At 66.3% G+C, this 54,754-nt stretch carries 59 protein-coding genes, 1 tRNA gene and 1 rRNA gene; 49 read left to right on the top strand and 12 right to left on the bottom strand.

The window, feature by feature from the left end; all coding sequences use genetic code 11:
* The first annotated feature begins 91 nt into the window (after positions 1-91).
* Together QWY80_RS08470 and QWY80_RS08465 are read left to right on the top strand one after the other, a co-directional pair.
* Positions 92-331: a hypothetical protein gene (locus QWY80_RS08470; RefSeq protein WP_290230353.1), complete on the top strand. Its 240-nt coding sequence runs from the start codon at positions 92-94 to the stop codon at positions 329-331.
* Positions 332-676: 345 nt separating this feature from the next.
* Positions 677-2,101 (top strand): site-specific integrase, encoded by a 1,425-nt coding sequence (locus tag QWY80_RS08465; RefSeq protein ID WP_290230352.1) that lies wholly within the window; start codon positions 677-679, stop codon positions 2,099-2,101.
* A gap of 182 nt (positions 2,102-2,283) precedes the next feature.
* Here the strand turns inward: QWY80_RS08465 and QWY80_RS08460 are convergent, their stop codons facing one another.
* The gene (locus tag QWY80_RS08460; protein ID WP_290230351.1) at positions 2,284-2,793 is read right to left on the bottom strand and encodes a hypothetical protein; all 510 of its coding nucleotides are present in this window, start codon (positions 2,791-2,793) and stop codon (positions 2,284-2,286) included.
* A 206-nt stretch (positions 2,794-2,999) separates the two neighbouring features.
* Here QWY80_RS08460 and QWY80_RS08455 point away from each other — a divergent pair, with 206 nt between their 5' ends.
* The 3 genes from QWY80_RS08455 to QWY80_RS08445 all read left to right on the top strand — a co-directional run bounded on the left by QWY80_RS08455 (position 3,000) and on the right by QWY80_RS08445 (position 4,460).
* Positions 3,000-3,692, top strand: coding sequence for a hypothetical protein (locus tag QWY80_RS08455; protein ID WP_290230350.1), 693 nt, complete (start codon positions 3,000-3,002; stop codon positions 3,690-3,692).
* 104 nt (positions 3,693-3,796) lie between these two features.
* On the top strand, positions 3,797-4,147 hold the full coding sequence (locus tag QWY80_RS08450; protein ID WP_290230349.1) for a hypothetical protein: 351 nt from the start codon (positions 3,797-3,799) through the stop codon (positions 4,145-4,147).
* Between the two features lie 13 nt (positions 4,148-4,160).
* The gene (locus tag QWY80_RS08445; protein ID WP_290230348.1) at positions 4,161-4,460 is read left to right on the top strand and encodes a hypothetical protein; all 300 of its coding nucleotides are present in this window, start codon (positions 4,161-4,163) and stop codon (positions 4,458-4,460) included.
* A 61-nt stretch (positions 4,461-4,521) separates the two neighbouring features.
* On the opposite strand, the gene QWY80_RS08440 is transcribed toward QWY80_RS08445, so the two are convergent.
* Both QWY80_RS08440 and QWY80_RS08435 read right to left on the bottom strand, forming a co-directional pair.
* Positions 4,522-4,833, bottom strand: coding sequence for a BrnA antitoxin family protein (locus QWY80_RS08440; RefSeq protein ID WP_290230347.1), 312 nt, complete (start codon positions 4,831-4,833; stop codon positions 4,522-4,524).
* Positions 4,802-5,086: a BrnT family toxin gene (locus tag QWY80_RS08435; RefSeq protein WP_290230346.1), complete on the bottom strand. Its 285-nt coding sequence runs from the start codon at positions 5,084-5,086 to the stop codon at positions 4,802-4,804. The genes QWY80_RS08440 and QWY80_RS08435 overlap by 32 nt, the downstream gene beginning before the upstream one ends.
* A gap of 312 nt (positions 5,087-5,398) precedes the next feature.
* Here QWY80_RS08435 and QWY80_RS08430 point away from each other — a divergent pair, with 312 nt between their 5' ends.
* From QWY80_RS08430 to QWY80_RS08350, 17 genes are all read left to right on the top strand, one after another.
* Positions 5,399-5,641: a hypothetical protein gene (locus QWY80_RS08430; RefSeq protein ID WP_290230345.1), complete on the top strand. Its 243-nt coding sequence runs from the start codon at positions 5,399-5,401 to the stop codon at positions 5,639-5,641.
* The gene (locus QWY80_RS08425; protein WP_290230343.1) at positions 5,638-5,913 is read left to right on the top strand and encodes a hypothetical protein; all 276 of its coding nucleotides are present in this window, start codon (positions 5,638-5,640) and stop codon (positions 5,911-5,913) included. Before QWY80_RS08430 ends, QWY80_RS08425 begins: the two co-directional genes overlap by 4 nt.
* Complete coding sequence (locus tag QWY80_RS08420; RefSeq protein ID WP_290230341.1) at positions 5,910-6,146, top strand: hypothetical protein; 237 nt, start codon at positions 5,910-5,912, stop codon at positions 6,144-6,146. The genes QWY80_RS08425 and QWY80_RS08420 overlap by 4 nt, the downstream gene beginning before the upstream one ends.
* Entirely contained in the window at positions 6,143-6,484 is a 342-nt protein-coding gene (locus tag QWY80_RS08415) for a DUF7673 family protein (RefSeq protein ID WP_290230340.1), read from the top strand. Before QWY80_RS08420 ends, QWY80_RS08415 begins: the two co-directional genes overlap by 4 nt.
* 2 nt (positions 6,485-6,486) lie before the next feature.
* Entirely contained in the window at positions 6,487-6,762 is a 276-nt protein-coding gene (locus QWY80_RS08410; protein WP_290230338.1) for a hypothetical protein, read from the top strand.
* A 47-nt stretch (positions 6,763-6,809) separates the two neighbouring features.
* Complete coding sequence (locus QWY80_RS08405) at positions 6,810-7,367, top strand: hypothetical protein (RefSeq protein WP_290230337.1); 558 nt, start codon at positions 6,810-6,812, stop codon at positions 7,365-7,367.
* Positions 7,367-8,413, top strand: coding sequence for a DUF7146 domain-containing protein (locus QWY80_RS08400; RefSeq protein ID WP_290230335.1), 1,047 nt, complete (start codon positions 7,367-7,369; stop codon positions 8,411-8,413). The genes QWY80_RS08405 and QWY80_RS08400 overlap by 1 nt, the downstream gene beginning before the upstream one ends.
* On the top strand, positions 8,410-10,194 hold the full coding sequence (locus QWY80_RS08395; RefSeq protein WP_290230334.1) for a DUF927 domain-containing protein: 1,785 nt from the start codon (positions 8,410-8,412) through the stop codon (positions 10,192-10,194). The genes QWY80_RS08400 and QWY80_RS08395 overlap by 4 nt, the downstream gene beginning before the upstream one ends.
* 401 nt (positions 10,195-10,595) lie before the next feature.
* On the top strand, positions 10,596-10,778 hold the full coding sequence (locus tag QWY80_RS08390) for a hypothetical protein (RefSeq protein ID WP_290230332.1): 183 nt from the start codon (positions 10,596-10,598) through the stop codon (positions 10,776-10,778).
* A 66-nt stretch (positions 10,779-10,844) separates the two neighbouring features.
* On the top strand, positions 10,845-13,619 hold the full coding sequence (locus QWY80_RS08385) for a phage tail tape measure protein (RefSeq protein WP_290230331.1): 2,775 nt from the start codon (positions 10,845-10,847) through the stop codon (positions 13,617-13,619).
* A gap of 31 nt (positions 13,620-13,650) precedes the next feature.
* Entirely contained in the window at positions 13,651-14,070 is a 420-nt protein-coding gene (locus QWY80_RS08380) for a hypothetical protein (RefSeq protein WP_290230330.1), read from the top strand.
* Between the two features lie 22 nt (positions 14,071-14,092).
* On the top strand, positions 14,093-14,527 hold the full coding sequence (locus QWY80_RS08375) for a hypothetical protein (protein WP_290230329.1): 435 nt from the start codon (positions 14,093-14,095) through the stop codon (positions 14,525-14,527).
* Between the two features lie 287 nt (positions 14,528-14,814).
* Positions 14,815-15,309: a DUF1441 family protein gene (locus tag QWY80_RS08370; RefSeq protein WP_290230328.1), complete on the top strand. Its 495-nt coding sequence runs from the start codon at positions 14,815-14,817 to the stop codon at positions 15,307-15,309.
* Between the two features lie 51 nt (positions 15,310-15,360).
* A complete protein-coding gene (locus tag QWY80_RS08365) occupies positions 15,361-16,470 on the top strand; it encodes a coiled-coil domain-containing protein (protein ID WP_290230327.1) in 1,110 nt (369 codons plus the stop codon).
* Positions 16,471-16,473: 3 nt separating this feature from the next.
* On the top strand, positions 16,474-17,046 hold the full coding sequence (locus tag QWY80_RS08360; RefSeq protein ID WP_290230325.1) for a hypothetical protein: 573 nt from the start codon (positions 16,474-16,476) through the stop codon (positions 17,044-17,046).
* Positions 17,043-17,297 (top strand): hypothetical protein, encoded by a 255-nt coding sequence (locus QWY80_RS08355; RefSeq protein WP_290230324.1) that lies wholly within the window; start codon positions 17,043-17,045, stop codon positions 17,295-17,297. Before QWY80_RS08360 ends, QWY80_RS08355 begins: the two co-directional genes overlap by 4 nt.
* A gap of 89 nt (positions 17,298-17,386) precedes the next feature.
* Entirely contained in the window at positions 17,387-17,623 is a 237-nt protein-coding gene (locus QWY80_RS08350; protein WP_290230323.1) for a hypothetical protein, read from the top strand.
* 390 nt (positions 17,624-18,013) lie between these two features.
* On the opposite strand, the gene QWY80_RS08345 is transcribed toward QWY80_RS08350, so the two are convergent.
* From QWY80_RS08345 to ispB, 4 genes are all read right to left on the bottom strand, one after another.
* Complete coding sequence (locus QWY80_RS08345) at positions 18,014-18,175, bottom strand: hypothetical protein (RefSeq protein WP_290230322.1); 162 nt, start codon at positions 18,173-18,175, stop codon at positions 18,014-18,016.
* 382 nt (positions 18,176-18,557) lie between these two features.
* The gene (locus tag QWY80_RS08340; protein WP_290230321.1) at positions 18,558-19,199 is read right to left on the bottom strand and encodes a BRCT domain-containing protein; all 642 of its coding nucleotides are present in this window, start codon (positions 19,197-19,199) and stop codon (positions 18,558-18,560) included.
* A 524-nt stretch (positions 19,200-19,723) separates the two neighbouring features.
* Positions 19,724-19,800 (bottom strand) — tRNA-Pro (locus tag QWY80_RS08335).
* A gap of 84 nt (positions 19,801-19,884) precedes the next feature.
* On the bottom strand, positions 19,885-20,883 hold the full coding sequence (gene ispB / locus QWY80_RS08330) for an octaprenyl diphosphate synthase (protein ID WP_290230320.1): 999 nt from the start codon (positions 20,881-20,883) through the stop codon (positions 19,885-19,887).
* Positions 20,884-21,119: 236 nt separating this feature from the next.
* Between ispB and rplU the strand changes: the two genes are divergently transcribed.
* The 18 genes from rplU to QWY80_RS08240 all read left to right on the top strand — a co-directional run bounded on the left by rplU (position 21,120) and on the right by QWY80_RS08240 (position 37,946).
* Positions 21,120-21,431, top strand: coding sequence for a 50S ribosomal protein L21 (gene rplU / locus QWY80_RS08325; protein ID WP_290230319.1), 312 nt, complete (start codon positions 21,120-21,122; stop codon positions 21,429-21,431).
* A 35-nt stretch (positions 21,432-21,466) separates the two neighbouring features.
* Positions 21,467-21,724 carry a 50S ribosomal protein L27 gene (rpmA, locus tag QWY80_RS08320; protein ID WP_163501146.1) on the top strand — a complete coding sequence of 86 codons (258 nt, stop codon included), beginning with the start codon at positions 21,467-21,469 and terminating at the stop codon, positions 21,722-21,724.
* Positions 21,725-21,809: 85 nt separating this feature from the next.
* Positions 21,810-22,997 (top strand): Obg family GTPase CgtA, encoded by a 1,188-nt coding sequence (cgtA, locus tag QWY80_RS08315; RefSeq protein ID WP_290230316.1) that lies wholly within the window; start codon positions 21,810-21,812, stop codon positions 22,995-22,997.
* Positions 22,998-23,010: 13 nt separating this feature from the next.
* Positions 23,011-24,150, top strand: coding sequence for a glutamate 5-kinase (proB, locus tag QWY80_RS08310; RefSeq protein WP_290230314.1), 1,140 nt, complete (start codon positions 23,011-23,013; stop codon positions 24,148-24,150).
* Positions 24,151-24,374: 224 nt separating this feature from the next.
* Complete coding sequence (gene rpsT, locus QWY80_RS08305; RefSeq protein WP_290230313.1) at positions 24,375-24,641, top strand: 30S ribosomal protein S20; 267 nt, start codon at positions 24,375-24,377, stop codon at positions 24,639-24,641.
* A 375-nt stretch (positions 24,642-25,016) separates the two neighbouring features.
* Positions 25,017-26,540 (top strand): murein biosynthesis integral membrane protein MurJ, encoded by a 1,524-nt coding sequence (gene murJ / locus QWY80_RS08300; protein ID WP_290230411.1) that lies wholly within the window; start codon positions 25,017-25,019, stop codon positions 26,538-26,540.
* Positions 26,541-26,600: 60 nt separating this feature from the next.
* Positions 26,601-27,212 (top strand): LemA family protein, encoded by a 612-nt coding sequence (locus tag QWY80_RS08295; RefSeq protein ID WP_290230312.1) that lies wholly within the window; start codon positions 26,601-26,603, stop codon positions 27,210-27,212.
* A 2-nt stretch (positions 27,213-27,214) separates the two neighbouring features.
* Positions 27,215-28,273 carry a TPM domain-containing protein gene (locus QWY80_RS08290; protein ID WP_290230311.1) on the top strand — a complete coding sequence of 353 codons (1,059 nt, stop codon included), beginning with the start codon at positions 27,215-27,217 and terminating at the stop codon, positions 28,271-28,273.
* A 107-nt stretch (positions 28,274-28,380) separates the two neighbouring features.
* Positions 28,381-29,412 (top strand): bifunctional riboflavin kinase/FAD synthetase, encoded by a 1,032-nt coding sequence (ribF, locus tag QWY80_RS08285; protein WP_290230309.1) that lies wholly within the window; start codon positions 28,381-28,383, stop codon positions 29,410-29,412.
* A 10-nt stretch (positions 29,413-29,422) separates the two neighbouring features.
* Entirely contained in the window at positions 29,423-32,257 is a 2,835-nt protein-coding gene (ileS, locus tag QWY80_RS08280) for an isoleucine--tRNA ligase (RefSeq protein WP_290230308.1), read from the top strand.
* Between the two features lie 40 nt (positions 32,258-32,297).
* The gene (gene lspA, locus QWY80_RS08275) at positions 32,298-32,786 is read left to right on the top strand and encodes a signal peptidase II (protein ID WP_290230307.1); all 489 of its coding nucleotides are present in this window, start codon (positions 32,298-32,300) and stop codon (positions 32,784-32,786) included.
* A gap of 148 nt (positions 32,787-32,934) precedes the next feature.
* Positions 32,935-33,387 carry an FKBP-type peptidyl-prolyl cis-trans isomerase gene (gene fkpB / locus QWY80_RS08270; RefSeq protein ID WP_290230306.1) on the top strand — a complete coding sequence of 151 codons (453 nt, stop codon included), beginning with the start codon at positions 32,935-32,937 and terminating at the stop codon, positions 33,385-33,387.
* Positions 33,388-33,652: 265 nt separating this feature from the next.
* On the top strand, positions 33,653-34,606 hold the full coding sequence (ispH, locus tag QWY80_RS08265; protein ID WP_290230305.1) for a 4-hydroxy-3-methylbut-2-enyl diphosphate reductase: 954 nt from the start codon (positions 33,653-33,655) through the stop codon (positions 34,604-34,606).
* 175 nt (positions 34,607-34,781) lie between these two features.
* Entirely contained in the window at positions 34,782-35,222 is a 441-nt protein-coding gene (locus tag QWY80_RS08260) for a type IV pilin protein (protein WP_290230304.1), read from the top strand.
* Positions 35,203-35,706 (top strand): GspH/FimT family pseudopilin, encoded by a 504-nt coding sequence (locus QWY80_RS08255; protein WP_290230303.1) that lies wholly within the window; start codon positions 35,203-35,205, stop codon positions 35,704-35,706. Before QWY80_RS08260 ends, QWY80_RS08255 begins: the two co-directional genes overlap by 20 nt.
* Positions 35,693-36,136 carry a type IV pilus modification protein PilV gene (gene pilV, locus QWY80_RS08250; RefSeq protein ID WP_290230302.1) on the top strand — a complete coding sequence of 148 codons (444 nt, stop codon included), beginning with the start codon at positions 35,693-35,695 and terminating at the stop codon, positions 36,134-36,136. The genes QWY80_RS08255 and pilV overlap by 14 nt, the downstream gene beginning before the upstream one ends.
* A gap of 2 nt (positions 36,137-36,138) precedes the next feature.
* Entirely contained in the window at positions 36,139-36,705 is a 567-nt protein-coding gene (locus QWY80_RS08245; protein WP_290230301.1) for a PilW family protein, read from the top strand.
* Positions 36,702-37,946, top strand: coding sequence for a pilus assembly PilX family protein (locus QWY80_RS08240; RefSeq protein ID WP_290230300.1), 1,245 nt, complete (start codon positions 36,702-36,704; stop codon positions 37,944-37,946). The genes QWY80_RS08245 and QWY80_RS08240 overlap by 4 nt, the downstream gene beginning before the upstream one ends.
* A gap of 1 nt (position 37,947) precedes the next feature.
* Here the strand turns inward: QWY80_RS08240 and QWY80_RS08235 are convergent, their stop codons facing one another.
* A complete protein-coding gene (locus tag QWY80_RS08235) occupies positions 37,948-38,484 on the bottom strand; it encodes a GspH/FimT family pseudopilin (protein ID WP_290230299.1) in 537 nt (178 codons plus the stop codon).
* Positions 38,485-38,619: 135 nt separating this feature from the next.
* On the bottom strand, positions 38,620-38,889 hold the full coding sequence (locus QWY80_RS08230) for a PP0621 family protein (RefSeq protein ID WP_290230298.1): 270 nt from the start codon (positions 38,887-38,889) through the stop codon (positions 38,620-38,622).
* A gap of 96 nt (positions 38,890-38,985) precedes the next feature.
* Between QWY80_RS08230 and QWY80_RS08225 the strand changes: the two genes are divergently transcribed.
* Positions 38,986-40,617: an NAD+ synthase gene (locus QWY80_RS08225; RefSeq protein WP_290230297.1), complete on the top strand. Its 1,632-nt coding sequence runs from the start codon at positions 38,986-38,988 to the stop codon at positions 40,615-40,617.
* A gap of 221 nt (positions 40,618-40,838) precedes the next feature.
* On the opposite strand, the gene QWY80_RS08220 is transcribed toward QWY80_RS08225, so the two are convergent.
* The gene (locus QWY80_RS08220) at positions 40,839-41,726 is read right to left on the bottom strand and encodes an outer membrane protein assembly factor BamD (protein WP_290230296.1); all 888 of its coding nucleotides are present in this window, start codon (positions 41,724-41,726) and stop codon (positions 40,839-40,841) included.
* A 140-nt stretch (positions 41,727-41,866) separates the two neighbouring features.
* Between QWY80_RS08220 and rluD the strand changes: the two genes are divergently transcribed.
* The 3 genes from rluD to clpB all read left to right on the top strand — a co-directional run bounded on the left by rluD (position 41,867) and on the right by clpB (position 46,292).
* Positions 41,867-42,826, top strand: a complete 960-nt coding sequence (gene rluD / locus QWY80_RS08215) for a 23S rRNA pseudouridine(1911/1915/1917) synthase RluD (RefSeq protein WP_290230295.1) — start codon at positions 41,867-41,869, stop codon at positions 42,824-42,826.
* A gap of 10 nt (positions 42,827-42,836) precedes the next feature.
* Entirely contained in the window at positions 42,837-43,592 is a 756-nt protein-coding gene (gene pgeF, locus QWY80_RS08210; protein WP_290230294.1) for a peptidoglycan editing factor PgeF, read from the top strand.
* Positions 43,593-43,706: 114 nt separating this feature from the next.
* Positions 43,707-46,292 carry an ATP-dependent chaperone ClpB gene (gene clpB, locus QWY80_RS08205; RefSeq protein ID WP_290230293.1) on the top strand — a complete coding sequence of 862 codons (2,586 nt, stop codon included), beginning with the start codon at positions 43,707-43,709 and terminating at the stop codon, positions 46,290-46,292.
* Positions 46,293-46,518: 226 nt separating this feature from the next.
* Here clpB and QWY80_RS08200 read toward each other — a convergent pair whose 3' ends face one another.
* The gene (locus QWY80_RS08200; protein WP_290230291.1) at positions 46,519-47,895 is read right to left on the bottom strand and encodes a sugar porter family MFS transporter; all 1,377 of its coding nucleotides are present in this window, start codon (positions 47,893-47,895) and stop codon (positions 46,519-46,521) included.
* Between the two features lie 562 nt (positions 47,896-48,457).
* Between QWY80_RS08200 and QWY80_RS08195 the strand changes: the two genes are divergently transcribed.
* The gene (locus tag QWY80_RS08195; protein ID WP_290230290.1) at positions 48,458-50,182 is read left to right on the top strand and encodes an acetolactate synthase 3 large subunit; all 1,725 of its coding nucleotides are present in this window, start codon (positions 48,458-48,460) and stop codon (positions 50,180-50,182) included.
* Entirely contained in the window at positions 50,182-50,673 is a 492-nt protein-coding gene (gene ilvN / locus QWY80_RS08190; RefSeq protein ID WP_290230289.1) for an acetolactate synthase small subunit, read from the top strand. The genes QWY80_RS08195 and ilvN overlap by 1 nt, the downstream gene beginning before the upstream one ends.
* 73 nt (positions 50,674-50,746) lie before the next feature.
* Here the strand turns inward: ilvN and ilvY are convergent, their stop codons facing one another.
* Positions 50,747-51,634, bottom strand: a complete 888-nt coding sequence (ilvY, locus tag QWY80_RS08185; RefSeq protein WP_290230288.1) for an HTH-type transcriptional activator IlvY — start codon at positions 51,632-51,634, stop codon at positions 50,747-50,749.
* 175 nt (positions 51,635-51,809) lie between these two features.
* Between ilvY and ilvC the strand changes: the two genes are divergently transcribed.
* From ilvC to QWY80_RS08170, 3 genes are all read left to right on the top strand, one after another.
* Entirely contained in the window at positions 51,810-52,826 is a 1,017-nt protein-coding gene (ilvC, locus tag QWY80_RS08180) for a ketol-acid reductoisomerase (protein WP_290230287.1), read from the top strand.
* Between the two features lie 139 nt (positions 52,827-52,965).
* A complete protein-coding gene (gene pssA, locus QWY80_RS08175) occupies positions 52,966-53,847 on the top strand; it encodes a CDP-diacylglycerol--serine O-phosphatidyltransferase (protein ID WP_290230286.1) in 882 nt (293 codons plus the stop codon).
* A gap of 715 nt (positions 53,848-54,562) precedes the next feature.
* Positions 54,563-54,754, top strand: a 16S ribosomal RNA gene (locus QWY80_RS08170); the annotation flags it as partial.

The following is a 54,754-nucleotide window of genomic DNA, read 5'->3' as shown; positions in this document are numbered from 1 at the left end:
GGGCCGTGCGTGCCCTAACCCCTTGATCCTGCCAAGCCTACTGCCGGCAGGCGGGGCTGTCATCCCAAGCCACCCCTCGACGGGAGCCTCCATGGCCAAGCCAGCCTTCGATACCCTGCGTGCCCTGGCCATCGCCAGTCAGGCGCTGGGTTTCATCCTGATCATCACCCTGGAGACGCTGATGGGCGATGCCGCCCGGCCCTGGCAGGGCTGGACCCTGGCGGCCATGGTGGTGGCGGCGCTGTGGATCGCCCTGGTGCGGCTGTATCGGCGCAACAAGGCGCGCAAGGCGATGGCGCGGCGGCTGGGCGACGACGAGGGTGTCGACTGAGTAGCGGCGGACCTTCGGCCCGCGAGCCCGGCCAGCCGGCGGGGCCAGCGGCTCGCTGAGGGAGGGGCGCATCAAGGGCACAACGAAAAACCGCCGCTGGGGCGATACCCTAAGCGGCGGTTTTTCTTCGGAATTCTGGTCGGAGTAGCAGGATTCGAACCTACGACCTCTGCCTCCCGAAGGATTTTTGGACCCGTATATCAGGCGACAACGAACGACAAGCTACGACGGCGAATGTCCTTTAATTCAATCGCTTGCGAGTGATCTGGGCGGCGGCGAGCAACCGCCGTTGACGTTGGTTTATCATGCAGTTTGCTGACCATATGCTGACCCGCCGAGGTGACCATGGTTTCCGACCCCTCCCAGCAGTCTCGCAACGGTGCCCGTCGCAAGGTCAAGATCACGGCCAGGGCGGCCGCGGATTTCCACCAGACCGCCGACCCCCTGGATCGCATGTGGGATACCCAGTTGGGCGGTTTCCACATGGTGCGTAAGCGATCGGTGACCAGCTGGCGGATCCTCTACCGGAACACCGCAGGGAAGGAGCGAGCCATCACCCTGGGGCGGTATCCGGCCATGACGGCGGATCAGGCCCGCAAGCTGGCGCACGAGAAGCTGGCAGAAATCTACCAGGGCGGGGACCCGCTCAGCGCGCGGCAGGTAGCCCGAGACGAAGCGAAGCACCGGGAAGCGCAGACGCTGGCGGCCTACCTCGAGGGCCCCTACACGGTCTACCAGGGCCGCCGCAAGAAAGGCGCGGAGACCCTGGCCAGGATTCGCCGCGACTTTGCCGCCTGGCTTGCCAAGCCGATGAGCTCGCTTACCCGGACCGATGTGGATCGCTGGCAGGCCGACATGGAAGGGCGCGGCCTGGCCTTCAGCTCCCTGAAGCGCTCCTATGGGGCGCTGAACACCATGCTGAACGTCGCGGTGGAGCGGGGCGCGATCCCGGAGAACCCGCTGAAGGGGGTGAAGCTGGAGCGGCCGGCACTCACTGAAGAGGAGTTGGCCGAGGCGACCAGTGCCCGGCGGTACCTGGAGGACCAGGAGGTAGTGGCGCTGTTCGCCGGCCTCGAGGCTTACCAGGAGCAGAAGCGCGCCGAGCGTCGACGCAGCCGCTACCACGGCAAACCCTGGCTGCCGGACCTCGACCAGGTGCCCTACGTCGACTATGCAGTACCGCTGATCTCGCTGATGTTCTATACCGGCTTCCGGCCGGGCGACCTCCACGGCCTGCGCTGGGAGCACGTCAACCTGACCTTCGGCACCATTCGCAAGGTCATCGAGAAGACCGCGCACACACGACCCGAGCCGCAGACCTTCCCGCTCTCGCCGGAGGCCGTGGCCGTCTTGAAGGCGTGGCACGGACAACTGGGCGATCCAGCGACGGGGTATGTCTTTACCAATACGGTCACCGCTGGGCGGTACTCGTCCACGGCGATCGGGAAGCCATGGCGGCGCATCAAGGATCACACCGCTCGTCTCGCCAAGAAGGGGCGCATCCCCCAGGCATTGTCCGCCGACCTCGAGCTCTACACCCTGCGTCACAACTTCGCCAGCCAGCTGATCATGAAGGGTGCCGACCTGCTGGCCGTTAGTCGGTTGATGGGCCATGCCGACATCCAGACCACCATCGAGCACTACGGTCACCTGGCGCCCGACCACAAGCGGGAGTTCGTGAACCGGTTCGGCCGGGACTACCAGGCGCTCCTGGGCCGCGCCGAGTCCGCCGACGACCAGGACGAGGCGCCGCCGGCGGCCGCCACCTGAGCAGGAAAAGAGAAGCGCGCCGCTGTTTTGAGTGGGTACAGTGGGTACAACGGGTACAACGGTCGGAAAGGCGCATGGTTGAGCGGTTGAAGCGTACCCACTATATATATTTCTTTCTCTATATAGTGGGTACTACTGGGTACATGGCCGCGGCTCCGCCCTTCATATCGGCGATGGCCTGATCAAGATCGATGGCACCGGTCTGGCGCCGGCGCTGGTTCGGCGTGCTCTATGCGTTCGAGGAGTAGCTGGCGCTGACCAGGGCGCTGCTGGTCGCCGGTGATCAGGTAGCGGACGAGCGGCTGTACCTCGCCGGCGATGCGTATGCCTTGGGCGCTATTGAGCAGTCTCTTGGGGTAGAGGGTCGCACGCCACGGCACTTCCTCCATGTCGTCGTCCCAGGCGGTGCCCATGGTGATCAGCATCGGTAGCCCTCGATCGATAGCGCGCTCCATGATCGCCAGGAGGCAATCCAGGTGAGTGGGGGAGTCACCGATACACGCCCTCATCGCGTGGGCGGTGTCGACCAGGCTGGCTGGGGCCACGGCGAGGGGCTCGGCGTCGATCTCCAGCACTTCGGTACCGCCTTTCTCCGCCATGGCGCGCGCCATATTGGCATCCAGGGCCTGGTAGTACCGGGTTCGCTTCCGGCCTGTTGTCTTCCCAACACCCATCACCGTGAACAGTGGCATGAGACTCCCTCCCTTCCTTGTTCAGGGACAAGGTAGCCTCCCACGAGCCGATCTGCTGCGTGGCGTGTGGGAGTTGGCCACTGCCTTGGCAACCATGTCAGCTTGGGGCATGCTGTCAGCAGCTGGCTAGGCCGACGGGCCGAACGGCGGCACCCCACCGCCCCGCCAGCGCTCCTTCCTGGGGATCACACTGGGGAGTGTGAGGTATGGCCATATCACCATGGCACATCATAGATAGTTTGGATGTTGGGCAGGCAGCCCGGCTCCTAACAGACATCAACCCGAACTCACTCGAAGAGGATACGTACAGAAGCTTAAGCCAGCTTAGAGACGTATCAACTTGGTCAGGCCTGCTGTTCAAAGCAATTCGGGCTGGTGAGTTCGGTAGCGACCTGAAGCAAGAGTGGGATTCGTTGGCTAGCCGACCAGGTCGACCAAAGGGGTTCGACCTTGAGTTATTTCGCCAGGCGGCTGACTTCAGAATCCGTAAGTCAGAGCTGGTGGCATGGCTTAAAAGAATGGGCATCCATGAGCACGACATGCCAACTGAACTCAAGACGGGGGCGCCTCCTAATTTGATGGATGCCGGAACCTCCCTCCCGAATGCCGAGGCTATGCAATCATTAAGTCCTCGCAAAGAAGAAAGTTTGTACCGTGTCATCGGTGCCTTGGCGGAAGCGCTTGCCGATCGTATTGGCCAGGGCGCCCACAACGGTGAAGCCCCCAATGCACTGCGGCTCGCCCGATACCTGACTGGTACAGATGAAGATGGTGCGGACCATGGTGAGTCTAAGGCTCCTCGCCCCCTCAAAGGTATACGTGGGATGAGCACGCAGAGTCTTCGTAAAGTGATTGGGCAAGGGCTCAACAAAATAGACGACGCCCACCGCAGCCGGTAATTGAGCGTGGTAATGACCAACTCCTATTGGTCATTACCACGATTTTCCAGCTTTCACCCTCCATCCTCCTGTTGAACGTCAACGACGCATCAGGAGGCCGAAGGATGACCAGCACCAAGCCCGCCCACGACACCCCCGCCACCAGCCCTGACGCCTATCGAACCGAGCGTGGGCGCATCCTCGCCGAGATCCTGGAGGCCGAGCGCGCGGGCCTGGCGGCACACCTGATCGAACTCTCCGAGCGCCAGGTTTTCCCCTTCCTGATCCCCTGCTCGCCGCGTACCGGTCGTGACGCGCGCCGCACCGGCACCCTGCTGGGGCGCCCGGCGCCTATGTTCATCAAGCGAGGCCGGCAAGTTTACTACCGCTACAGCGACATCCTGGCCTGGCTCGAGGCCGCCGAGGCCTTTCCCTCCACCGCGGCCGCAATGGCCAAAGAGCTCGCAGACCGCTGAGGAGATCGCCGCCATGTCACGTCCCACCGTACTCGAACGCGCCCTGCGCCACCTGCTGGAGGTAGAGAGCACGACTGGCCAGTATGCGTCTCGGCTACTCGAAGTCGGCCACTTCAACACCGTGGTCTCCGATCTCAAGAAGCGACACCGAATTGATGTGCGTCGTGAGTGGCGACGCCTGATCAATCGCCATGGTCAGGCATATAACTGCAAAGTTTACTGGCTGGCGCCGGAAGACCGCAGGAAAGCCGCAGAGACCCTGGCGGCGCTGGAAGCCAAGCGCCTGGGCCTGGCCACGGGGAAGTCAGCATGATGCTGGCGCTGAAAACTGCGACAGTCACCGCCATGGGGCACCACGATCTGGCGCCCCTGGCTTACCTACCGGTGGGATCGCTGGGGCTGTGCTCCTGGAGGAAGCGCTTCAGGGCCTGGTTGACCCGGGTTTGCCAGCCGGGGCCAGTGTCACGGAAGGCCTCGACCACCTCCTGGTCCAGCCGGATGGTAATGTGTTCCTTCGGGTGCTCTGCCTTGGGGCGGCCGCGCCTGGGTTTCAGCATGTCGTCGGCGGCTTCATGCCCAAAGAGTTCTGGGAGCACCTCGCTGGCCGGCCTGGCACGCTCGAAGTCCTCGTCCGTCCATTCCGGTGTGTCATCATCAATCATTTCCGGATCGCGTCGCTTGCTCATAGCGTCGCACCTCCCGCTTGTTGGCCTTGCGAAGGCTGATAACCCGCACGCTGCCGGGACGCGGCGTGAAAACCAGCACGTGCAGACGATCACCGATGAGGCCCAGCGCCTGGAAGCGGGCCTCTCCATAGTCCTGACGGCGGTCTTCTACGACCAGTGCCGACGACCAGTCGAAGTCAACCGCCAGCTCGAACGACAGCCCGCGGCTGGCCATGTTGGCGGCACTCTTCTCCGGGTCAAAGGTGATCTCCATCTATTTACCGTATACACAAAAAATAGTTCCCGCCAGGCATTGACGCCCCTGCTGGGGCGGGGCTACGCTTCAAGCGTCACGGCAAATTCCGTGGCCGGGTTTGGCGACCCGATCAACTCTAGGCGCACCAGCGCCCACCGCGAAACAGGCGCTTTTTTCATGCCTGTCCATCGCGTCTATGGTGGCTGTGCGTGGGAGACCTCCGGGTCTGCCGGTTTCCTAGAGTGCCGGTTCGCCAACCTGCGTACAGCCACCCCCAAGCACTGTTTGGCGACAGTCGGGGATGGCTCCTCAACTCTAGGAGCTCTACCCATGATATTCCCTACCCGCAATCCGTCTGCGCGTGCCGCCTACCATCGTGCCTGCGCCCGCGCCGCCCTGTTCGCTGATTCCAGCACGTCCGTACGCCTCAAGCGCTACAACCACCACATCACCAAGGCCCGCCGCCTGGAAGTCGAGCTCCGGGCAGAGGCCCCGCGCCGCGTCCTGGCCGCATGGGCCAACGGCGTCGAGCCTGGAACCTACCAGCCGGCCGGCCAAGGGGGTGAAGCATGAACCGCACCCCCCACATCAACAGCCGGGCCGAGGACGTCCAGGAGATCGCCGAGGCCATCAATACCATCGCTCACCTGGTGAACACCGACCTGGCCAGGAAAGGCAGCGAAGGCATCGATCCGTTCCTGACTGATGTCGAGCTCGGCGGGCTGATGCTCGCGGTCGAACACCTCTCCACCAGGACAGGGGACCTCGCCGAGGATCTCTTTGAGGACGAGCAGCGCCTGGCGAGGCTCTCCACTGATCGCGATGGCGGGGAGGTGCGCTCATGAGAGTCCAGGTCAACCAGATGATCTACGACGACGCGCATCCCAAGTGCACCTGCAAGGTCGTCCAGTCGCAGGGACAGCTCTACGCCTTCGTGCAGTGCCTGGACATGGGCATGGATGGCGAGCGCCTCGTCGGCACGAAACGCTACTGGGGCCGCTTCGAGTGGGGTAGCGAGGATCACATGCGCGCGATTTTGGCCAACGGCGGGAAGTGGAACGGGAGGGGCCCGGTATGACTTCCTCGATCCACTCCCTGGTCCAGGCGGCCGAGAGGCAAGCCGCCCTGGAGCGTGACGCCCTCGAAGCTGGTATCCCCGCCCTGGAGCGGCTTGCTCGGGTCGCCCAGCAGCACAGCGGACAGAGCCATCACGTCCGCCGCCTGCTGCTGGCGCTCTACAACGGCCCCGAATGGCCCTTCGAGATGAACCGCCTGCGGGCGCTCGACCTGGAACTGCAGGAGGACGCCCTGGCCGTTATCCGGCTCGCGACCTTCGGCGGCCGCGAGATCCATACCCATCTGCCCAACGGCGACGACCTGATGGCCGCGCTGTGGGAGCGCGAACAGGAGCAATGACCATGGCGACCCAACGGAAGCAACCCCAGACCCCCAGGTATTTCCACGCCGACCCCGTGCCGGCCAAGGCCTTCACCGGAGAAGTGGGGATGGCCGCCGGGGCCCTGCACGGCATTGGCACGGTTCTGGAAGGTGGCGGGCTTGAAGAGAGTGTCGAGCTCGGACTCTGTGCCGCCGTGAAGTTGGTCGGCGAGTACCTGGATTACGTGGCCGTCGAGATGAACCCAGCACCCGAGAGGATACCCGCACCAGGCCCTGAGGAGAGTGGCAAAGGCTGACGCCCTGCCAACCAATCGCCATCACGACAACTACCTGGAGCCACATCATGAATTCCAAACTCGACACCCTGGACAACCTCGACCCGCAAGCCCTGATGCGTGACATCCACGCGCAACTGATAAGCACGAATGGACTGCTGCGAGCCCTATCGCTCTCCAAGGGGGAGCGGCGCGCCGAGTTCGAAGAGCACGGACCGGATCTCATGGGCCCCCTCGATCTCGGCCACGCTGAGGAGCTGGCGGGCTATTTGGCCGAGGAGGCGTTCCTGGCTCAGATGCTGGCGGAACAGCTGCTGGATACACCGCGTCACCAGGCGGATGAGCCGGTGGACACCACGGGCCTCACCTTGGAAGAAACCCGTCGCCTGAGCTGCCTGACGAGCGAGCCATCGCGTCTCAATGCCGGAGAGGGCCTTGGTACTCTGCTGAGCGGCATGACGGCCATTGCCCGCTGGTTTACCTCCAACGCCGAACAACTCGACCCGCTGAATCCGAGGGTGCCAGCACTGATGACGATCAGCCACCGGCTGGAAACAATCGAGGCCCTGGCCAATGGCTGGGTGTCGGTGATGATGGCCAAGCGTTCGAAGCCGGCGACTACGTAATGTCTGGCCCGGTTGCTGAGGTCCTCGATCAGGCCCGTCACCGTTGGGGTGGCCTGCTGCCCCAGGTGATGGACCTGCGCCACTGGACGCACCGCCGGCACCAGCCGTGCCCGGTGTGCGGCGGTCGCGATCGTTTCCGCCTGTTTCCCGACTGGGAGGCCACCGGCGGTGCGATCTGCAACCAGTGTGGCGCGGGCGATGGCCTGACCTGGTGGCAGCGCCTCACCGGCCTACCGCCGGCCGCCGCGGCCCGTGACATCACCGGGCGCCTCGGCCTCGAGGGCGCGACCTCGGCACCGCGCCGACGGCCGCCGCCACCCCGACAGGAGCCGGCGGCCACTCCACGCCCCGACCGACGCCAGCGCCTGGTAGAGATGCTGGCGCCCGCAATACCGCTGGGGCAGAGCACCACGGCCCTGGCCTACCTCGCGCACCGTGGCCTGGGCGAGCTGATCGACCGCGGCGACCTGCCCCCGGGCTGGTTCGCACACCCGGGGCTGCCGTACTGGGAACTCGACGACCAGGACCGGCCCCGGCACCTCGGCGACCACCCGGCCCTGGTGGCCCCGGTGCGCTCCCCCGCCGGCCAGTTGGTCAGCGTGCACCGCACCTACCTGGCCCCCGATGGCGGCGGCAAGGCCGCCGTGGAGAGCCCGAAGAAACTTGCCGCCCCCATTCATGACCGTGCCACCCACGGCGCCGCCATCCCGCTCTATCCATGCAGCGGTGAGGTGCTGGCGCTGACGGAAGGCATCGAGACGGCGCTGGCCGTGCGCCTCGCGCGACCGGAGTTCCCGGTGTGGGCCTGCGTCACCGCCGGCGGCCTCGCTCGGTGGCAGTCACCCGCCGGGATCCGTGCGGTATGGATCATGGCAGACCGCGACCGCAGTGGTACCGGCCAGCAGGCAGCGCGTGCCCTGCGTAGCCGGCTGGGCCGCCATGGCCTGCGGGTGAGGGTATGCCTCCCGCCCGGCCCGATCCCGGACCACGCCAAGGGCCTCGACTGGCTCGACGTGCTGTGCACTGAAGGAGAGGAATGCCTATGACGGCGCACGCGATTCAACACGCCATGCAGGAGGCGCCAGAGGTGACCGGCCTGCCCACCATGCCCGACGGCTTCTCGATCGACGAGGATGGCTGGCTGGTCCACGAGTCCCGCGCCGATGGGGATGGCGAGCCGCGCACCACCCGGATCTGCAGCCAGCTGGAGGTGGTGGCACGCACGGCGGCCGTCCACTCCGGCGGCCACGGCTACCTGCTGCGCTTCCCCACGGACACCGGCTTCACCCAGGAGTGGGCGATGCCGGCCTCGATGCTCAAGGGCAGTGCCGAGGAGCTGCGCGGGATCCTGCTCGACATGGGCCTGATGATCGATGCCAACCAGCGCGCCCATCGGCTGCTGACCACCTACATCAACCTGGCCGCCCAGCGCTGCGCCCGGGAAGGCCGGTTGATGACCTCCACGCAGCGCACCGGATGGCATGGGGATGCCTACGTGCTGCCCGACCGGGTGCTCGGCAACCCCAGCCAGCAGCGTATCGTCTACCAGCGGGCCGACCTGACAGCCGATGGGTACCGTCTGGCCGGCACCCTGGAGGCTTGGCAGCGCAAGGTCGCGGCGCTGTGCCAGGGCAACTCCCGGCTGGTGTTCGGCGTCGCGGCGGCCCTGGCGCCCACCCTGCTGGCGCCGTGTCATGTGAAGGAGAGCTTCGGTTTCCACCTCTACGGTGAATCCAGCAGCGGCAAGACCACCATCCTGACGGTGGCGAACTCGGTATGGGGCGACCCTGATGCCCTGCTGGAAAGCTGGAACAACACCGCCAACGGCCTGGAGGGCATCGCCACCACTCGCAGCGACGGCCTCCTGACCCTGGACGAACTCCACCAGTGCGACCCGCGCTCGGCCGGGAAGGTCGTCTACATGCTCGCCGAGGGTCGTGGCAAGGGCCGCGCGAAGGAGACCGGCGTTGCCCGGGAGCGGGCCCGCTGGCGCCTGATCTTCCTCTCCACCGGCGAACTGACCACCGCCGACCATATCGCCAGCGAGGGCGGCCGCTCCTATGCCGGCCAGGCGGTGCGCGCCATCGTGTTGCCCTCCGATGCGGGGGCCGGCCTGGGCGCCTTCAACCAGACCCATGACCACAGCGGCGAGGCCTTCGCCAACCGCATCGACCGCGCCGCCCGGGAGCACTACGGCCATGCCGCGGCGCACTTCATCGAGCACCTGGCCAGCAAGCAGCAGCTGGCGCAGGAGGTCTTCACCCGCACGCGCGATCACTTCCGTCATCGTGCCCTGCCCCCCGGCGCCAGTGGCCAGGTCTACCGGGTCGGCGATAAGTTCGCCCTGGTGGTCACCGCCGGCCTGCTGGCCAGCCAGTGGGGCATCGTCGACTGGGATCCCGAGGAGATCACCACCGCCTGCACCGTGATGTTCCGCGAGTGGCTCTCAGAGCGTGGCACCAGTGGCGACGACGAGCCACGGCGTGCCCTCGAGCAGGTGCGCGCCTTCCTCGAGCGCCACGGGGAGTCACGCTTCACGCCCCTGGACGGCGCCGCCCGCACGGTACCGACCCGCGACCGCGCCGGCTACGTCGGCGATCACCGCGGGTACCGCTGCTACCTGTTCACGGCCGATGGCTGGAAGGAGGCCTGCCAGGGCTTCGGCCCAGTGCGCGTGGCCCGCTGGCTGGCCGAAGGCGGTTTCCTGCTCACCGAGGGCAAAGGCGGCCGCTTCACCTGTCAGGTGCGCGGCATCCCGGGGCACAGCGGGCCGCGCAAGCTGTACGCCGTACCGGCGGCGATCCTAGAGGGTGGCGAGGAGGCATGATCGTGATGGACTGGATCACTCAGCTCTGCGAACACGTCCGCGATAACTCCATCGCCCCGCCCGTGCAGAACCGGCGCTCCCGTCTCAACGGCTGGCGCTTCCGCGTGCACGGCCAACCCGTGGTGCTCCTGCTGCCTTGTTCGGTGCCCGGGCACGAGGCGTTGGCAGCGGCCCGCCAGCGGTGGCCTGGCGCCCAGCCGGATGGGGCAACCCCTCGCTGAAGGAGAGCTGGCGAACCAACACCCTGGTCCCGCGGCCTGCTCGCCGTGTCATTTCGTGGAGCGGATGACGTGCGAGCGGCAGGAATGACGCTCCCTGCCACCGATAAAACACAATATGAGCTAATCAGGCCTAATCAGACTACATTATGTTGTGTGACTGTATGGATGGACAGCAAAGCCATGAAGACTTCCAGCGCACGTCCTCTCCGCGGCCCGCAAGTCGCCCCGACCATAGCCCGTCGCCGTGAACTGTTCGAGATCTTGGAGCGCCAAGCCGAGCAGGGTGATACCCATGCTGTGGGTTGGCTGTTGCTGTTAAGCGACCGTCGGCTGCCCACGCCGATCATCGCCGCCGATCAGTAATGCCGGGCACCCACCGGGGTGGCCCTCTGGTGGTGGACACCAGACACGAACACAGGAGGAGCCGCCGTGGCGGACTTGGAAAAGACGGTAGCCATCATCTTCGAGGGCGTCGACCAGATGGGCGCGGGGGTGGACTCCGCCACCAAGCGCATCGACAACCTCAGCGACAATGTCGAGGCCATCGCCGCGCCGTTGGCCACTGGCACCAAGGCCCTGCTGGCGTTCGAGGCGGCGGCGCTGACCATGGCGGTGGCGCTGGGCTCGCGGGCCTATGATTCGGCGGTCAAGTTCGAGTCGGCGCAGGCCGAACTCGCCAAGACGCTGGGCGAGAATGACGGCAGCGTCGATCAGTTCACCCGCCAGATCACCGAGCTGTCGAACACCTACGGCGAGTCCTCGACCGACCTGCTCAGCTCGATGGCCAACTACAAGCAGGCGGGGTTCACGGCGGAAGAGGCGCTGGGCCTGGTCAAGAGCGGCCTGGACCTGGTGATCGCCGGCGATCTCGAGGCAGCGCAGGCCAGCGAAGTGCTGGTGGCCACCCTCAAGGGCTTCAAGGCCCCGGCCAGCGATGCCAACCAGTTGCTCGAGGTGCTCAACGCCTCGTCGAACACCTACGCCACCAACGTCGATCAGCTCTCCCAGGGCATGGCCCGGCTGTCGCCCATTGCCGATGCCATGGGCCTGAGCTTCGAAGAGACCGCTGAGCTGCTGATCCCGGTGATCGAGGTGTTCCGCTCCGGGCCCGAGGCGGCCAACGCCCTGCGCACCGGCCTCTTGCGCCTGGGCGATGACAGCAAGCCCGTGACGGCTGCGCTGGAGAGCATCGGTGTCGCCCAGCGCGACAGCAACGGCGTGCTGCGTGATTCCAGCGCCATCCTGCTCGACGTGGCCAACGCCACCGGCGACCTGGCGGACAGCGAGAAGCTGTTCGTGGCCCAGCAGCTGTTCGGCATCGAGCAGTCGGCGAAGATGGTCACCGTCCTTGATTCACTGTTCGGCAGCACCGTCGATGTGAACCAGGCCATGGAAGAATCGGCCAGCGTTTCTGAAGAGGTGGCGATCCGTCTGGGTACCGCCGAGAAAGCGGGCGACCGAGCGCGGGAATCCTTCGAGAACCTGGCACGCACCCTGGGCATGGAGTTCAAGGACGAGATGGCCGGCATCAGCTCGGCCATGACCGATGTCTTCATCCAGTTCGAGAGCGCCGCCGCCGATGGCGCCCTGGACGAGTTCTTCGCCGCCATCACGCCGACCCTGGACGAGATCAGGCGCCTGGCGCTGGAGGTGGCCGAGGCATTGCCCGAGGCCCTGGCGGGTGCCGACTACAGCGGCTTCTCGCAGGGCATGGCCGCGCTGTTCGGCGACCTGGAGAACGTGAGCGTTTCCGCTGACGATCTGCAGCGGGTCATCGAGGCCCTGGGCGGCACCTTCAAGTCGCTCTCCGAATTCACCGCCGGCACCATCGAGGTATTCAAGGGCGTGGCTGGCGCCCTGGCCCCGGTGATCGAAGCCTTCCTGAGCCTGGACGGCGATACCCAGAAGCTGATCGGTACCATCGGCGGCATCTCGCTGGTAGTGGGCCCCGCTGCCGGCGTGCTGGGCGGGCTGACCAAGGCCGTGTCGGCCCTGGCGGGCAAGGGCGGCGTGATTGCCCTGGGCCTGCCGCGGATCCGCGATCTGGTGGGCGTGCTCGGCAAGAACTCCGGCCTGGCCGCCGTGGCCTTCATCGCGGGCGAATCCATCTGGGAGATGCACAAGCGGCTGGAGGAATTCAATAAGGAGCCGATCAACCTCAGCGACAAGCTCAAGAAGGACCTGGAGGAAGTCGAGAACATCCAGGGCGACGAGTTCTCACTGTTCAACGTCGAGAATCTCGCCGCCGGTGTGGAATCTCTCAGGCAGCATTTTGGTTGGGGCGAGGAAGCGGCTGAAGATTTCCAGATCTTTGGCAGCGAAGCCGAAAAGGCAGCTATCGAGGTGGCGAACCTGGGCGGCGATGCCGAGGATGCCGAGGGCTCGATCAAGGAGATGGGCGACACCGCCGGCGACTCGGCGGAGAAGATCTCGACCATCAAGCAGGCGGCCATCGATGCGGCCCTTCAGGTCGCTAGCCTGGGCGAGGGTGAGGAGGAGATTAGGAAGCTGGACATTGCTGCGGTGGATGCGGCCCTGTCCGTGGCGAAGATCGGAGAGACCAACGAGTCCATCAACGTGCTCTCCGCCGACATCGACGACACCAGCCGGTTCGTGCGCGGGCTGGACGGCAACCTGATCGAGGTTGGCAAGTCCATCTCCGTGATGGGCGGGGCGGCAAAGGAGGCCGGCAAGGACGTTGAGGACGGCGGCGAGAAGTTCTCCGAGTTCGAGAAGACCCTGCTTGAGTTGGAATCGAACGAAAAGATCAAGGCCATGGAGTTCACGGCTTCGATTGCCGTGGCCGGCCTCGAGGCCGACGCCCAGAAGGTGGAGGCGGTGATGGGATCCCTGGCGACGACCGTGGACAGTACCAGTCAGGTACTCGACGGCCTGTTCTCGGACCGGTTCGGCAACGACGACTTGAGCCGTTGGGATGAGGTCAGCCTCGACAGTGCCATCCGCAAGCAGGAGGAGGCGCAACAGGAAGCGATCGGGTTGCAGAATGAGCTGGCCAGGCAGCAGATCGCGAGCCTCAAGGCCCGCACCGAGGCTATGCGCAATGGCGAGGGGCTAATCAAGATCGACTCCACCGGCCTGGAGCCGGCGCTGGAGATGATCCTCTGGGAGATCCTCGAGAAGATCCAGCTGCGCGCCAATGCCGAGGGCGCGGAGTTCCTGCTGGGACTGAATGGCTCGGCTTGAGTCAGGCGAAACATTCCAGGAAGGGTATGCGATGAATGACCGAATCGAGTTGAGCAAAAAGGTAGTGCACTTCAAGGCAGAAGCTGACCAGTGGCGCCAGGCTCGCCTGAAGTGCGTGGAGGCCATGCGCGCCGCGATAAATGACACCCCGGGGGTGCTCAGCGCCAAGGCCCGGGAGGCCGGCCTGGCGCTGGGTGATGCTGAACTGCGCAACCTCCAGGAGCCGTTTGATGTCTTCGGTGCCGCCGTGCGCGAGCAGCACCAGGGGATGACAGATGCCAGGGAGTCCCGGGCTCTGGTGGCGCTGCTCGAGCAGGTTGCCGCCCTCTACCGGGCGGCGATCCAAGCGACCGTCGAACAATCGAAGGCCGATGAGCAGGCCTCCCAGGCTCAAGCCCAACTCGAACGGATGGGGGGGCTGCCGGGCGGTGACACTCCTGCAATTCATTGACGATAGGGGGAGGGGTTCATTGATGGCGACCCACGTGACCCAGGAGCTGAGCGAGCTCGAGGCTGCGGCCCGCCAGCGCCGCGACTATCACTACCGGCAGTTCGACCAGGCCCTGGCCAGCCTCAAGGACCTGGGCGCCCGTTGCCCGGGCGTGACCTGCCCGAAAGTGCAGGCGGCCGGGCTGGCGCTTTCGCAGGCCACCCGGGGGGATGTCGACACGCCCGTCATGGCCTTCGCCGATGCGCTGCTCGAGTACGCCCGCACCGAACCAGAAAAAGACCAGGGGGAGGGGGTGACGCGGTTGGCCAATCAGGCCATGGCGCATATGCGCGAACTGGCCCACCACATCGACCATGAGGCGGCGGCACAGCGAGAGCTCCAGTTGTTCGAGCACCTGCACGAGCAGGCGCGTGAGCCGCTGGACGAGACGCCCCAGTCACGAGGACCGGGGGCATGAGTGCCACTGCGTCGCGATCCCTGAAGGCGGCGGCTGGCGTTACCAGATTTTCCGGTATCGCCGAACAATTGCCGGGAAATCCGGCAATTTGGTTCGCACTACCCGCGGCTCGGCCTGCTGGGAAAAATCGCGGGTCCTTCCGGCGACCCCACCCCCGTCCACGGGGGCGCAGAGTCCCGGATTTCGACAAAATTTCGGCGTTACAGGACCACCACCACCACACCGACAAAAGCCGCGTGGTTAAGGGGAATCGGGGTGGGGACGGTGAAGAAACGAGGTGAGCAGCCATGACAGATATTCGGAGCATGAGGGATGCCTACCGCTGGAACATCAGCCGCATCGCCGCCGTGTTCAACAAGGACCGTGGCGTGGTGCGCCGCCGGCTGCGGGAGGCGGGTGTTCAGCCGGCAGCCACCCGGCAGGGCATCAACCTTTATGACCTCAGCGATGTGGCTCCGGCGTTGTTTCCTACCCGGGGGCAGCCTCGCGTCGTCAGCGACCCCGATGACCTGGATCCCATGGACCGGAAGTCCTGGTACCACTCGGAGAACCTGCGACTCGAGTTCGAGCGCAAGATACGGGGGCTGGTAACTGAGGAAGACTATCGCCACGAGTTGAGCGCCTTCGCCGCAACGCTCCGTGATCACCTTGCTCAACTCCCCGAGATGCTGGAGCAAGACGTGGGGCTCGATCCGGAGGCCCTGGCTATGGTCGCCACGGTGACCGACGCCCTGCGCGCCCAGTTGGGCGGCTACATCAGTGACGACGAACCGGCCGCGTGAGCGTGGCCACTCACGCCGGCGCCGCCGGCAACCGAGAAGGAGAGCAGCACCATGACCACTGCGACGAAGAGCAAGACCAAGGCCGCCAACTGGGTCGAGTGGAACGATAAGCTGAAGGCCAAGCGCGAAGAACTGGCCGCCATCACCGGCCTGGGGGATGCGCAGGAGCAACACCGCCGCGCCCGCCAGGGCCTGATCCATACCATCGGCCGCGCTAATCAGAGCCGATACACGCCGGGCGGGGGCATCATCCACGCCGGCCAGCCGGCGCCCCGGAACCCTTACGAACTGACCGGCCAGGCCCGCCAGACCGATGACGGCATCCTCGAAGTGGCCGCCGCCCTGCTGACCTACCTCGATGGCCTCGACGAGAAGATGGACGCCGGCGCCCGCCAGGCGGATCCGCAAAAGGCGCTGTTCGTCAGCGAGACCCGCACCGCACTGCGCGAACGCCGCGATGCCCTGGAGGATGCCCGCCACCAGGCGGGGACGCTTCAGGCCGAAAAGGATCGGGTGGCCGGTGAACTCGCCGCCCTGGAAGAGCAGGCCCCGAAGGCCAGCGCCTCGACGCTCGGTGCCATGGCAAAGGAATGCGAGCAGGCCGCCAAGGAACGCGACCGCATCGCCGCCAGGCTCAAGGAACTCGAGGCGGACGACGGCACCCTCGAGAAGGCCAAGCAGCAAGCCGACACCGCCCGGGAGCAGCTCGAGGAGGCCGAGGCCATGGCCGCCCTGGGCGAGACCGACCCCGAGGCGGTGAAGGCCTCGAAGGCCGCCGCCGACAAGGGCCAGAAGGCGCTCGAGGAGGCCGAGGCCGACTACCGGCAGCAGGAAGCCGCCCGCCGTGGCTTGGCTCGCAAGCTCGAGGAAGCCACCACCTACCACGACACCCTCGCGAACACCTACAACCAGGCGGTGATCCGTATTCGGGGGGTCGACCTCGCCACCCGGGAGGCCGCTCTGGTCGAGCACGCCAAGGCCTTCCAGGAGCACCTTGCCGACCTCGCCCGCATCTACGCCGACCTGGAGGAGGCCCAACCCCAAGCCAGCTATGGCCAGGCGCGTCTCGAGATCCAGATGCCCACCCTTCACCACCACCCCGATGCCGACGAGATCAACAGCGACGGCTTCATCATGACGCCCAACGGGCGCGAGGAGTGACCCATGGCCAAGCCTCGCATCAAGCTGAAGTCGGCCCGGGCGGCGGCGGAGGGGCAGCGCGACCTGGATCGCGCCCTGCGCCTGCTCGCTGAAGCCGTCGGCATGACGCCATCCCAAGTCATGCGCAACCCGCACGCCGCGAAGGCGAAATGGAAACTGAAGGAGGCCGAGGGCCAGCAGGCCCGCCGGAAGGCGGCATCCAGTCTGGCGCCGCTGGCGGAAGCGCTCGGTTGGTCCACCGATCAAGTGGCCATGACGAACGAGGAGGCCATCGAGCAGCGCATCGAGGAGATGAAGCAACAGCACATCGAGGCTCGGCTCGCCGAAGAGCACGAGCGGGTGATCGGCATACTCCACGCTTGCGATGTCACCGGCCAGCACCAGCTCCTGCACAAGCTGGTGGTCAACGGCACGCCAGTGAGCCGGGCCGCCGAACACATCTATGACGTAGCGGCTTCGGAGAGCGACGGTCTCGCCATCTTCAACGGCCACTCGCCGGAAGGCGGGCACAAGAAGGCCATCGACTACGCCAAGATCTACGGCCGGCAGAATGGCCGGAAGGGGGAGCGGGCATGATCGTCACCCGACCCCGCGGGGCCATCGTCACCAACCCCGCCCGGCGCCCCGCGGCCGAGCTGGACCGGCCAAACCTGCGTTACGCGACATCGCTGGACCGGTGCCGGCAGCACCAGGTCGAGCTCTACACCCGCGGCGGCCGCCGCTTCGCCCGGTTGTTCGGCGAAGACCGTGACGCACTCCAGGCGCGTGCCGATCGCTGGCGCGAGCATATCTCGCCCAGCCTCGAGCAACGCTGGCCAGAACCCTGACCGTGGTTGGCACCAGGGCGCCCGGCTTGTCACCGGGCATTGCGCTCCCTCGGGGGCGCTTTTTTCTGCACTGCTGGAGGAAGCGAGCCATGCCCAAGCGTGACCTATTCGCCCAGGAGACCCGCGACGGAGCTGAGTACCGCCGCGACCGGCTGGAGGAGGAGCACGAGCGCCTGATGCGCCGGATCAAGTGGGCAGTGCACCGCAATGACGATGCCGCCATCGAGTGGCTGGAGGCCAGGCTGGACGCCATTGAGGCAGAGATCGACGCTGACCTGGCACCAGGACGCGAGCCCACCCGCTTCGACAGCTGCCGGCCGCGGTAGCCCCACGCGCGCGGGCCCGAGGTGAGATTTTCCCACTTCGGTCTGCGCGCCAACTGGCGCTCCCACGCGCGCGGGCCCGAGGGCATGGGCAAAGTGAGCCAGCCTCACTTTGGTCTGGCGCCCCACGCGCGCGGGCCCGAGGTGTGAGCGAGGGGGGCCCAGATCGGGCACGCCAGGGTAGCCCCACGCGTGCGGGACCGGGCCATTCCTGAACGGTAGCCGCTCGGCCTGCTGCTGGCCTGGCCGCTCGGAAGGAAGGCAGGCGGTCAGGCGCTTTCGCAGACCACCCGGGGGGAGGGCCCCGCGCCCTTCATGGCCTTCACCGATGCGATGCGCGCAGACGCTCTCACCGAGCCGGGAAACAACCAGGGGGAGGGGTGGTCAAATTGACTACCCCTCCCCCTGGCGCATAGGCGCAAGCTGGCTCACCACCTCGATCATGAGGTCGCGGCGCCGCGAGAACGCCAGCAGTTCGCGCACCTGCAGGATCAGGCCCACCAGCAGCTGGACGAGACGCCCCAGCCGCGAGGACCGGGGGAGGGAGAGCGCCACCGCGGCGCGATCCCTGACGGCGGCAGCTGGCGCGTGCCAGTGGCAGAGCGTCGGCGCTGGCGCCAGGTGTACCGGCCGCGGCCTCGCGCGCTCGCCAAGGGCTCGGCTGGCAGGAAACATCGCGGGTCCTTCCGGAGCCCCACCCCCGTCCACGGGGACGCAGAGTCCCGGGTTTTGGCTATTTACGAGCGATTTCCAGGGTGGGGTTGTTGTTTCGATGTCGTGCCGGCATTCCTTTGGAAGGTCCGCCGTTGTGGGCATCGCCGGCCGCCGCCGCGCTTCAACATGACAACCTGCCGCCCCACCCTAGGCACCCGCTACGCTTGCCAGGTGGCCCCGCCGCCGTCATGACCGGATGCGGGGCTGGCGCTGGCCGCCGGAGTTATAGCCAGTTGGCCCAGTGCCGTTCGCTGATCAGGTGGATGTCGCGCCCATCGCTGCGCAGCTCCACGGCGTGCTGGATCTTGCGGCCGTAGTTCGACTGGGCCCAGTCGCCGCTGCCCAGATCGCCGATCACCACGAAGTGGGTGGCGAGGTTGGGGCTCTTCTGGGGCTGCCCGCCGCGTTGGACGATCTCCGCCTCGCACTCGCGGCGCGTACCTGTGACGAAGCGGCCGGTGAGCACGAAATTGCAGCCCTCGAAGGCAACATCCGGCGCCGGGTCGCAAAGGGGCAGGGCGGAAGACTGGCGGCTGGCGCTGTCGCCGCCCTGGGTGGATCCGCCGCCGGTATAGTCGAGCAGCAGGCCGATCAACTCCGCCTCCTCATCGCCATCCAGCACGCCATCGGCGAGCATTTCCTCGAGGCGCGGGAAGAGCACATTGAAGGGCCAGACGGCCAGGGACTCGGGGCGTTCTCCGAGCCATTGGAGTAGGTATTCGGCCTCGGCCTGGTTCACCGAGCCATCGGCCAGCACCCCGCGGGCCAGCCCGCACAGCTCATTGGCATCCCGGGTGGCGTTCTTGGCCATATTGAGCCGGCGCGTGATCGACTGGCCATGGGGATCGAGTTGGATAGACATCATGTTCTCCCTTGTTGTAGTTCCCTGCGGGCCGTGGGCCCGTTGGGTAGTTTGGCAAAGGGAGGTGAGGTCTGCTCGTGCTGGCGCCCACTCGCGCCAGGCCAGGCCGCGCCGAGTCGGCCCAAAATGAGCCGTCTCAGTTGGCGCCCCACGGCGTAGGGCGCGCGCCGTCAGGAGGAGGCGCGCCACAATCCACAAGCCCACCCGGCGTGATCACGGATGTCATGGCCAGCCGAGATAGAGCATGTTCATCGGAGCCCGTACCCGATAAGAGTGGATACGGCACCCGAAACGTACCCACTTCGGCGAATCCCGCCAGCCGCTCAACCATGCGGGTTTGCTGGCGCTGTACCCGTTGTACCCGGTGTATCCAGTCCAAAACGGCACCCGGCTCTGGGGGCTCAGGATGTCATGCGCGGGTGCTGCTCTGGGCCATCCGTTTGCTGACCCATTGCTGACCCGGTGAGCACACAACGAAAAACCGCCGCTGGGGTGAGACCCTAAGCGGCGGTTTTTCATCGGAATTCTGGTCGGAGTAGCAGGATTCGAACCTACGACCTCTGCCTCCCGAAGGCAGCGCTCTACCAAGCTGAGCTATACTCCGATGCTGCTGTGTGCGGAGCCCTCGGCTCCCGACGGTGCGCATTATACGTAAACGGCGGCGGCGTGCAAGCCTTGGCGGGCATTTTCACGCCTGGCGGTCCACCGCCAGGCGGGCCAGCTCGGCCATGCTGTCGCGGCAGGGGCTCGCCGGCAGGTGGTCGAGCTGCGCCAGGGCACGGTCGACCATCTCCTCGGCCCTCGCGCGGGTGTAGTCGAGGGCGCCGGTGGCGTCGACGATCGCCAGCACCTCGTCCAGGTGGTCGAGGCCGCCCTGGCGGATGGCGCGGCGGATCAGGGCGGCCTGCTCCGGGGTGCCCTGGGCCATGGCCTGGATCAGCGGCAGGGTCGGCTTGCCCTCGGCCAGGTCGTCGCCGACGTTCTTGCCCATGGCCTCGGCGTCGCCCTGGTAGTCGAGCAGGTCGTCGATCAACTGGAAGGCCAGCCCCAGGTAGCGGCCGTAGTGCTGCAGGGCGATCTCCTGTTCGGGCGTGGCGCCGGCGAGGATGGCCCCGCTGTGGCTGGCCGCCTCGAAGAGCATGGCGGTCTTGCCCTGGATGGTCTCGAAGTAGGCCGCCTCGTCGATGTCCGGGTTGCCGACGTTGGTGAGCTGCTGCACCTCGCCCTCGGCGATGGTGCAGGTGGCCGCCGAGAGTACCTGCATGATCCGCATCGAGCCCATCTCCACCATCATCTGGAAGGAGCGCGAGTAGAGGAAGTCGCCCACCAGCACCGAGGGGGCGTTGCCCCAGGCGTCGTTGGCCGTGGCCTTGCCGCGACGCAGGTGCGACTCGTCCACCACGTCGTCGTGCAGTAGGGTCGAGGTGTGCATGAACTCGATCAGGGTGGCGAGCATCACGTGCCGGTCGCCCGCGTAGCCCAGCGAGCGGGCCGAGAGCAGCACCAGCAGCGGGCGCAGCCGCTTGCCACCGCTGTCGACGATGTACTGGCCGATGGTCTCCACCAGCGGCACCCGTGAGGCGAGCTGGGCCATGATGGTGCGGTTGACGGCGGCGAAGTCCTCGGCCACCACGGCGTGGAGCGGCGAGGGGATGGCGGTGTCGGGGGAAGTGGCGTTGGCAGGCATGGAGGCGATATCGACAGTCGGTTGGGGGCCGGGGCGGGGCGGCCCCCTCTGGCCTTGGAATGTCGGTCATGCTATGGGGCGCCCATGAGGGCGTCAAGGCGGGTTGTGGCGCCGGGCGGCCGCCGTTATAATACGCGGCCCACTCATCTCGCTCCCTGTCAGATGGCTGCCGGAAGGGGCGCCACTCGAAGCAGGCCGATGAAGAGCCAATCCCGATGAGTCCTGGAGAGAGAAGCATGTACGCAGTTATCAAGAGCGGTGGCAAGCAGTACCGCGTCGAGGAAGGCCAGACCCTCAAGCTCGAGAAGATCGAGGTGCCCACCGGCGAGTCCGTCGATTTCGACCAGGTGCTGCTGGTGGCCGAGGGCGACGACGTCAAGGTTGGCGCCCCGCTGGTCGACGGTGCCAAGGTCTCCGCCGAGGTCGTCTCCCACGGCCGCGGCGAGAAGGTCCGCATCATCAAGTTCCGTCGCCGCAAGCATCACATGAAGCGTCAGGGCCACCGCCAGTGGTTCACTGAAGTCAAGATCACCGGGATCTCCGCCTAAGCGGTCCGTTCCCCCGAACCAGCGAGGTATTTGCAATGGCTCACAAGAAGGCAGCGGGCTCTACCCGTAACGGTCGCGATTCCGAATCCAAGCGCCTTGGCGTCAAGCTGTTCGGCGGCCAGGTCGTGACCGCCGGCAACATCATCGTGCGCCAGCGCGGCACCAAGTTCCATGCCGGCACCGGCGTGGGCCTCGGCCGCGACCACACCCTGTTCGCCCTGAACGACGGCGTGATCAAGTTCGAGACCAAGGGTCCGAAGAACCGCAAGTTCGTCAGCGTCGTCTCCGCCTGAGAGCGCCGGACCTTGCAGTGAGAAGGCCCCGCCACGGCGGGGCCTTCTTGTATCATGGTGGCAGGTGCCGCCAGGAGAGTGACAGATGCAGTTCGTCGACGAAGCCTCGATCATCGTGGAGGCCGGCAAGGGCGGTAATGGTTGCCTCAGCTTCCGCCGCGAGAAGTACGTGCCCAAGGGCGGCCCCGACGGCGGCGATGGGGGGCATGGCGGCAGCGTCTACCTGATCGGTGACGATGCCCTCAACACCCTGATCGACTTCAAGTATCAGCGCTTCTACAAGGCCCAGAACGGCCAGCCCGGCCAGGGGCGGCAGATGAGCGGCAAGGCCGGCGAGGACCTGCACGTCAAGGTGCCGGTAGGCACCACGGTGATCGACGAGGACACCCTCGAGGTGATCGCCGACGTCACCGAGATCGGCCAGGTGGTGCCGGTGGCCCAGGGTGGCCGCCGCGGGCTCGGCAACATCCACTTCAAGTCTTCCACCAACCGCGCGCCGCGGCGCACCACCCCGGGCACCGAGGGCGAGCGGCGCAACCTGCGCCTGGAGATGAAGGTGATGGCCGACGTGGGCCTGCTGGGGCTGCCCAACGCCGGCAAGTCGACGCTGATCCGCGCCGTCTCCGCGGCCAAGCCCAAGGTGGCCAACTACCCCTTCACCACCCTGGTGCCCAACCTCGGCGTGGTGAAGCTGGGCATGCACGAGCACTTCGTGATGGCCGACGTGCCGGGACTTATCGAGGGTGCCTCCGAGGGGGCCGGCCTGGGGCTGCGCTTCCTCAAGCACCTGACCCGCACCCGGCTGCTGTTCCACGTGGTCGACGTGGCGCCCTTCGACGAGTCCGACCCGGTGGCGGCCGCCGAGGCGATCGCCCACGAGCTGGGCGAGTTCTCACCGACCCTGGCCGAGCTGCCGCGCTGGCTGGTGCTCAACAAGCTCGACCTGCTCCCCGAAGAGGAGCGCGAGACCGTGGCCGACGAGATCGTCCGCCGTCTGGGCTGGCAGGGGCCGGTGTTCCGCATCTCGGCCATCTCCAGCGACGGCACCGACGCCCTGGTGCAGGCCGCCTACCGCTGGCTGACCGAGCAGCGCCGCCTGGAGAACGAGGACGAGGAGGCCGCCGAGCGTGCCCGCGAGATGCGTGCGCGCATGGAGGACGAGGCCGTGGCGCGCACCGAGGCGCGCCTGGGCCGCAAGCGCAAGCGGGTCGACGAGGACGACGACGATTTCGATGACGACGACTACGACGTCGAGGTCGAATACGTGCCCTGAGGGTTGAGAGCGAATGGAAAGCAACGAGCGGGTGGCGGGTCGCGAGGTGCTGGTCGGCGCCCGCCGGGTGGTGGTGAAAATCGGCAGTGCCCTGTTGACCAACGACGGCCGGGGCCTGGACGAGGCCGGCATCGGCGGCTGGGTCGACCAGATCGCCGAGCTGCATCGTCGCGGCCTCGAGGTGGTGCTGGTGTCGTCCGGCGCGGTGGCCGCCGGCATGGTGCGGCTGGGCTGGCAGGCGCGCCCCTCCGAGGTGCATGAGCTGCAGGCCGCCGCGGCGGTGGGCCAGAACGGCCTCACCGAGTGCTACGAGGGCCACTTCGCCCGCCATGGCCTGCTCACCGCCCAGGTGCTGCTGACCCACGACGACCTCTCCAACCGCAAGCGCTACCTCAACGCCCGCTCGGCGCTGCGCACCCTGGTCGGCCTGCGGGTGGTGCCGGTGATCAACGAGAACGACACCGTGGTCACCGACGAGATCCGCTTCGGCGACAACGATACCCTCGGCGCCCTGGTGGCCAACCTGCTGGAGGCCGACGCCCTGGTGATCCTCACCGATCAGGAGGGGCTCTACGACGCCGACCCGCGCCACCGCCCGGACGCCACCCTGATCCACGAGGCGCGTGCCGACGACCCGGCCCTGGCGGGCATGGCCGGTGGCGGCGGCGCCCTGGGGCGTGGCGGCATGGCCACCAAGGTGCGGGCCGCCCGCCTGGCGGCGCGCTCCGGGGCCTTCACCGCCATCGCCGGCGGCCGCCAGGCCGAGGTGCTGACGCGGCTGATGGCTGGCGAACGCCTGGGCACCCTGCTGCGCCCCGACCAGGCACCCATGGCCGCCCGCAAGCGTTGGCTGGCCGGCCAACTGCAGGTGCGTGGCACCCTGACCCTGGACGCCGGGGCGGTGAAGGTGCTGCGCGACCGCGGCTCGAGCCTGCTGGCGGTGGGGGTCAAGGCGGTGGCCGGGCAGTTCGTGCGCGGCGACATGGTACTGTGCGTCGACGAGCAGGGCCATCGCGTGGCCAAGGGGCTGGTCAACTATGGTGCCGAGGATGCCGCGCGCATCCTCGGCCAGCCGAGCCACCAGATCGAGGCGATCCTCGGCTTCGTCGAGGCGCCGGAGTTGATCCACCGCGACAACCTCGTCGTGCTGTGAGAACGCCGGCCGGTGCGGCTTGCGGCGCGCCGACGGTAGCATCGGGCGGTGGCGCGTGATAGGATGCGCCATCCTCTCAGACACGGCCCGTAAGCGACCGGCGTGCATCCCGTGGCCGGTCGGATGGCCAGGACGGCAGAAGGCCGAGAAACCTCCTGTCGGTTCAACATGTTATCGACACCGCCCAGAAGCGGTGGCAGCAGAATCTCCAAGGAGACAGCTCAGTGGCAAACAGCAAGCAAGCTCGCAAGCGCGCCCGTCAGGCCGAAGGTCGTCGTGTCCTGAAGGCCAGCCAGCGCAGCATGGTGCGCACCTACGTCAAGCGCGTCATCAAGGCCATCAACGGTGGCGACCACGCCCAGGCCATGGATGCCTTCAAGCAGGCGCAGCCGGTCATCGACCGCATCGCCGACAAGGACGTGCTCTCCAAGAAGAAGGCCGCGCGCCTGAAGAGCCGCCTGAACAAGCGCATCAAGGCGCTGGCTGCCTGAGCAGACCGGATGCCATCGAGATGCCCGTCAGGTGTCTCATGAAAAACCGGCTACGGCCGGTTTTTTTGTGGTTCATGGCAGACTGGCGTGATCGCTTTTGCAGGAGGGCAGCTACGCTGCGCGAATGGAGGCCGAAGGCCTCCTGGCGGTGACCCTCCAGCGTTGGTGGCACCGCCGGGCGCCTGTCGGCGCCAGTCGCGCAACAAGTTGCCCTCCTACAGTTTGGCGTTGCGCTGATCTGCGAAGAGCCTTCGTTTGTGGCCGCCATTCCCCTGGCCCCAGCCGAGGACCCATGACGTGACGGATCGCGAGCAGTCGCCACCGGCGCCGGTGGACGAGCATGACAAGGTGGTGGCCCCCAAGGGCGGCGGGCTGATGCGCTCGGGGCTGGTGGTCAGCGCGATGACCATGCTCTCGCGGGTGATGGGCCTGGCCCGGGACGTGGTGATCGCCGCCCTGTTCGGCGCCGGCACCGGCGCCGATGCCTTCTTCGTCGCCTTCAAGATCCCCAACTTCATGCGCCGGCTGTTCGCCGAGGGCGCCTTCAACCAGGCCTTCGTGCCGGTGCTCTCGGAGTACGCCACGCGGGGCTCGCGGCGCGAGGTGCGCGAGCTGCTCGATGCGGTGGCCGGCAGCCTCGCCGCGGTACTGGTGCTGCTCACCGCCCTGGCCATGTTCGCCGCGCCCTGGCTGGTGTGGGTCTTCGCCCCGGGCTTCGGGCGCGACCCGGCCAAGCTCGCCCTCACCGCCGACATGCTGCGGCTCACCTTTCCCTACCTGCTGCTGATCTCGCTCACGGCCTTCGCCGGCAGCGTGCTCAACACCTGGAACCGCTTCGCGGTACCGGCCTTTACCCCGGTGCTGCTCAACCTCTCGCTGATCGGCGCGGCCGTGCTGCTCACCCCGCTGATGGACGAGCCGGCCATGGCGCTGGCCTGGGGCGTGCTGATCGCCGGGGTGGCCCAGTTGGCCTTCCAGGTGCCCTTCCTGGCACGGCTGGGGCTCGCGCCGCGGCCCTGGCCCGATTTTGCTCACCCCGGCGTCAAGCGCATCCTGGCGCTGATGGGGCCGGCGCTGTTCGGCGTCTCGGTGTCGCAGATCAACCTGCTGCTGGATACCGTGCTGGCCTCGCTGCTGGCGGCGGGCAGCGTCTCCTGGCTCTACTATTCCGACCGCCTGGTGGAGCTGCCGCTGGGGGTGTTCGGCATCGCCATCGGCACGGTGATCCTGCCGGCGCTCTCCAGGCGCCACGCCGAACAGTCCCGCGAGCACTTCGCCGCCATGCTCGACTGGGCGATCCGCACGGTGCTGCTGCTGGGCCTGCCGGCGGCCCTGGCGCTGGCGGTGCTCGCCGAACCGCTGCTGATCGCGCTGTTCCACTACGGCGCCATGACCGAGCGCGACATCGCCATGGCGGCGATGAGCCTGCGGGCCTATGCCTTCGGCTTGGTGGCCTTCATGCTGATCAAGGTGCTGGCGCCGGGGTTCTTCGCCCGCCAGAACACCAAGACCCCGGTGAAGGTGGGCATCATCGCCATGGTCGCCAACATGGTCTTCAACCTGATCCTGATCTGGCCGCTGGCCCACGCCGGCCTGGCGCTGGCCACGGCGCTCTCGGCCTTCATGAACGCCGGCCTGCTGGGCTGGCTGTTGCGCAAGGAGGGCGTACTGGTCTTCCAGCCTGGCTGGGGGCGCTACGCGGTGCAGCTGCTGGGCGGCTGTGCGGTGATGGGCCTGGGGGTGGCCTGGCTCGCCCCCGACTGGCAGGCCTGGCTCGACTGGAGCATCTGGCGGCGCGCGGCCTGGCTGGCGGTGCTGGTGGCGACCGGCGCCGGCCTCTACTTCGCCTGGCTGGCCGCCACCGGGGTGCGCATCCGTCACTTCCGCATGCGCGGGTGACCCGAGTCCCCCCTTAGCGTCTATGCTGGCAGGGACAAGGGATTCCAGGGAGGACACGGCATGGCGGCGACGCGCGAGAGGGGCGGTATCGACGGAGGCACCCTGCGCCTGATGATCATCCTGTTGGTCGGGGCGGTGCTGGTCGCCGTGCCCTGGCTGACCCACAACCGCCTGGTGGCCGGCGAGGAGCGGGTGGCGGCGGCCTGGGCGGACGTCGAGAGCAACCTGCAGCGCCGGGCCGACCTGGTACCCAACCTGGTGCGCAGCGTCCAGGAGCACATGACCTACGAGAGCGAGACCCTGGTGCGCCTGGTGCGCGAGCGTGCCGAGGCGTTGAGCGAGGCGCTGGCCGAAGCCCGCGGGGAGGACCCCGCGCGCCTCGCCGGGCTGGAGGCGGCACTATCCGAGGAGCTCGGGCGCCTGATGCGCCGCGCCGGCGAGCATCCCGAGCTGCGCAGCGGCGACCAGTTCCTGCGCCTGCAGGCCCAGCTGGAGGGCAGCGAGAACCGCATCAACGTGGCGCGCATGCGCTACAACGCGGCGGTGCGCGAATACAACGCCGACCTGCGCGGCTTCGTGGGGCGCTGGGTCGCCGACCCCATGGGCCTGGGTCCGCGTGACTACTTCGAGGCGAGCCCCGATGCCGCCGAACCGGTCGAGCTGGCCTTCTGACCATGACCGGCCTGCTGATCGGTGTCGGCCTGCTGGCCCTGATCCTGCTCCTGGGGCGTTATGGCCGAGGCCTGCCCTGGTGGCTGGCGCCGACCCTGGCGGGGCTGCTGCTGGCGGGCATCGCCTGGTGGATGCGCGGCCCCGAGCTGGTGGAGGACCGGGCCGGCCTGCTCGACGAGGCGCAGCGGCAGCGCCTGACGGAATACCACGCCCTCCTGGCCGCCGACCACGCCATCGACTATCGGGTGGTGACCGGCCGCGAACTGGGCGACCTGGATCGCTTCGCCGTCGATTACGTCGCGGCGCACGAGGTGGGCGGCGACGATGGGCGGGGGCTGCTGCTGGTGCTGGATGCGGCGGCCGACGAGGTGCGCCTCGAGGTGGGCCACGGCCTGGAGGCGCACTACGTCGACGCCTTCGTCGCCTACCTGGAAGCGCGGCAGATGACCGAGTTCTTCGCCGCGGGGCGCGTCGCCGATGGCATCCTGGCCAGCACCGAGCTGATCGTGGCCCAGGCCCAGCAGGCCGAGGGCGAGCTGGTGCCGGCCATCGCCGGCAGTGGCGGCGCCGGGGCGCGCCTGCCGGCGCGCCTCGACGCGGGGCGGTCGGCCCCCAGCGATGCGCCACTGGCGGCCGAGGCGGGCGCCGCGCCCCGCGAGGTGCTGGTCGCCTACCGGCGCGCCATGGAGGAGCGCAACGACAACCCGGCACTCGACATCTACAGCCGCGCGACCCGCGACATGCTCGCCGACTGGGTGATGACCCCGGCGCAGATGGACAACCTGGCGCGCAGCCTGGCGAGCTGCGCCGTGGAGCGCGAGGTGACTGGTGACGAGGGGCGGCGTGCCGTGCTGCTAGCGCCCCTGGCCGAGCGCCAGTGCCCACCCTATTTCCTGGTCCGCGAGGAGGGCGCCTGGCGGCTCGACCTGGCCACCATGATGCGCGCCGTGCGTTTCGGCCGCGACAACAGCTGGCGGCTGGAGCCCGGTGCGCTGGGGCTCTATGGCTTCGGCTTCGCCGGGCTGGCGTTCGATTCCCGAGGCTTCCCGCGGCTCCCCTGAGCCCGGCGCGCCAAAGACCAAGCCGGCCCGGCTGTCAAGGGGCCGGCTGTCCGGTATAATCGCATCCTTTACCACCCCCATCGGGCAAGCGGAGCTACGGCAGCGCCATGCAAGTGATCCGAGGACTGCACAATCTGCGCGACGAGCACCGCGGCTGCGTGGCCACCATCGGCAACTTCGATGGCGTGCACCTCGGCCACCAGGCGATCCTCGAGCAGTGCCGCGAACAGGCCGCGCGCCTCGGCCTGCCGGTGACGGTGGTGGTCTTCGAGCCCCAGCCCCGCGAGTTCTTCGCCGGCGACCAGGCGCCGCCGCGCCTGACCCGCCTGCGCGACAAGGTGCGCCTGCTGGGCGAGGCCGGGGTGGAGCGGGTGCTCTGCCTGCCCTTCAACGACGCCCTGAGGAGCCTCACCGCCGAGGCCTTCATCGAGACGGTGTTGATCGACGGCCTGGGCGTGCGCCACCTGGTGGTGGGCGACGACTTCCGCTTCGGCTGCGACCGCCGCGGCGACTTCCACCTGCTGACCCGGGAGGGCGAGGCCCGCGGCTTCGGCGTGGAGCACACTCGTACCTTCACCATCGATGACGAGCGCGTCTCCAGCACGCGCATCCGCACCCTGCTGGCCAGCGGCAACTTCGCCGCGGCGGCGAAGCTGATGGGGCGGCCCTACCGGCTCGGCGGCCGGGTGGTGGCCGACCAGCAGCTGGGGCGCACCATCGGCGTGCCCACCGCCAACCTGCCGCAGCCGATGCGCTCCCTGGCCCTGCAGGGCGTCTATGCGGTGGTCAGCGAGCTGCCCGACGGTCGCCGCCTGCCCGGCGTCGCCAACATCGGCTGGCGCCCCACGGTGGGCAGCCTGCGGCCGGTGCTGGAGGTGCACCTCTTCGACTTCGACGGCGACCTCTACGGGGCGCGCCTGGCGGTGTTCCCCTGCGCCAAGCTGCGCGGCGAGGTGAAGTTCGACGACTTCGCGGCCCTCAAGCGCCAGATCGGCGCCGACCAGCGCCGCGCCCGCGACTACTTCGCTTCCCGGGCGGGCCATGGCGACACTCTTCCTCTGGCATCGGCGCCGCTGGCGCGCGAGACCGTGACTTTCGACTCCTCGGCGGGTGCCCCCGCCGACCACGACGACGGCTGACCCCCAGGATATGAGCGACTACAAGCACACTCTGAACCTGCCAGAAACCGACTTCCCGATGCGCGGCATGCTGCCCAAGCGCGAGCCCGAGCGGGTGGCGCGCTGGCAGCAACTGGACCTCTACCACCGCCTGCGCGAGGAGCGCCGTGGCCGCGAGCTGTTCGTGCTCCACGACGGCCCTCCCTACGCCAACGGCAGCATCCACATCGGTCACGCCGTCAACAAGATCCTCAAGGACATCATCGTCAAGTCGAAGAACCTGGCCGGCTTCGACGCCCCCTATGTACCCGGTTGGGACTGCCACGGCCTGCCCATCGAGCACAAGGTGGAAACCACCCACGGCAAGCACCTGCCCCCCGAGCGCGCCCGCGAGCTGTGCCGCGAGTACGCCGCCGAGCAGATCCAGGAGCAACTGAAGGACTTCGTGCGCCTGGGGGTGATCGGCGACTGGGACAACCCCTACCGCTCCATGGACTACGCCAACGAGGCCGGCGAGATCCGCGCCCTGGCCGAGATGGTCGAGGCGGGCTATGTCTTCAAGGGACTCAAGCCGGTCAACTGGTGCTTCGACTGCGGCTCGGCCCTGGCCGAGGCCGAGGTGGAGTACCAGGACAAGCAGTCCGACGCCATCGACGTGGCCTTCCCGGTGGCCGATGCCGAGCGGCTCGCCGCGGCCTTCGGCCTCGACGCCCTGGCCAAGCCCACCGCCATCGTGATCTGGACCACCACCCCCTGGACCGTCCCGGCCAACCAGGCGCTCAACGTCCATCCCGAGTTCACCTACGCCCTGGTGGACGCCGGTGAGCGGCTGCTGGTGCTGGCCGAGGAGCTGGTGGAGTCGTGCCTTTCGCGCTTCGGGCTCGATGGCGAGATCATCGCCACCGCCACCGGCGAGCGCCTCGACGGCATCCGCTTCCGCCATCCGCTCTACGACCGCCCCTCGCCGGTGTATCTCGCCGACTACGTGGAGAGCGAGGTGGGCAGCACCGGCATCGTCCACTCCGCCCCGGCCTATGGCGTCGACGACTTCGTGACCTGCCGCGCCCACGGCATGGAGTTCAGCGAGATCCTGAGCCCGGTGCAGGGCGACGGCGTCTACGCCGATGACCTGCCGTACTTCGGTGGCCAGCTGATCTGGAAGGCCAACCCGCAGATCGTCGCCAAGCTCGACGAGGTGGGCGCGCTGCTGGCCCACAAGACCATCACCCACAGCTACATGCACTGCTGGCGCCACAAGAGTCCGGTGATCTACCGCGCCACCGCCCAGTGGTTCGTGGGCATGGACGTCAAGGGTAAGGACGGCCGTACCCTGCGCGAGCGGGCGCTGGCGGGCATCGATGCCACCACCTTCACCCCGGCCTGGGGCCAGGCGCGGCTGCACGCCATGATCGCCAACCGCCCCGACTGGTGCATCTCGCGCCAGCGCAACTGGGGCGTGCCGATCCCCTTCTTCCTGCACAAGGCCAGCGGCGAGCTGCACCCGCGCACCGTCGAGCTGATGGAGCAGGCCGCCCAGCGCGTGGAACGGGAGGGCATCGACGCCTGGTTCCGCCTCGACGCCGGCGAGTTGCTGGGCGAGGAGGCCGACGACTACGAGAAGGTCACCGACACCCTGGACGTCTGGTTCGACTCCGGCACCACCCACCGCCACGTGCTGCGCGGCTCGCACCCCCACGGCCACGACCAGGGCCCGCGTGCCGACCTCTACCTGGAAGGCTCCGACCAGCACCGCGGCTGGTTCCACTCCTCGCTGCTGACCGGCTGCGCCATCGACGGCCATCCGCCGTACCGTGGCCTGCTCACCCACGGCTTCACCGTGGATGCCCACGGCCGCAAGATGTCCAAGTCGGTGGGCAACGTGGTGGCGCCCCAGGAGGTGATGGACAAGCTCGGCGCCGACATCCTGCGCCTGTGGGTGGCCTCCACCGACTACGCCGGCGAGATGGCGGTCTCCGACGAGATCCTCAAGCGTACCGCCGACGTCTACCGGCGCATCCGTAACACCTCACGCTTCCTGCTGGCCAACCTCCACGGCTTCGAGCCGAGCCGCGACGCCCTGGCGTTCGACGACCTGCTGGCCCTGGACCGCTGGGTGGTGGACCGCGCCGCCCAGCTGCAGACGCGCATCGAGACCGCCTACCAGGAGTACCGCTTCCTGGACGTCTACCAGCAGGTGCATGGCTTCTGTGCCCGCGAGCTGGGCGGCTTCTACCTGGACGTGATCAAGGACCGCCAGTACACCACCCAGGCCGACTCCGTGGCGCGGCGCAGCGCCCAGACCGCCCTCCACCGGGTGGTGGAGGCGCTGGCGCGCTGGGTGGCGCCGATCCTCTCGTTCACCGCCGAGGAGATCTACCAGCACATCCCCGGTGAGCGTGGCGACAGCGTGCTGCTCGAGGAGTACTACACCGGGCTCGGGACGCTGGCCGACGATGCCGCCATGGGCCGCGACTTCTGGGAGCGGGTGCTCGAGGTCAAGCAGGCGGTGAACAAGTGCCTGGAGGACGCCCGCAACGCCAAGGTGATCAAGGGCAGCCTGGCCGCCGAGGTCACCCTCTACGTGGACGACGCCCTGCACGAGACCCTCGCCAAGCTGGGCGACGAGCTGCGCTTCGTGATGCTCACCAGCGAGGTTCGGCTGGCGCCGCTGGACGCTGCCGGCGACGCCGTGGCCACCGAGCTCGAGGGCCTCGAGGTGGCGGTGGCGGCCAGCCCGCACCAGAAGTGCGAGCGCTGCTGGCACCACCGCGAGGACGTGGGCACCCACGCGGGCCACGACGACCTGTGTGGGCGCTGCGTCAGCAACCTGCCGGACGGCCCCGGTGAGACCCGTCGCTATGCCTGAGCCGCGTTCCTCCGAGTCGGGCGGTGCCCCGGTGCCGCCCATGCAACGCCCGCTGCGCTGGCTGTGGCTGGCGCTGGCGGTCATCGTCGTGGACCTGGGCACCAAGTACCTGGCCAGCGGACTGCTCGACTACGCCCAGCCGGTGGCGGTGCTGCCGTTCTTCGACCTGACCCTGTTGCACAACACCGGTGCCGCCTTCAGCTTCCTGGCCGACCATCCCGGCTGGCAGCGCTGGCTGTTCGCCGCCATCGCGGTGGGCGCCAGCATCGGCCTGACGGTCTGGATGCGCCGCCTCAAGGCCGACGAGACCCTGCTGGCGGCATCGCTGGCGCTGATCATCGGCGGGGCGCTCGGCAACCTCTACGACCGCCTGGTGCACGGCTATGTGGTGGACTTCCTCTCCTTCCATGTGGCCGGCTGGTACTATCCGGCCTTCAACGTCGCCGACATCGGCATCACCCTGGGGGCCATCGGCCTGATCTGGGAGTCGGTGTTCGGCGAGAAGCGCCGCGCCCGCAAGCGCAACTGACAGCCTCCGCGGCACAAGCGACATTGTAGGAGGGTACGGTTCGACGCTTCGACTCCGCTGCGCGACTGGCGCCGTCAGGCGCCCGGCGGGGCCACCAGACCCGAGCCATTGGCGAATCCTTGACTACCCACACCGAGTCCGAGACATCATGAGCGACCAGCAATACCGCATCGACGAGGGCATGGAAGTGACCCTGCACTTCACCCTCAAGCTGGAAGACGGCACCGTGGTGGACTCCACCCGCGACAAGGCCCCGGCCACCTTCCAGGTGGGCGACGGCAACCTGCCGCCCGGCTTCGAGCACCCCATCAAGGGGCTCACCGCCGGCGAGAGCGGCAGCTACGAGATCACCCCCGAGCACGCCTTCGGCCAGCACAACCCGCAGAACATCCAGCGCCTCAAGCGCGACGACTTCGACGAGGAGTCGCTGGAGGTGGGCACGGTGATGTCCTTCGCCGACCCCGGCGGCGGCGAGCTGCCCGGCGTGATCAGCGCCATCGAGGGCAAACAGGTCGAGGTGGACTTCAACCATCCGCTCGCGGGGCGTACCCTGACCTTCGAGGTGGAAGTGCTGGACGTGAAGCCCGCCACCACCCATTGAGGCGACAAGGCTATTGTAGGAGGGCAGCTCCGCTGCGCGACTGGCGCCGCAGGCGCCCCGGCCGTCGCTGCCGGCGCATGCCACCATGCTTGGAGGGCAGCTCCGCTGCGCGACTGGTGCTGCAGGCGCCCGGCTGTCGTCGCTGCCGGCGTATGCCACCATGGTAGGAGGGCAGCTTCGCTGCGCGATTGGCGCCGCAGGCGCCCCGGCGGTCTCCACCCAACGTATCAACAGGCAGATGCCAGAGCATCAAGGCAAGGCAACCATGCAAATCAAGCTGGCCAACCCCCGCGGCTTCTGCGCCGGCGTCGACCGCGCCATCGAGATCGTCAACCGGGCGCTCGACGTCTTCGGCCCGCCGATCTACGTGCGCCACGAGGTGGTCCACAACCGCTTCGTGGTGGACAGCCTGCGCGAGCGTGGCGCCATCTTCGTCGAGGAGCTCCACGAGGTCCCCGACGACGTCATCGTCATCTTCTCCGCCCACGGCGTCTCCCGCGCCGTGCAGCAGGAGGCCGAGCGCCGTGGCCTGCGGGTGTTCGATGCCACCTGCCCGCTGGTCACCAAGGTGCACATGGAGGTGCTGCGCTACGCCCGGCGCGGCGAGGAGTGCATCCTGATCGGCCACGAGGGGCACCCCGAGGTGGAGGGCACCATGGGGCGCTACGACACCTCCCACGGCGGCGCCATCTACCTGGTGGAGGACGAGCAGGACGTGGCGGCGCTGGAGGTGAAGGACCCCGGCCGGCTGGCCTTCGTCACCCAGACCACGCTGTCCATGGACGACACCGCCCGGGTGATCGACGCCCTGCGCGACAAGTTCCCCGAGATCCAGGGACCGCGCAAGGACGACATCTGCTATGCCACCCAGAACCGCCAGGACGCCGTGCGCGAACTGGCCGCCGGCAGCGACCTGCTGCTGGTGGTGGGCAGCCCCAACAGCTCCAACTCCAACCGCCTGCGCGAGCTCTCCGAGCGCGTCGGCACCCCGGCCTACCTGATCGACAGCGCCGAGCAGATCGACCCCGCCTGGCTCGACGGTGTCTCCGCGGTCGGCGTCACCGCCGGGGCCAGCGCCCCCGAGGTGCTGGTGCAGGGCGTCATCGAGCGACTCAAGGCATTGGGCGCCCACACCCCCCAGGAACTGGACGGCCGCGCCGAGACCATCACCTTCTCCATGCCCCGCGAGCTGCGTGAACGGGTCATCGCCAGCGGCTGAGCCTGCTACACTGCCTTGGTATGTTACCGCCGCTTACACGGTGGGCCAGGAGCCAGCGACGGACCAGGCAGGGAAGCCGGGCAGACGCCCGGCTTTTTTCGTTGGTGACCTAGCGGGAACCCAGGCCCTGATACATACTGAAACCGTTCGTAACCAAACCACGGAGAAGCGCCGCGTGACCGAACCGAGCACTCGACGCAGGCCAAGGGCCACCCCAGGCAGCACCCGGCGATCCGCCGGCTTCACGCTCATCGAACTGATGATTGCGGTAGCTGTTGTCGCGATCCTGGCAGCCATCGCCTATCCCAGCTACACGCGTTACGTCCAGGAAGCGCGGCGGACGGATGCTATGTCGGCATTGACCAATATCGCCGGTCAACTGGAACGTTGCTACACGGTGTCGAGCGACTATACGGATGATGGCAGTGGCAATGCCTGTGTGTCCTTTTCAGTTACTTCTGAAGAAGGTTTTTATGAGATCACGGCACCGACGCTGACGACCTCGACCTATACACTTCAGGCGGCACCTCAAGGCGCACAGTCCACTGATGCCTGTGGCAACTTTACTCTGAATCATCAGGGAGTGAGGGGGGCCGGTGGAACCGACTGCTGGTAAGACGAAAAAGGACTCGGGCTTTACGCTGATTGAGCTGCTGGTGACGTTAGCAGTAGCGGTAATCCTGGCGACTGTGGCGGTGCCGAATTTTCAAGGCCTTATCGCACGCAACCAACTGGTGGCGGATCACAACGAAATATTGACCGGACTCAACTATGCGAGAAGTGAAGCGGTCAAACAGCGTGATGCCGTTACGGCAGTGCTGGCTTCGGATGCCGACGGAGCAGGCTGGACGCTCGAAGTCTGGGATGGAGATGGCTCAAGCGTGGTGAATTGCCCTGCGGATATCCAGTGCCTGAGGGTGAGAGATGAAAGCGGTTCACCGGTGAACATATCGACGACTAGTGATGGCAAGGTAACTTTCAATAGCTTAGGACGTTTGTCCGGATCATCGACTGTCCAGTTTGACCTGTCTCATGGAGAGGGAAATCAAGAATCCATATGTATCGGCTTAGCTGGGAGGGTCGGCAGTGACTGCGGATAAGCGCCATATTGGCTTCAGAGCCAGGAAGCGAGAAAAAGGATTCACCCTTCTAGAGGTGCTGGTGGCTGTTCTGGTGCTGGCCTTTGGGGCGATTACCATAACGGCTTTACAATTCAAGTCAATGAAAAGTTCCCATGTGTCATATCAAAGATCTATGGCGACGGTAGCTGGTCAGGACATGATTGAGAGGCTATGGGTAGAAATGGCAACTAATCCTCCCGATTGCCCAAGCGGTGCAGGGCTGGATGGAGTTGTTGACTCTTGGCATCAGCAATGGGAACAGTTTCTACCCTCTTTAGACAAGGCTGGTGCAGTGGCTCGTACCGGGTGTAAGTACGTGATCACCGTCGGATGGGTGGATGAAAGGTTTAAAGACGAGGTGGTTTCAGAGCTGGTTTATGAGACTGACCTGATCGGTGAGGTGCCTTAACTATGATGGCGGGAACTAGAGGGGCTTGGTGTCGTGCGACTTATTATGGGCACCGGCATAGTGGGTTTTCTCTTGTAGAGCTGATGGTGGCTCTTCTTATTGGCTTGATTGTTACTTTAGGTGCATTTCAGATCTTTTTTTCCGGAAAACAATCCTTTGGGCAAATTTCGTCCTTGAGTGAAAGGCAGGAGACACTCAGATTTATCGTGGACTCCCTTTCTTATGATATCAGAAGTGCCGAGTCTTTCAGTATCGCGGCGGATCAGGAAAGCCTTATCATGCATCATGTCGATCGGCCAGGAAACTCAATGTGCCCATCTGATGCCGATTATTCGGTGGAGTATTATGAAGATGGTGGCTCCATTTACTTGAATCCAAGTTGCTCAACCGCAGATGCCTTGGTGATCGGGGTCGGCTCAATCGGATTTTCATACATGGCGGGGAACTATGGAGTCTTGGTTTCCGTGACCTTGGTGGATGATGATGGTCGTCTAAAAGATGAAGAGGTCAAGTTTATGGTGGCGAATCGCTCCAGAGTGAGCGAAGTGATTGAATTCGGAGGTTCATGATCATGAGGACGAGGCAGAGTGGTGCGGCTCTCATAATGAGCATGGTGGTATTGGTAGTGGCCATTATGCTGGGGTTGTCAGGGGTTAGTGCAGCCCTCTTCGAAGAGAGAATGACGGGGAACTATCGACTTTTTTCGAGTGCACTACAGGCATCTGAAGTTGGCGTCAAGGATATGATAGGGTTCGTAAGGGATAATTATGGGCCAAGCAGTCCACCCAATTGTTCCGTTAATGGAACCATTCTGGATGATCCTGATAGTGTGAGCTATTCCAGTTCGGGTGGCCTTGATAGAGATTATAATACCAAGTTGGTTTGTGAAGATGGGGAGGTGGTTGGGTACAGCCTTGGGCGGGTCTATCGTGATGCCGAAACGCTATCGGCTAGAGAAATCCGGGTCGTGTTGATACCGCCCGGTGAGAATGAGATAGAAGGGATGTTGGCAGATGGGAATATAACCATGAATGGTAATTCGACCATCGTGGGTAATGTGCATGCCAATGCTGATGTTGACATAAAGCAATTGACCGATTCAACAGTGGGGAGCATTACCGCTAGTGGCCAAGTAACGACGAACGATAAAGATGTAGAGTATTCAGAAAATGGAGAGTGTTCTACTGTTATCTGTGCATCCTCAGGCGCTGCCACCATGAGTGTCCCTTCAGCTGCTGAGGTTATCGTTCAGGAGATGAATGATCTTGGTTACTCAGGTAGTGACCTTCCTGGGGTTGATGCTTCAGCATTAGATGCTGGGCCATCAAACTCCACGACCTACCAGGTTCTTGCTGTTGATGCTGGTGGTGAATGCTCGCTAGACCTCTCAGGAGATCAGTCCTATTCTACGGCGGATGGCTGGGAAAGTAAAAGGTTTTACTGTCCTGGGGTTCTCAATCTTTCTGGAAGCTTCAATGGGGCGGTCATAATGGCCAGTGGGGATATAATTCATGGAGGAAGCTCGAATCTCGGTGATCCTGACTCCGATGGCACTGGTGAAGTCGATACCTATATCGTGTCAGGGGGTGATATAATTCTTAATGGTAGCGATGATTCCTATGCCGCTTACCATGCCGATGGAGATATTACTCAAAATGGTGAGTCAAAGATCTATGGCTCGATTGTTTCTGGAGGGTCAATAACTAGGAATGGTGGAATTGATTTCGAGGCGTTGAGTAGCGGTTTTATAATGGTTCCGGTAGCTGGCTTTATTGATCGGTGGTATGAGCTGGAAAGTCCAAGTGCATGAGTCAGCATGAAGTTGATCCTTTAACCTCAACCCTTCCAAGGTTGTTCAGCACGATATTGGTTGTATTCTGCTCTTTCGCGCAAAGGTTGAATGTCCCATTATACCCCTGCGACCTACCCAGTGCGGAGAACCGCACTGGGCGGTCGTCCCTGTTGAAGCTGACGGCGACCTCGTCTGAAGCCTCCAACACACGCAGCACAGTATCTCCCGCCAGGCTGCCTCCGCTTGCCTCCCCCTCCACGATCACCCAGTCATGGTCCCAGTCATCGAAGGTGCAGTGGGTATAGGGCGGCCCTGGGCTGGCGCACACCGAGATGGTGGCGCGCCGCATCACGGCGGTATTCCTGGCCAGTGCCAGCGCCGTCTTGATCCGCATCACCTCGGCGGCGACCTGGTTGCGCGCCGTGAACTGCTGGAAGCCGGGAATGGCCCAAGTGACCGTAATGGCCAGCACGGCGATGGCGACGATCAGCTCGATCAGCGTCAGGCCGGAGTGTAGGCGGCAACCGCCTCGGGCCCGAGGAGAGACGGGGTGCATGAGGCCTCCCGGAGCGAGACTCCTTGTGCATGGGTGGTTCTTTCACCCTAGCCAAGCCTCGTCTGGGCCCTGTCAGCCTTCTCCTACGGGTCGTGTGCGCCGATGCTGCCTTGAATATTAGCGCTCGATGAAGCGCTATTGCTCGTCCCCGCCCTGCTCCTGCAGGTAGCGGTCGCGGTGGGCGCTGGAGCAGAACCACTCGCCCCGGTCGCGCAGGGCCTCGCTCTCCGGCACGTGCACCTTGCACCAGGTGCAGCGCACCATCTGGTCGTCGCCCGCCGCCTCGTCGTCGCTCTCCAGCAGCTCCTCGCGGTCAAGCTTCCATTCGCGGTACATGCGGTAGAGCTTGATGCCGGCGACGAGCAGCACGGCGAAGATGATCAGGCGGATCAGCAAGAGGTTCATCCAGTAGACTCCCTGGTGGGGTGGTCGGCTTTGCCAGTCGGCCGCCCTTGCGGGACAATGAGGGTATACATCGATTCTCGAGAGATTTCTACGCCCATGCAAGACCTGACGCTGGTGATGGCTCAACTGGACCCGCTGGTCGGGGACATTCCCGGCAACACCGACCGCGCCATCGAGGCGGTGCGCGAGGCACGCATCGAGCATGGTGCCGACATCGTGGTGCTGCCCGAGCTGTTCCTGACCGGCTATCCCCCGGAAGACCTGCTGCTGCGGCCCTCCATGGAGACGCGATTACGCGATGCCCGCACCCGCATGGCCGAGAAGGTCGTGCGCGACGTGCTGGTGATCGTGGGGTATCCCGGTCGTCGTGAGGGCGAGACCTGGAACCTGGCCGGTGCCCTCTACGATGGCGAGTGGCTGGGGGAGTATGCCAAGCAGGCGCTGCCCAACTATGAGGTGTTCGACGAGCAGCGCTATTTCGCCGTGGGCAGCCAGCCGCTGGTGCTGGACCACAAGGGCATGAAGCTGGGGGTGCTGATCTGCGAGGACATCTGGGAGGCCGGGCCGGCGCAGCAGGCGCGGGAAGCGGGCGCCCAGGTGCTGGTCACCCTCAACGCCTCGCCCTTCCACCAGGACAAGCCCTCCGAGCGCCTGCGCCTGCTGGAGGAGCGGGCCGCCGCGGTCGAGCGACCCATCGTCTACGTCAACCAGATCGGTGGCCAGGATGAGCTGGTGTTCGACGGCGGTTCCGCCTGTGTGGACGCGCAGGGCGAACTCAAGGTGCAGGCTCCCCACTGGGCGGTGGGGTTGATGCCGGTGCAGTTCGTCGAGCAACAGGGCCGCTGGGTGCCCCAGGCCGGCGAAACCGAGCCCGAGGTGGAGCCGGAGGAGAACCTCTACTGCGCCCTGGTCACCGGCCTGCGCGACTACGTCAACAAGAGCGGCTTCGAGGGCGTGGTGCTGGGGCTCTCCGGGGGGATCGACTCGGCGCTGTCGCTGGCCATCGCCGTGGATGCCTTGGGCCCGCAGCGGGTGCAGGCGGTGATGATGCCCTACCACTACACCGCGGACATCTCCCGGCAGGACGCCGCGGAGCAGGCACGCATGCTGGGGGTGCACTACGAGGTCATGCCCATCGAGCCCATGGTGGAGGCCTTCATGGACACCCTGGCCGAGTCCTTCGAGGGCACCCGGCGCGATACCACCGAGGAGAACCTGCAGTCGCGCTGCCGCGGCGTGCTGCTGATGGCGATCTCCAACAAGAAGGGCCTGATGGTGCTGACCACCGGCAACAAGAGCGAGATGGCGGTGGGCTACGCCACCCTCTACGGCGACATGGTGGGCGGCTACAACGCCATCAAGGACGTCTACAAGACCTGGGTCTACCGCCTGGCACGCTGGCGCAACACCCAGTCGCCGGCGATCCCCGAGCGGGTGATCGAGCGGCCGCCCTCCGCGGAGCTGGCCCCGGACCAGCAGGACAGCGACTCGCTGCCGGGCTACGACGTGCTCGACGCCATCCTGGTGCGTTATATCGAGGGCGACATGAGCGCCGAGGCGATCATCGAGGCGGGCTTCGAGCGCGAGGACGTCTACCAGGTGGTCAAGCTGGTGGACCGCTGCGAGTACAAGCGCCGCCAGGCGCCGGTGGGCGTTCGCGTGACCCGCCGCGGCTTCGGTCGCGACCGCCGCTATCCCATCGTCAACGGCTGGCAGCCGGGGGAGTGACGATAGCGCCAATCGCGTGGATAGGAGGGCAGCTCCGCTGCGCGACTGGAGGCCGAAGGTCTCCTCATGGACGTCGACACCGCCGGGCGCCTGTCGGCGCCAATCGCGCAACAAGTTGCCCTCCTACAATGCGACGTAACGCTGATTGGCTATGATCCAAAAACCGGTGCTGCTCCTGGCAGCGCCGGTTTTTTCATCCTGGCGGTAACGTTGGGCCTGGCTCAGGCCGAGATCGATTCGCCATCGACGTGCTTGGGCTCGAAGGTGCGGCCGCGCAGCCGGTCGTGGTCCGGGGCGTTGTCGATCAGCACCTGCAGCACCTCGCGGGCGCGGTCGCGCATCTCCAGGCCCAGGTAGCCCTCCACCATCACCGCCAGGGCGTCGCGGGTCGCCTCGCTCTCCGGATAGTTCTCCACCACCCAGCGGCCACGCTCCACCGCGGCCAGGTAGGCGCCACGGCGCAGGTAGTAGTCGGCCACGTGCAGCTCGTGGCGCGACAGCAGGTTGCGCAGGTAGACGATGCGCTGTCGGGCATCCGGGGCGTACTGGCTGTTGGGGTAGAGGCGCACCAGCTCGCTGAAGTCGGTGTAGGCCTCGCGGGAGGCGCCCAGGTCACGCTTGGAGATGTCGATCAGCTTGAGGCGCTCGAGGCTGAAGCGGCCGGCCTGCCAGGCGGCCAGCCCGCGCATGTAGAGCGCGTAGTCGGCCTGCGGGTGGCTGGGGTGCAGGCGGATGAAACGGTTGGCGGCGGCGCGGGTGGCCTCCCAGTCGTCGGTCTCGTAATAGGCGTAGATCAGTTCCAGCTGGGCCTGCTCGGCGTGATTGCCGAACGGGTAGCGGGTGTCCAGGGCCTCGAGCCGGCTGATGGCAGAGGTGAAGTTGCGGCGCTCCAGGGCATCGCGCGCCTCCTCGTAGAGCTCGCGTTCGCTGGTGCCGGCGAACTCGTCATCCTCCTCCTGCACCGGCTGGGAGGGGCCGGCATCCTCGGGGAAGACGCCGCTATTGCGAGGGTCGTCGGAGGAGTCGCCGCCAAAGATGGAGCAGCCCGCCAGCAGGCCGGTGGCCAGCAACAGGGCCGCGAGACGGGCAGTGGGGGTGGAAACGCGCATCGTGATCCTCGTGGCAAACAACGCGGACTGGCCGTGGTAGAATCGGCCGCAAACCCGCTCACTATAAAGCACTGCGCGGCAAAACGCAGTCATTGGCGGCGCCCCGACCTCGACACCCGCAAACGGCCAACCCCACGTCCATGTCCCAGACCCTGGAAGCACAGCAACGCGTTCCCGACGCCATGGCCGGCCACCGCCTGGACCAGGCGGCGGCCGAACTTTTCGCCGATTACTCGCGGGAGCGGATCAAGGCCTGGATCAAGGCCGGCGACCTGACCCTGGACGGCCGCACGGCCAAGCCCAAGGACAAGGTCTACGGCGGCGAGCGGCTCAGCCTGTCTACCCAGATCGAGGATGACACCCGCTTCGAGCCGGAGGACATCCCGCTGGCGGTGGTGTTCGAGGACGACGAGGTGCTGGTGATCGACAAGCCGGCGGGCCTGGTGGTTCATCCGGCGGCCGGCAACCCGGACGGCACCCTGCTCAACGCCCTGCTGCATCACTGCCCGGAACTGGCCGGCGTGCCGCGGGCGGGCATCGTCCACCGCCTGGACAAGGACACCAGCGGGCTGATGGTGGTGGCCAAGACCCTGGCCGCCCAGACGGCCCTGGTGGAGCAGCTGCAGGCCCGCACGGTATCGCGGGAGTACGATGCCGTGGCGGTGGGGGTGATGACCGCCGGTGGCACGGTGGAGGCGTCCATCGGTCGTCATCCCAAGGATCGCAAGCGCCAGGCGGTGACCGCCTCGGGCAAGCCGGCGGTGACCCACTATCGGGTGGTCGAGCGCTTCCGGGCCCATACCCATGTGCGCTGCCGGCTGGAGACCGGGCGTACCCACCAGATCCGCGTGCACCTGGCGCATCTGCGCTATCCCCTGGTGGGCGATCCGGTCTATGGTGGCCGGCTGAAGCTGCCCGCCGGTGCCTCGGAGCCGCTCAAGGAGATCCTGCGCGAGCTCCCGCGCCAGGCGCTGCACGCCCGCAAGCTGGCCTTCGTGCATCCGGTCAGCGGCGCGATGCTGACCTTCCGTGCCCCCCTGCCGGATGACCTGCTGATGCTGCTCGACTACCTGCGCGACGACCACCAGACCATGCGCTAAGGAAACCGCGATGAGCGACGCCCCCGACCTGCGCCCGACCCTGATCCTGCCCGACTGGCCGGCCCCCACCTCCGTGGGGGCCTTCGTCACCACCCGCGAAACGGGCCCCAGCCAGGGCGACTTCGCCTGCTTCAATCCCGCCGAGCATGTGGGTGACAACCCGGACCACGTGGCGCTGTGTCGCCGGCTGCTGCAGAAACAGGTGAACGAGGCGCGCCCCTTGCTGTGGCTCGACCAAGTGCATGGCGCCCGGGTGCAACGAGCCTATGCGGAGACGCCGCCGGAAGCCGACGCCGCGGTGGCCTTCGACCGCGACTATGCCTGCGTGGTGCTCACCGCCGACTGCCTGCCGGTGTTCCTCTGCGACCGCCGCGGCACCCGGGTGGCGGTGGCCCACGCCGGTTGGCGCGGCCTGGCCGGTGGCGTGCTCGAGGCCACGGTGGCCGCCCTGGGCGTGCCGCCGGAAGAACAGCTGGCCTGGCTGGGGCCAGCGATCTCCAACGCCCAGTTCGAGGTCGGTCCCGAGGTGCAGCAGGCCTTCGTCGGCGTGCATCCGGAGGCCACCGAGGCCTTCGACCCCAGCCCCTACCGCCTCGGCCACTTCATGGCCGATCTCTACCGCCTGGCGCGCCTGCGCCTGGAACGGCTGGGGGTCTCGCACATCAGCGGCGGCCACTTCTGCACCGCCTGCGAATCGCGCTTCTACTCCCACCGCCGCGATGACGGCAAGACCGGCCGCATGGCCAGCGTGATCTGGATCAGATAAGCGATGCGGTCGACTTGAAACCCCACCCGCCCGACTCCATTGAGGTTGTCAAGACTCATTGACAGGGCCAAGCGGGGCGTCCGACCGCCTCGCCACCCCGATGGAGGAAAGCGCATGCGTTTCGACAAGTTCACCGCCAAGCTGCAGAACGCCGTGGCGGATGCCCAGTCGCTGGCCGTGGGCCGCGGCCACAATCAACTGGAGCCCGGCCACCTGCTGCTGGCGCTGCTGGACGCCCGCGACACCGGCGTCAAGGCGCTGGTGCAGAAGGCCGGCGGCGATGCCGCGCGACTGCGCGACGGCCTGGTGGGGCACCTCGACGACCTGCCCAAGGTCGCCAATTTCGATGGCGAGGTGCAGCCCTCCCGCGACCTGATCAAGCTGTTCAACCTCACCGACCGCGAGGCCCAGAAGCGCGGCGACCAGTACATCGCCAGCGAGCTGGTGCTGCTGGCCGCGCTGGAGATGGGCCATGCGGTGACCAAGCTGCTGACCCGGGCCGGGGTCACCCGCAAGGCGCTGGAGACCGCCGTCGACGGCGTGCGCGGTGGCGAGAAGGTCGACGACCCCAATGCCGAGGACCAGCGCGAGGCGCTGGAGAAGTACACCCTGGACCTCAACGAGCGGGCGGCCAGCGGCAAGATCGACCCGGTGATCGGCCGCGACGACGAGATCCGCCGCACCATCCAGGTGCTGCAGCGGCGCACCAAGAACAACCCGGTGCTGATCGGCGAGCCCGGCGTGGGCAAGACCGCCATCGTCGAGGGCCTGGCCCAGCGCATCGTCGACGGCGAGGTGCCGGAAGGGCTTAAGGACAAGCGCGTGTTGTCGCTGGACATGGGCGCGCTGCTGGCCGGGGCCAAGTTCCGCGGCGAGTTCGAGGAGCGTCTCAAGGCGGTGCTCAAGGAGCTGGCCCAGGAGGAGGGCCGGGTGATCCTGTTCATCGACGAGCTGCACACCATGGTCGGCGCCGGCAAGGCCGAGGGCTCCATGGATGCCGGCAACATGCTCAAGCCGGCGCTGGCTCGCGGCGAGCTGCACTGTGTGGGTGCCACCACCCTCGACGAGTACCGCAAGTACATCGAGAAGGATGCCGCCCTGGAGCGCCGCTTCCAGAAGGTGCTGGTGGACGAGCCCAGCGAGGAGGATACCGTGGCGATCCTGCGCGGCCTCAAGGAGCGCTACGAGGTGCACCACGGCGTGGACATCACCGACGGCGCGATCATCGCCGCGGCCAAGCTGTCGACCCGCTACATCACCGACCGCCAGCTGCCCGACAAGGCGATCGACCTGATCGACGAGGCCTCCTCGCGTATCCGCATGGAGCTCGATTCCAAGCCCGAGGAGATGGACCGCCTCGACCGCCGGCTGATCCAGCTGAAGATGGAGCGTGAGCACCTCAAGAAGGAGACCGACGAGGCCTCGAAGAAGCGCCTCGAGAGCCTGGAGGAGCAGATCGGCGAGCTCGAGCGCGAGTACGCCGACCTCGACGAGATCTGGAAGGCCGAGAAGGCCAGCATCCAGGGCGCCGCCCAGTTCAAGGACGAGCTCGACCGGGCGCGCATCGACCTGGAGCAGGCGCGTCGCCAGGGCGACCTGGCGCGGATGTCCGAGATCCAGTACGGGGTGATCCCCGAGCTCGAGAAGAAGATCGCCGAGAGCGCCGAGGCCGAGGCCGATACCTCCAGGCACCAGCTGCTGCGCTCCAACGTCACCGAGGAGGAGATCGCCGAGGTGGTCTCGCGCTGGACCGGTATCCCCGTGGCCAAGATGCTCGAGGGCGAGCGCGACAAGCTGCTGCGCATGGAGGCGGCGCTGCACGAGCGGGTGATCGGCCAGGACGAGGCGGTCACCGCCGTGGCCAACGCGGTGCGGCGTTCCCGGGCGGGACTGGCCGACCCCAACCGGCCTAACGGCTCCTTCCTGTTCCTGGGCCCCACCGGGGTGGGCAAGACCGAACTGTGCAAGTCGCTGGCCAACTTCCTCTTCGATACCGAGGAGGCGATGGTGCGCATCGACATGTCGGAGTTCATGGAGAAACACTCCGTGGCGCGGCTGATCGGCGCGCCCCCCGGCTACGTCGGCTACGAGGAGGGCGGCTACCTGACCGAGGCGGTGCGCCGCAAGCCCTACTCGGTGCTGCTGCTCGACGAGGTGGAGAAGGCCCATGCGGATGTCTTCAATATCCTGCTGCAGGTGCTGGAGGACGGCCGGCTGACCGACGGCCAGGGGCGCACCGTGGACTTTCGCAACACGGTGATCGTGATGACCTCCAACATGGGTTCGGACATCATCCAGCGCCTGGGCGGCGATGACAGCGACTACGCCGAGATGAAGGAGATGGTGATGGCGGTGGTCGGCGACCACTTCCGCCCGGAGCTGATCAACCGCATCGACGAGGTGGTGGTCTTCCATGCCCTGAACCAGGATCAGATCCAGGCCATCGCCGAGATCCAGCTCGACCGCCTGCGCGCGCGGCTCGCCGAGCACGACCTGTCGCTCGAGGTCAGCGACGAGGCCCTGGCCCAGCTCGCCGTGGCGGGCTTCGATCCGGTGTTCGGTGCCCGACCGCTCAAGCGGGCGATCCAGAGCCGCATCGAGAACCCCCTGGCCCAGGACCTGCTGGGCGGCAAGTTCTCGCCCGGCGACGTGATCCGCGTGGAGGCCGAGGAGGGCCACCTGGTGTTCCGCCGCCGGTGAGCCGGTGCTCGCCGCACAGGCCAGGCGAGGCGTGGCCTGCGACCTCGCATCCTCGGATGATGCGTCTACACTGAGAGTCAGGTTGCGTCCTGTAACCCACTTGCCCGCCCGGTGTCTTACCCGGCGGGCTCTTTTTGGATGGCCGGTCAGGTGTTGCGTGCCGTGCCCGACGCAACACGCAAGCAGCCCCGGGCGTGTCGCCCGGGGCCGGGGGAGGGGGCGGCCGTCAGGCTTTGGCCCGGGCGCCGGACAGGTGGACGCGACGCAGCTTGACATCGTCGCCGACCAGGCGCTTCTGCAGCTCCTCGAGGGAGACGTTCTTGGTCTCGGGCATGAGGAACATCACGAATATCAGTTGCAGCAGCATCATCACCGCGAAGAAGGCGAAGACCGGACCGCCGCTGAAGGTGCCCAGTACCCAGGGCATGACCAGGGTGATCAGGGCCGCGAAGATCCAGTGGATCGAGCTGCCGAAGGACTGGCCGCGGGCGCGCACGTGGTTGGGGAATACCTCCGAGATGAACACCCAGATGACGGCACCCTGGCTGATGGCGTGGGCCGCGATGAACAGCGCCAGCAGCAGCGGCACCTCGATCCCTCCCAGGGCATCGCCGAAGAAGGCCCGGGAGATCAGCACCAGCGAGACCAGGTAGCCCGCGGAGCCGATGTAGAGGAGGGTACGCCGTCCCAGCTTGTCGATCAGCGACATGCCGAGCATGGTGAACACCAGGTTGACCACGCCGATGCCGGCGGTGGACAGCAGCGCCGCCTGGCTGCCGAGCTCGGCGGCCTCGAGTACGCGGGGCGCGTAGTAGATGATGAAGTTGATGCCGGAGAGCTGGTTGAAGAAGGCGATCAGGAAGGCCAGCAGGATCGGCAGCCGATAGCGACGCGAGAAGAAGCGCGCGTGGGCGTTGCGCTCCTCGTCCTCGGCGGCGCGGATGGCGGCGATCTCCGCGTCGACGTCGGCCGCGGGGTTGATCAGGCGCAGCACGCGGGAGGCTTCCGCGACGTCGTTGCGCTTGAGGATCAGCCAGCGCGGGCTGCGCGGTACCCGAGTGATCATCAGGGTGTAGAGCAGGGCGGGCACGGCCTCGATACCCAGCATCCAGCGCCAGGCGTCTTCGGTGATCAGGCTGCCGATGACGTAGTTCGAGATGAAGGCCATCAGGATGCCGAAGACGATGTTGAACTGATACATGGCGACCAGGAAGCCGCGATACTTCGGCGGGGCGATCTCGGAAATGTAGGTGGGGGCGGCCACCGAGGAGATGCCCACGCCGATGCCACCGATCAGGCGAAAGGCGGCGAACAGCACCGGGTCGGAGACCACTGCGGAGCCGATGGCGGACACCAGGTAGAGGACGCCGATCAACAGCAGGGTGGTGCGGCGCCCCAGGTGGTCGGTGGGCCAGTTGCCGAAGATGGCGCCGATGACGGTGCCCCACAGCGCCATCGACATGATCAGCAGGCCGTGCTGGAGGTCGCTGAGGCCCCAGAGTGCCTGGATGGGCTTGTCGGCGCCGGAGATCACGGCGGTGTCGAAGCCGAACAGGAAGCCGGCGAGGGCCACGGTGATCGACCATTGCAGGATTCGCGACATTGTCGTTGTCCTCCTGTGGGAGTTCTTGTGTTAAGTGAATCGATTCATCTGATGGGTGTTCGATCCAGCCGATGAGGTTCGGTGTCAGCGTTGTTAGGTGAATCGTGTCACCATGGCGCAGCATTACAGCAGCTATCGGCGCGGAGTGCGAATTCCGGGCATTAGACCTTGGTATGAGGCAGGGGCCGAGCCCCGCGTGCCATCTGCCCGGCGGAGGCGAAGACAAGGCTGTCGGTTGACACTTTTGCCTCGCTAATGGAATCTTGGCGTTTCCTGATTGCGGGCGCGGACCTCTGCGGGCAATCCCCCACTCCCGCGCGAAGGGTAGGCCGTCTGGCCTCTACCCGCCGAAGGACTGCCGAACCCGGGTCAACCACCCGGGTCGGCCAACGCCCCGACGCGGCGATCCGCCGTGATGAGAGTGCAGGCCCCAACAGGGCCCTTTAGCCAGGGTTTGGCATCAGGTGCCGGCGTGTCCGGCAGCGGCATACCGCCGCACTCGACCCCGTGTCCCATACCGGTGACGCGGATCGCACTCGAGACCTCCAGGGGAGAAAAACACGTGGAATTGCTTTCCGGCGCGGATATGATCGCCCGCTTCCTCCAGGATGAGGGCGTCGAATACATCTATGGCTATCCCGGCGGGGCGGCGCTGCACATCTATGACGCCCTGTTTCGCCAGGACAAGGTCAAGCACATCCTGGTGCGCCATGAACAGGCCGCGACCCATGCCGCCGATGGCTATGCGCGAGCCTCCGGCAAGCCCGGCACGGTACTGGTGACCTCGGGTCCCGGCGCCACCAACGCCGTCACCGGCATCGCCACCGCCTACATGGACTCGATCCCGATGGTGGTGCTGTGCGGCCAGGTGATGAGCCACCTGATCGGCGACGACGCCTTCCAGGAAACCGACATCATCGGCGTGACCCGCCCGATCGTGAAGCACAGCTTCTCGATCAAGCACCCGACCGAGATTCCGGAAGTCCTCAAGAAGGCCTTCTACCTGGCGTCCACCGGGCGTCCCGGCCCGGTGGTAGTGGACATTCCCAAGGACATGACCGCGCCCACCGAACGCTACGAGTACGTCTACCCGAAGAGGGTCAAGATGCGCTCGTACAACCCGGTCACCCGTGGCCACACCGGCCAGATCAAGAAGGCCGTGGAGCTGATGCTCAAGGCCAAGCGCCCGGTGTTCTACACCGGCGGCGGTGTGGTCACCGGCCGGGCCAGCGAGGGACTGACCGACCTGGTCAAGCGCCTCGGCTTCCCCATAACCACCACCCTGATGGGCATCGGGTCCTACCCGCAGAGCGACCGCCAGTGCCTGGGCTGGCTGGGCATGCACGGCTCCTATGAGTCGAACATGGCCATGCACCATGCCGACCTGATCGTCGCCATCGGCGCACGCTTCGACGATCGCGTCACCAACAACACCTCCAAGTTCTGTCCCACGGCCAAGATCGTCCATGTGGACATCGACCCCAGCTCGGTCTCCAAGACCATACGTGCCGACGTGCCCATCGTGGGGCCGGCCGGCAGCGTGATCAGCGAGATGATCAGCCTGGTGCAGGGCAAGGAGATCGCCCATCCCGAGGCCCTGGCCGAGTGGTGGCAGAAGATCGACGGCTGGCGCGAGGAGCGCAGCGGCAAGCTCTACGAGCCGTCCAGGCCCGGCGAGGCGATCAAGCCCCAGGAGGTGATCGAGGCGCTGTGCCGGGTGACCCGCGGCGAGGCCTACGTGACCACCGACGTGGGCCAGCACCAGATGTTCGCGGCCCAGTACTACAAGTTCGACAAGCCCAACCGCTTCATCACCTCCGGTGGGCTGGGCACCATGGGCTTCGGCTTTCCGGCCGCCATGGGCATCAAGCAGCACTTCCCCGACGAGCAGGTGATCTGCGTGACCGGGGAGGGCAGCTTCCAGATGATGATGCAGGAGCTGTCGACCTGTAAGCAGTTCGGTGGCGGCGTGAAGATCGTCAACCTGAACAACGCCTCCCTGGGCATGGTGCGCCAGTGGCAGGATCTCAACTACAAGTCGCGCCACGCGCACTCCTACATGGAGTCGCTGCCCGACTTCCAGAAACTGATCGAGTCGTATGGCTTCACCGCGCTGAAGGTCGAGACCCTCGAGGAGCTCGAGCCGGCACTGGAACGGACCTTTGCCGACAAGGACGAGCTGATCTTCCTCGATGTTCTCGTCGACCCGCACGAGCACGTCTATCCGATGCAGGTGCCCCTGGGCTCCATGCGTGACATGCTGCTTTCCAAGACGGAGCGGACCTGATGCGCCATATCATCTCGATTCTGATGGAAAACGAACCGGGCGCCCTGTCTCGCGTGGTGGGGCTCTTCTCGCAGCGCAACTTCAACATCGAGACGCTGAACGTGGCGCCCACGGAGGACGAGACCCTGTCGCGCCTGACGGTGACCACCGTCGGGGATGACCGGGTGATCGAGCAGATCACCAAGCACCTCAACAAGCTGATCGACGTGGTCAAGCTGGTGGACCTCACCGAGGGCAACCATATCGAGCGCGAGCTGATGCTGGTGAAGGTCAAGGCGCTGGGCGCGGCCCGCGACGAGGTGAAGCGCACCGTGGACATCTTCCGCGCGCAGATCGTCGACGTGACGCCGAGCCTCTACACGGTGCAGATCACCGGCGACGCCCCCAAGCTGGATGCCTTCCTGCAGGCCATGGAGCCGGTAGGGGTGCTCGAGGTGGCGCGCACCGGGGTGTCGGGGATCGCCCGCGGCGACAAGGTCCTGTCCCTTTGATTTACTACTGCCTTGTCGTTGAAGCAAGAGGCCGCCCTTCGGGGCGGCCTCTTGCTTCCAGCGCCGGCGGTCATCACCTCTCCGCCACCTCGTCCCAGAGCGCGCGGATCAGCGGACTCTTCAGGCGCCGCTCCAGCACGCACAGGCCGACGTCGTAGTGGGGTAGTTCGGGCTTCACCGGCAGGATCCGCACGCGCTCGCGCAGCGGGCTGTTGTCGAGCACGATCTTCGGCACCACGCCGATGCCGAACCCCAGCCCCACCATGCTGACGATGGCTTCGTGCCCGGCCACCTGGGCATAGATCCTGGGCGGTACGCCGAGTGCACGGAACCAGGTGTCGGCGTAGCTGCGCGACAGGCCGGCCTCGGAGAGGATCATCGGCACCTCGCGCCACTGGGGGGCGCTGGGCGACTCCGGAGTGGTGGGGATCCAGTCGGTCTCCTCGCGTGGGGCGATGAACACCAGGGGGGCCCGGGTCAGCGACTTGAAGGCCAGGGCCTCGGGGACCTGGCGCGGGCGTGGCGTGATCGCCATGTCCTCGTCACCGGCCAGCACCCGCGCCATGGCCTCGGCGGGGTCGCCGGTGTGCAGCTTGAGCTCGATGCCCGGGTGGCGGCTGCGGAACTCGCTGAGCAGCTCGTAGAGGAAGCTGTAGCTGGCAGTGACCGAGCAGTAGATGCTGATCTCGCCGGTGAGCCGTTCGGCCTCGCTCATCAGCGACTGGCGCAGCTGCTCCCACTGCTCCAGGGCCTCCCGGGCATAGCGCTGGAAGGTTTCTCCCTGGCGGGTCAGGGCCACGTGACGATTGTCCCGCTCGAAGAGGGCGACGCCCAGGTTCGCCTCCAGCTGGCGGATCGAGCGTGAGAGGGTCGAGGGGCTGACGTGGCAGGCCTCGCTGGCGCGCCCGAAATGCAGGCTGTCGGCCAGGGCGAGGAAATGTCTGAGGGGGCGCATGTCCATGTCGATGATTATTGCACATCCCGGCATATGACGTTGCAAATATCGCGTTTTACGCAACGGGAGGCCTGGCGTATGGTGTCGTCATCGAATGCCGCGATCCCAGCCTCGCGCCAGACGGGGCGGGTGGCCATCGACGCTGACACGACACCATCACCAACCTTTCCAGGAGCACCTCATGCGCGTCTATTACGACAAGGACTGCGACCTCTCCCTCATCCAGGGCAAGCAGGTCACCATCGTGGGCTACGGTTCCCAGGGCCACGCCCATGCCAACAACCTGAAGGAGTCCGGCGTCGACGTCACCGTGGCGCTGCGTGCCGGCTCCGGTTCCGCCGCCAAGGCCGAGGCCGCCGGCCTCAAGGTCGCCTCGGTCGAGGAAGCCTGCCAGAGCGCCGACGTGGTGATGATCCTGGCTCCGGACGAGAACCAGAAGGCCATCTACGAGAACCAGATCGAGCCCAACCTGAAGCAGGGTGCGACCCTGGCCTTCGCCCACGGCTTCAACATCCACTACAACCAGGTCGAGCCGCGTGCCGACCTGGACGTGATCATGATCGCCCCCAAGGCGCCGGGTCACACCGTGCGCTCCGAGTTCGTGCGCGGCGGCGGCATCCCCGACCTGATCGCCATCCAGCAGGACGCCACCGGCACCGCCAAGGAGCTGGCGCTCTCCTATGCCGCGGCCATCGGCGGCGGTCGCAGCGGGATCATCGAGACCACCTTCAAGGACGAGACCGAGACCGACCTGTTCGGCGAGCAGACCGTGCTGTGCGGCGGCGCCGTGGAACTGGTCAAGGCCGGTTTCGAGACCCTGACCGAGGCCGGCTATGCCCCGGAGATGGCCTACTTCGAGTGCCTCCACGAGCTCAAGCTGATCGTCGACCTGATGTACGAGGGCGGCATCGCCAACATGAACTACTCCATCTCCAATAACGCGGAGTATGGCGAGTACGTGACCGGCCCCGAGGTGATCAATGAGCAGTCTCGCGAGGCGATGCGCAACGCCCTGAAGCGCATCCAGACCGGCGAGTACGCCAAGATGTTCATCCAGGAAGGCAACACCAACTATCCTTCCATGACCGCGCGTCGCCGTCTCAATGCCGAGCACCCGATCGAGCAGGTCGGCGAGAAGCTGCGCGCCATGATGCCGTGGATCGCCGCCAACCAGCTGGTCGACAAGAGCAAGAACTGATCCCTTTCCGGGATGCAGGATGACGGCCGAGGGCGCGGATTTCCGCGCCCTCGGCTTTCGTGCTTCTGCTCCCTGCCTTTTCGCACCCCGGCCAGCGTGCAAGAATGGCCCCATTCCTTCATGGCAACGGACGAGACGTATGAGTCAGGACCCCCGCAACAATGCGCATGACGCTTCGCGGCAGGCCGACGAACCCGACGACGACTCGGCGCAGGAAGGGCCGGCGAAGGGCGAGGAGGATCTGGCCGCGGCCTTTCTCCGCGAGACGGAGGTGATCGAGGAGTCCGTGGAAGACGGCAGGAAGGTGAGGCGCAAGGGCATCTACCTGTTGCCCAACCTCTTCACCACCTCGGCGCTGTTCGCCGGCTTCTTCGCCGTGGTGGCGGGTATCAACGGCGACTTCACCGCCGCTTCCGTGGCCATCTTCATCGCCATGGTGCTCGACGGCCTGGACGGCCGGGTGGCACGCATGACCAATACCCAGAGCGCCTTCGGGGCCGAGTACGACAGCCTCTCCGACATGCTCTCCTTCGGGGTGGCGCCGGCACTGGTGGCCTTCACCTGGATCCTGCAGGACATCGGCAAGACCGGCTGGGTGGTGGCCTTCCTCTTCGTGGCCTGTGCCGCCCTGCGCCTGGCGCGCTTCAATGTGCAGATCGGCAGCGTCGACAAGAAGTGGTTCATCGGCCTGCCCAGCCCCTCCGCCGCGGCTCTGGTGGCCGCCAGCGTGTGGACCTTCCACAGCTTCGATGCCGAGGCCTTCGGCTTCAAGTTGCTGATGTTGATCATCGTCGCGGCCGCGGGCGTGTTGATGGTCAGCAATATCCGCTACTACAGCTTCAAGGAGATCGATCTCAAGGGGCCGGTGCCCTTCGTGGTGCTGTTGGCCATCGTGCTGGGCTTCGTGGTGATCTCCGTCGAGCCATCGGTGATGCTGCTGCTGCTGTTCGGTACCTATGTCGCCTCGGGCCCGGTGATGGCCGTGACGCGCAAGCTCCGGCGCCGCCCGCCCGCCGGCTGAAGTGCTCTCCCATGCTTCGTCAACGCCCGCCTCGTGCGGGCGTTGTCGTCTGCAGTGGATGGGGCGATTCATCCACAGCCGTGCTTTGCCGAGCGGTTGTAGATAGGCTGGCGGGCGTCCTGGAGTCACGCCGTCGCCATCGCTCCGAGACTTTTTCCCGAAAGGGCTTGCGAGGCCCCGGGGAAATCCGTAAAGTACGCATCCGCTGCCGGCGACGGGCCACGTTGCCAGCGGTGGAGGATGGCAGAAGTGCTTGTTATGTCTGAGGTTTTTCGGAAGGTGTCGAAAGGGCTCGGTTGACAGGCGCGGCGGATTCGGTAGAATGCGCCCCACTCGCTACAGAGAGCCGCTGAGGGCTCTATCGGCGGTCGCTGAGGCGGCGAGTCGGGTCAACGGCAAGGGTCTTTCGAGACGCGTCGCCACGCGGAAAGAACGCGGTTGACAGCCGGCGCCGATCACGTAGAATACGCCTTCCTCGCAGGGCGCCGGCGAGGTCGCTTCGGCGGCACGACGGCCAGCGAGACGCTCTTTAACAATCGATCAGGTAATTCATGTGGGCGCTTGTCGATGGGTCGGTGATCACGTCACACGAACCATCAAGGCAAGCGACTCGTCAAAGACTTTCGGGTCTTTTTGAGAACGTTTGACCCTTGAGCCAAGTTTGGTCCGCTTCTTGTTGCTTTTCGGAGCGACGGGGTAAGGACTATATGATCTTAAACTGAAGAGTTTGATCATGGCTCAGATTGAACGCTGGCGGCAGGCCTAACACATGCAAGTCGAGCGGAAACGACGGGAGCTTGCTTCCGGGCGTCGAGCGGCGGACGGGTGAGTAAGGCATAGGAATCTGCCCGGTAGTGGGGGATAACCTGGGGAAACTCAGGCTAATACCGCATACGTCCTACGGGAG

Origin of the sequence: Halomonas ramblicola, assembly GCF_030409215.1 — a bacterium.
Classification (GTDB): Bacteria; Pseudomonadota; Gammaproteobacteria; order Pseudomonadales; family Halomonadaceae; genus Halomonas; species Halomonas ramblicola.
The sequence above is the reverse complement of the archived record's forward strand: the minus strand, read 5'-3'. Positions and strand labels throughout refer to the sequence as shown.

What these genes read in the sequence shown, in the direction of transcription:
- QWY80_RS08360 (WP_290230325.1), top strand. Translation starts at nt 16,474, where the DNA reads ATGGCCAAGCCTCGCATCAAGCTGAAGTCGGCCCGGGCGGCGGCGGAG.
- QWY80_RS08455 (WP_290230350.1), top strand. Translation starts at nt 3,000, where the DNA reads ATGGCCATATCACCATGGCACATCATAGATAGTTTGGATGTTGGGCAG.
- QWY80_RS08390 (WP_290230332.1), top strand. Translation starts at nt 10,596, where the DNA reads ATGAAGACTTCCAGCGCACGTCCTCTCCGCGGCCCGCAAGTCGCCCCG.
- murJ (WP_290230411.1), top strand. Translation starts at nt 25,017, where the DNA reads ATGCGCTCGGGGCTGGTGGTCAGCGCGATGACCATGCTCTCGCGGGTG.
- QWY80_RS08380 (WP_290230330.1), top strand. Translation starts at nt 13,651, where the DNA reads ATGAATGACCGAATCGAGTTGAGCAAAAAGGTAGTGCACTTCAAGGCA.
- ilvC (WP_290230287.1), top strand. Translation starts at nt 51,810, where the DNA reads ATGCGCGTCTATTACGACAAGGACTGCGACCTCTCCCTCATCCAGGGC.
- QWY80_RS08375 (WP_290230329.1), top strand. Translation starts at nt 14,093, where the DNA reads ATGGCGACCCACGTGACCCAGGAGCTGAGCGAGCTCGAGGCTGCGGCC.
- QWY80_RS08420 (WP_290230341.1), top strand. Translation starts at nt 5,910, where the DNA reads ATGAGAGTCCAGGTCAACCAGATGATCTACGACGACGCGCATCCCAAG.
- QWY80_RS08225 (WP_290230297.1), top strand. Translation starts at nt 38,986, where the DNA reads ATGCAAGACCTGACGCTGGTGATGGCTCAACTGGACCCGCTGGTCGGG.
- QWY80_RS08240 (WP_290230300.1), top strand. Translation starts at nt 36,702, where the DNA reads ATGATCATGAGGACGAGGCAGAGTGGTGCGGCTCTCATAATGAGCATG.
- QWY80_RS08395 (WP_290230334.1), top strand. Translation starts at nt 8,410, where the DNA reads ATGACGGCGCACGCGATTCAACACGCCATGCAGGAGGCGCCAGAGGTG.
- QWY80_RS08355 (WP_290230324.1), top strand. Translation starts at nt 17,043, where the DNA reads ATGATCGTCACCCGACCCCGCGGGGCCATCGTCACCAACCCCGCCCGG.
- ispH (WP_290230305.1), top strand. Translation starts at nt 33,653, where the DNA reads ATGCAAATCAAGCTGGCCAACCCCCGCGGCTTCTGCGCCGGCGTCGAC.
- QWY80_RS08415 (WP_290230340.1), top strand. Translation starts at nt 6,143, where the DNA reads ATGACTTCCTCGATCCACTCCCTGGTCCAGGCGGCCGAGAGGCAAGCC.
- QWY80_RS08460 (WP_290230351.1), bottom strand. Translation starts at nt 2,793, where the DNA reads ATGCCACTGTTCACGGTGATGGGTGTTGGGAAGACAACAGGCCGGAAG.
- ispB (WP_290230320.1), bottom strand. Translation starts at nt 20,883, where the DNA reads ATGCCTGCCAACGCCACTTCCCCCGACACCGCCATCCCCTCGCCGCTC.
- QWY80_RS08425 (WP_290230343.1), top strand. Translation starts at nt 5,638, where the DNA reads ATGAACCGCACCCCCCACATCAACAGCCGGGCCGAGGACGTCCAGGAG.
- QWY80_RS08295 (WP_290230312.1), top strand. Translation starts at nt 26,601, where the DNA reads ATGGCGGCGACGCGCGAGAGGGGCGGTATCGACGGAGGCACCCTGCGC.
- pssA (WP_290230286.1), top strand. Translation starts at nt 52,966, where the DNA reads ATGAGTCAGGACCCCCGCAACAATGCGCATGACGCTTCGCGGCAGGCC.
- cgtA (WP_290230316.1), top strand. Translation starts at nt 21,810, where the DNA reads ATGCAGTTCGTCGACGAAGCCTCGATCATCGTGGAGGCCGGCAAGGGC.
- QWY80_RS08245 (WP_290230301.1), top strand. Translation starts at nt 36,139, where the DNA reads ATGATGGCGGGAACTAGAGGGGCTTGGTGTCGTGCGACTTATTATGGG.
- clpB (WP_290230293.1), top strand. Translation starts at nt 43,707, where the DNA reads ATGCGTTTCGACAAGTTCACCGCCAAGCTGCAGAACGCCGTGGCGGAT.
- QWY80_RS08340 (WP_290230321.1), bottom strand. Translation starts at nt 19,199, where the DNA reads ATGATGTCTATCCAACTCGATCCCCATGGCCAGTCGATCACGCGCCGG.
- QWY80_RS08435 (WP_290230346.1), bottom strand. Translation starts at nt 5,086, where the DNA reads ATGGAGATCACCTTTGACCCGGAGAAGAGTGCCGCCAACATGGCCAGC.
- QWY80_RS08470 (WP_290230353.1), top strand. Translation starts at nt 92, where the DNA reads ATGGCCAAGCCAGCCTTCGATACCCTGCGTGCCCTGGCCATCGCCAGT.
- proB (WP_290230314.1), top strand. Translation starts at nt 23,011, where the DNA reads ATGGAAAGCAACGAGCGGGTGGCGGGTCGCGAGGTGCTGGTCGGCGCC.
- QWY80_RS08200 (WP_290230291.1), bottom strand. Translation starts at nt 47,895, where the DNA reads ATGTCGCGAATCCTGCAATGGTCGATCACCGTGGCCCTCGCCGGCTTC.
- pgeF (WP_290230294.1), top strand. Translation starts at nt 42,837, where the DNA reads ATGAGCGACGCCCCCGACCTGCGCCCGACCCTGATCCTGCCCGACTGG.
- lspA (WP_290230307.1), top strand. Translation starts at nt 32,298, where the DNA reads ATGCAACGCCCGCTGCGCTGGCTGTGGCTGGCGCTGGCGGTCATCGTC.
- ileS (WP_290230308.1), top strand. Translation starts at nt 29,423, where the DNA reads ATGAGCGACTACAAGCACACTCTGAACCTGCCAGAAACCGACTTCCCG.
- QWY80_RS08220 (WP_290230296.1), bottom strand. Translation starts at nt 41,726, where the DNA reads ATGCGCGTTTCCACCCCCACTGCCCGTCTCGCGGCCCTGTTGCTGGCC.
- QWY80_RS08235 (WP_290230299.1), bottom strand. Translation starts at nt 38,484, where the DNA reads ATGCACCCCGTCTCTCCTCGGGCCCGAGGCGGTTGCCGCCTACACTCC.
- ilvN (WP_290230289.1), top strand. Translation starts at nt 50,182, where the DNA reads ATGCGCCATATCATCTCGATTCTGATGGAAAACGAACCGGGCGCCCTG.
- QWY80_RS08230 (WP_290230298.1), bottom strand. Translation starts at nt 38,889, where the DNA reads ATGAACCTCTTGCTGATCCGCCTGATCATCTTCGCCGTGCTGCTCGTC.
- QWY80_RS08365 (WP_290230327.1), top strand. Translation starts at nt 15,361, where the DNA reads ATGACCACTGCGACGAAGAGCAAGACCAAGGCCGCCAACTGGGTCGAG.
- QWY80_RS08290 (WP_290230311.1), top strand. Translation starts at nt 27,215, where the DNA reads ATGACCGGCCTGCTGATCGGTGTCGGCCTGCTGGCCCTGATCCTGCTC.
- ilvY (WP_290230288.1), bottom strand. Translation starts at nt 51,634, where the DNA reads ATGGACATGCGCCCCCTCAGACATTTCCTCGCCCTGGCCGACAGCCTG.
- ribF (WP_290230309.1), top strand. Translation starts at nt 28,381, where the DNA reads ATGCAAGTGATCCGAGGACTGCACAATCTGCGCGACGAGCACCGCGGC.
- QWY80_RS08410 (WP_290230338.1), top strand. Translation starts at nt 6,487, where the DNA reads ATGGCGACCCAACGGAAGCAACCCCAGACCCCCAGGTATTTCCACGCC.
- rluD (WP_290230295.1), top strand. Translation starts at nt 41,867, where the DNA reads ATGTCCCAGACCCTGGAAGCACAGCAACGCGTTCCCGACGCCATGGCC.
- QWY80_RS08400 (WP_290230335.1), top strand. Translation starts at nt 7,367, where the DNA reads ATGTCTGGCCCGGTTGCTGAGGTCCTCGATCAGGCCCGTCACCGTTGG.
- QWY80_RS08430 (WP_290230345.1), top strand. Translation starts at nt 5,399, where the DNA reads ATGATATTCCCTACCCGCAATCCGTCTGCGCGTGCCGCCTACCATCGT.
- rpmA (WP_163501146.1), top strand. Translation starts at nt 21,467, where the DNA reads ATGGCTCACAAGAAGGCAGCGGGCTCTACCCGTAACGGTCGCGATTCC.
- QWY80_RS08450 (WP_290230349.1), top strand. Translation starts at nt 3,797, where the DNA reads ATGACCAGCACCAAGCCCGCCCACGACACCCCCGCCACCAGCCCTGAC.
- QWY80_RS08440 (WP_290230347.1), bottom strand. Translation starts at nt 4,833, where the DNA reads ATGAGCAAGCGACGCGATCCGGAAATGATTGATGATGACACACCGGAA.
- QWY80_RS08445 (WP_290230348.1), top strand. Translation starts at nt 4,161, where the DNA reads ATGTCACGTCCCACCGTACTCGAACGCGCCCTGCGCCACCTGCTGGAG.
- QWY80_RS08405 (WP_290230337.1), top strand. Translation starts at nt 6,810, where the DNA reads ATGAATTCCAAACTCGACACCCTGGACAACCTCGACCCGCAAGCCCTG.
- rplU (WP_290230319.1), top strand. Translation starts at nt 21,120, where the DNA reads ATGTACGCAGTTATCAAGAGCGGTGGCAAGCAGTACCGCGTCGAGGAA.
- QWY80_RS08465 (WP_290230352.1), top strand. Translation starts at nt 677, where the DNA reads ATGGTTTCCGACCCCTCCCAGCAGTCTCGCAACGGTGCCCGTCGCAAG.
- QWY80_RS08350 (WP_290230323.1), top strand. Translation starts at nt 17,387, where the DNA reads ATGCCCAAGCGTGACCTATTCGCCCAGGAGACCCGCGACGGAGCTGAG.
- QWY80_RS08370 (WP_290230328.1), top strand. Translation starts at nt 14,815, where the DNA reads ATGACAGATATTCGGAGCATGAGGGATGCCTACCGCTGGAACATCAGC.
- fkpB (WP_290230306.1), top strand. Translation starts at nt 32,935, where the DNA reads ATGAGCGACCAGCAATACCGCATCGACGAGGGCATGGAAGTGACCCTG.